The 57,671-nt window shown below is 70.8% G+C and carries 37 protein-coding genes (1 of these 37 running past the window's edge); 13 read left to right on the forward strand and 24 right to left on the reverse strand.

Going from position 1 to position 57,671, the window contains the following annotated elements:
• A partial coding sequence (locus Raf01_RS16440; RefSeq protein ID WP_373319536.1) for a hypothetical protein occupies window positions 1–216 on the reverse strand: 216 nt, incomplete at its 3' end.
• A 518-nt stretch (window positions 217–734) separates the two neighbouring features.
• Window positions 735–1,214, reverse strand: a complete 480-nt coding sequence (locus tag Raf01_RS16445) for a cupin domain-containing protein (protein ID WP_203918769.1) — start codon at window positions 1,212–1,214, stop codon at window positions 735–737.
• Window positions 1,215–1,320: 106 nt separating this feature from the next.
• On the opposite strand from Raf01_RS16445, the gene Raf01_RS16450 reads away from it, so the two are divergent.
• A complete protein-coding gene (locus Raf01_RS16450; protein ID WP_203918770.1) occupies window positions 1,321–2,094 on the forward strand; it encodes a TetR/AcrR family transcriptional regulator in 774 nt (257 codons plus the stop codon).
• Between the two features lie 12 nt (window positions 2,095–2,106).
• Here Raf01_RS16450 and Raf01_RS16455 read toward each other — a convergent pair whose 3' ends face one another.
• From Raf01_RS16455 to Raf01_RS16495, 9 genes are all read right to left on the reverse strand, one after another.
• The gene (locus tag Raf01_RS16455) at window positions 2,107–2,868 is read right to left on the reverse strand and encodes a class I SAM-dependent methyltransferase (protein WP_239133660.1); all 762 of its coding nucleotides are present in this window, start codon (window positions 2,866–2,868) and stop codon (window positions 2,107–2,109) included.
• A gap of 63 nt (window positions 2,869–2,931) precedes the next feature.
• Window positions 2,932–4,737, reverse strand: coding sequence for a hypothetical protein (locus Raf01_RS16460; protein ID WP_203918772.1), 1,806 nt, complete (start codon window positions 4,735–4,737; stop codon window positions 2,932–2,934).
• 37 nt (window positions 4,738–4,774) lie between these two features.
• A complete protein-coding gene (locus tag Raf01_RS16465) occupies window positions 4,775–9,196 on the reverse strand; it encodes a DUF6603 domain-containing protein (protein WP_203918773.1) in 4,422 nt (1,473 codons plus the stop codon).
• Window positions 9,193–10,290, reverse strand: coding sequence for a protein-glutamine glutaminase family protein (locus tag Raf01_RS16470; protein ID WP_203918774.1), 1,098 nt, complete (start codon window positions 10,288–10,290; stop codon window positions 9,193–9,195). The genes Raf01_RS16465 and Raf01_RS16470 overlap by 4 nt, the downstream gene beginning before the upstream one ends.
• Window positions 10,291–10,305: 15 nt before the next feature.
• The gene (locus tag Raf01_RS16475; RefSeq protein WP_203918775.1) at window positions 10,306–11,451 is read right to left on the reverse strand and encodes a protein-glutamine glutaminase family protein; all 1,146 of its coding nucleotides are present in this window, start codon (window positions 11,449–11,451) and stop codon (window positions 10,306–10,308) included.
• A gap of 31 nt (window positions 11,452–11,482) precedes the next feature.
• Window positions 11,483–13,372, reverse strand: coding sequence for a hypothetical protein (locus tag Raf01_RS16480; protein ID WP_203918776.1), 1,890 nt, complete (start codon window positions 13,370–13,372; stop codon window positions 11,483–11,485).
• Window positions 13,369–17,424, reverse strand: a complete 4,056-nt coding sequence (locus tag Raf01_RS16485) for a hypothetical protein (protein ID WP_203918777.1) — start codon at window positions 17,422–17,424, stop codon at window positions 13,369–13,371. Before Raf01_RS16485 ends, Raf01_RS16480 begins: the two co-directional genes overlap by 4 nt.
• A 214-nt stretch (window positions 17,425–17,638) precedes the next feature.
• Entirely contained in the window at window positions 17,639–18,271 is a 633-nt protein-coding gene (locus Raf01_RS16490; RefSeq protein ID WP_203918778.1) for a dihydrofolate reductase family protein, read from the reverse strand.
• Between the two features lie 187 nt (window positions 18,272–18,458).
• Window positions 18,459–19,364 (reverse strand): NAD(P)-dependent oxidoreductase, encoded by a 906-nt coding sequence (locus Raf01_RS16495; RefSeq protein ID WP_239133661.1) that lies wholly within the window; start codon window positions 19,362–19,364, stop codon window positions 18,459–18,461.
• A 58-nt stretch (window positions 19,365–19,422) separates the two neighbouring features.
• Between Raf01_RS16495 and Raf01_RS16500 the strand changes: the two genes are divergently transcribed.
• Window positions 19,423–19,782 (forward strand): MerR family transcriptional regulator, encoded by a 360-nt coding sequence (locus tag Raf01_RS16500; protein WP_203918779.1) that lies wholly within the window; start codon window positions 19,423–19,425, stop codon window positions 19,780–19,782.
• A gap of 8 nt (window positions 19,783–19,790) precedes the next feature.
• Here Raf01_RS16500 and Raf01_RS16505 read toward each other — a convergent pair whose 3' ends face one another.
• From Raf01_RS16505 to Raf01_RS16540, 8 genes are all read right to left on the reverse strand, one after another.
• Window positions 19,791–21,578 (reverse strand): hypothetical protein, encoded by a 1,788-nt coding sequence (locus Raf01_RS16505; RefSeq protein WP_203918780.1) that lies wholly within the window; start codon window positions 21,576–21,578, stop codon window positions 19,791–19,793.
• Window positions 21,575–25,990: a hypothetical protein gene (locus tag Raf01_RS16510; protein WP_203918781.1), complete on the reverse strand. Its 4,416-nt coding sequence runs from the start codon at window positions 25,988–25,990 to the stop codon at window positions 21,575–21,577. Before Raf01_RS16510 ends, Raf01_RS16505 begins: the two co-directional genes overlap by 4 nt.
• Complete coding sequence (locus Raf01_RS16515; protein ID WP_203918782.1) at window positions 25,983–28,784, reverse strand: hypothetical protein; 2,802 nt, start codon at window positions 28,782–28,784, stop codon at window positions 25,983–25,985. Before Raf01_RS16515 ends, Raf01_RS16510 begins: the two co-directional genes overlap by 8 nt.
• The gene (locus Raf01_RS16520; RefSeq protein WP_203918783.1) at window positions 28,781–32,059 is read right to left on the reverse strand and encodes a DUF6603 domain-containing protein; all 3,279 of its coding nucleotides are present in this window, start codon (window positions 32,057–32,059) and stop codon (window positions 28,781–28,783) included. The genes Raf01_RS16515 and Raf01_RS16520 overlap by 4 nt, the downstream gene beginning before the upstream one ends.
• 12 nt (window positions 32,060–32,071) lie before the next feature.
• Window positions 32,072–33,754, reverse strand: a complete 1,683-nt coding sequence (locus tag Raf01_RS16525) for a hypothetical protein (protein ID WP_203918784.1) — start codon at window positions 33,752–33,754, stop codon at window positions 32,072–32,074.
• Window positions 33,755–33,758: 4 nt separating this feature from the next.
• Window positions 33,759–34,799, reverse strand: a complete 1,041-nt coding sequence (locus Raf01_RS16530) for a hypothetical protein (RefSeq protein ID WP_203918785.1) — start codon at window positions 34,797–34,799, stop codon at window positions 33,759–33,761.
• A gap of 117 nt (window positions 34,800–34,916) precedes the next feature.
• Window positions 34,917–37,532: an ATP-binding protein gene (locus tag Raf01_RS16535; RefSeq protein ID WP_203918786.1), complete on the reverse strand. Its 2,616-nt coding sequence runs from the start codon at window positions 37,530–37,532 to the stop codon at window positions 34,917–34,919.
• Window positions 37,533–37,605: 73 nt separating this feature from the next.
• On the reverse strand, window positions 37,606–38,604 hold the full coding sequence (locus Raf01_RS16540; protein ID WP_239133662.1) for a hydroxyacid dehydrogenase: 999 nt from the start codon (window positions 38,602–38,604) through the stop codon (window positions 37,606–37,608).
• A 236-nt stretch (window positions 38,605–38,840) separates the two neighbouring features.
• Between Raf01_RS16540 and Raf01_RS16545 the strand changes: the two genes are divergently transcribed.
• Genes Raf01_RS16545 through Raf01_RS16555 form a run of 3 tightly spaced genes read left to right on the forward strand, consistent with a single transcriptional unit; the run spans window position 38,841 to window position 42,481 of the window.
• Window positions 38,841–39,836 carry an ABC transporter permease gene (locus Raf01_RS16545; RefSeq protein ID WP_239133663.1) on the forward strand — a complete coding sequence of 332 codons (996 nt, stop codon included), beginning with the start codon at window positions 38,841–38,843 and terminating at the stop codon, window positions 39,834–39,836.
• Window positions 39,833–40,732, forward strand: a complete 900-nt coding sequence (locus tag Raf01_RS16550; protein ID WP_203918787.1) for a carbohydrate ABC transporter permease — start codon at window positions 39,833–39,835, stop codon at window positions 40,730–40,732. The genes Raf01_RS16545 and Raf01_RS16550 overlap by 4 nt, the downstream gene beginning before the upstream one ends.
• A 39-nt stretch (window positions 40,733–40,771) precedes the next feature.
• Complete coding sequence (locus tag Raf01_RS16555; protein ID WP_203918788.1) at window positions 40,772–42,481, forward strand: type 2 periplasmic-binding domain-containing protein; 1,710 nt, start codon at window positions 40,772–40,774, stop codon at window positions 42,479–42,481.
• A 139-nt stretch (window positions 42,482–42,620) separates the two neighbouring features.
• On the opposite strand, the gene Raf01_RS16560 is transcribed toward Raf01_RS16555, so the two are convergent.
• A complete protein-coding gene (locus Raf01_RS16560; RefSeq protein ID WP_239133664.1) occupies window positions 42,621–43,661 on the reverse strand; it encodes a LacI family DNA-binding transcriptional regulator in 1,041 nt (346 codons plus the stop codon).
• A gap of 315 nt (window positions 43,662–43,976) precedes the next feature.
• Between Raf01_RS16560 and Raf01_RS16565 the strand changes: the two genes are divergently transcribed.
• Together Raf01_RS16565 and Raf01_RS16570 are read left to right on the forward strand one after the other, a co-directional pair.
• Window positions 43,977–46,103, forward strand: a complete 2,127-nt coding sequence (locus Raf01_RS16565) for a glycoside hydrolase family 2 protein (RefSeq protein ID WP_203918789.1) — start codon at window positions 43,977–43,979, stop codon at window positions 46,101–46,103.
• Window positions 46,104–46,410: 307 nt separating this feature from the next.
• Window positions 46,411–47,154: a FadR/GntR family transcriptional regulator gene (locus tag Raf01_RS16570; RefSeq protein ID WP_203918790.1), complete on the forward strand. Its 744-nt coding sequence runs from the start codon at window positions 46,411–46,413 to the stop codon at window positions 47,152–47,154.
• 36 nt (window positions 47,155–47,190) lie between these two features.
• Here the strand turns inward: Raf01_RS16570 and Raf01_RS16575 are convergent, their stop codons facing one another.
• Window positions 47,191–48,489 carry a cellulase-like family protein gene (locus Raf01_RS16575; RefSeq protein WP_203918791.1) on the reverse strand — a complete coding sequence of 433 codons (1,299 nt, stop codon included), beginning with the start codon at window positions 48,487–48,489 and terminating at the stop codon, window positions 47,191–47,193.
• Between the two features lie 9 nt (window positions 48,490–48,498).
• Window positions 48,499–49,194, reverse strand: a complete 696-nt coding sequence (locus Raf01_RS16580; protein ID WP_203918792.1) for a FadR/GntR family transcriptional regulator — start codon at window positions 49,192–49,194, stop codon at window positions 48,499–48,501.
• A 153-nt stretch (window positions 49,195–49,347) separates the two neighbouring features.
• Here Raf01_RS16580 and Raf01_RS16585 point away from each other — a divergent pair, with 153 nt between their 5' ends.
• The 4 genes from Raf01_RS16585 to Raf01_RS16600 all read left to right on the forward strand — a co-directional run bounded on the left by Raf01_RS16585 (window position 49,348) and on the right by Raf01_RS16600 (window position 53,184).
• Window positions 49,348–50,688: an ABC transporter substrate-binding protein gene (locus Raf01_RS16585; protein WP_203918793.1), complete on the forward strand. Its 1,341-nt coding sequence runs from the start codon at window positions 49,348–49,350 to the stop codon at window positions 50,686–50,688.
• A gap of 101 nt (window positions 50,689–50,789) precedes the next feature.
• Complete coding sequence (locus Raf01_RS16590) at window positions 50,790–51,692, forward strand: carbohydrate ABC transporter permease (RefSeq protein WP_203918794.1); 903 nt, start codon at window positions 50,790–50,792, stop codon at window positions 51,690–51,692.
• Window positions 51,689–52,612 carry a carbohydrate ABC transporter permease gene (locus Raf01_RS16595; RefSeq protein WP_203918795.1) on the forward strand — a complete coding sequence of 308 codons (924 nt, stop codon included), beginning with the start codon at window positions 51,689–51,691 and terminating at the stop codon, window positions 52,610–52,612. Before Raf01_RS16590 ends, Raf01_RS16595 begins: the two co-directional genes overlap by 4 nt.
• A 116-nt stretch (window positions 52,613–52,728) precedes the next feature.
• On the forward strand, window positions 52,729–53,184 hold the full coding sequence (locus tag Raf01_RS16600; RefSeq protein WP_203918796.1) for a nuclear transport factor 2 family protein: 456 nt from the start codon (window positions 52,729–52,731) through the stop codon (window positions 53,182–53,184).
• Window positions 53,185–53,278: 94 nt separating this feature from the next.
• On the opposite strand, the gene Raf01_RS16605 is transcribed toward Raf01_RS16600, so the two are convergent.
• Entirely contained in the window at window positions 53,279–53,677 is a 399-nt protein-coding gene (locus Raf01_RS16605; protein WP_239133665.1) for a tautomerase family protein, read from the reverse strand.
• Between the two features lie 63 nt (window positions 53,678–53,740).
• Entirely contained in the window at window positions 53,741–53,950 is a 210-nt protein-coding gene (locus tag Raf01_RS16610) for a hypothetical protein (protein WP_203918797.1), read from the reverse strand.
• A 106-nt stretch (window positions 53,951–54,056) separates the two neighbouring features.
• Between Raf01_RS16610 and Raf01_RS16615 the strand changes: the two genes are divergently transcribed.
• Window positions 54,057–54,551, forward strand: coding sequence for a cupin domain-containing protein (locus Raf01_RS16615; protein WP_203918798.1), 495 nt, complete (start codon window positions 54,057–54,059; stop codon window positions 54,549–54,551).
• Between the two features lie 115 nt (window positions 54,552–54,666).
• Window positions 54,667–57,671: the 5' portion of a S8 family peptidase gene (locus tag Raf01_RS16620; protein WP_203918799.1), read on the forward strand. It continues 340 nt past the right edge of the window; only the first 3,005 of its 3,345 coding nucleotides appear in the window; it begins with the start codon at window positions 54,667–54,669; the stop codon falls past the right edge of the window.

Consider the following 57,671-nt stretch of genomic DNA (forward strand, 5'->3'; position numbering starts at 1 on the left):
ACGGAGCCACGCGGTCGTGTTCGCGGCACCCTGTCGTGCGGGGATGCCTTGGGCGTCGACTTCCCGCAGCAGTTCAAGGTTCAGGGCGGCCAGCTGGCACGACAGCACCTGGACCCAGTCGACATCATCGATGAGCTCCTGCGGCGAGCGCGCCCAGGTGGAGATCCGCGCGCACTCCTTGAGCGCGTCCTGTACCGCAGCCCACGGCCTATCCACGAACCCGACGCTACCGACGACCTGCGACGCTTTCGAGCCGCACCAAGGAGCCCTGTGGACAACTCGGCCCCTGTGGATAACCCGGCGGCGTCGAGCACGGCTTCGGCCTGAACAAAGGCCGTTGTCCCAGCGGGTAAAGCATCGCGCTACCGCGAGCAGAGTGCTTCGGCCGGCGCGGAGGTAAAGTGTGCGAGCCGCATCAATCAAGTGTCGGAAGTGTTCATGCCTCGTCGGTCACCGGGCGGGATCAGGGCAGAGCTGGCGCGGCGACGACGATGGATGCTGCTGCCCCCTTCGCGTAAAGGGTTTATCCCTGGGCTGTCGGCGTCGGCCAACCATCAGATAGTCAGCTTTGAGCGATCTCGCGGGCTCGCGGCCGGGCAGATGGCCGCGGCGTTGGGGATGGTGCACAACCCGTTTGCTCCGCCGGACCTGCCCTGGTGGCGGCGGACAGAGTCTTGACCATCGAGGACAGGCCACGTGCGTGGCTGTGGTTGGAGGGCCAGACCGGAGACTTCTCAGTCCAGGGCCATTGTTCCCGTGACGTAGCGCATACCGTATCGCTCGCCAATGACGTTGACCTTCTCCAGGTCCATCGCACCCTCGGCGGTCCTGACAGCGTTTCCCGCCGCGAACAGATCCTCCATGAACTGGTCCCAGCCGCCCGGCGTCGAGATCTGCAGCGCCCGCACCGGAGGCTGGGAAGCGTTGCGCATGGCGTGTGGAATGCCATGCGGCAGTAGCGCGCACATCCCCGGCGTCAACCGGTAAGTCTCGTCCTGGAAGTCGACCTCCATCTCACCTTCCAGTACGTAGACGAACTCGTCCATCAACTCGTGCACATGGCGTGGGATGTCGACGTCCAGGCGATTCTCCAGTACGGCGAGTCGACCCTCACTGTCAGAAGTGGCGACCTTGACACCGAACCCGGGCGGCAACGGGACCCGGGTCTGCCGGGTCTGTCCAGGCTGCAGCAGAACGAAGCGGTCAGCGGACATGGGCGTCCTCCCTGTCGATCGCATGATGCTCGGTTTGACGACTCACAACGATACACGGGAATCGGAGAAATTTCTCCGCTTAGGGACTGGCGTTTATGCTCGCCAAGTGACCGCCCGCCGTGCGCCCGCCGACCGTGCGACCGCCGATCGTGCGACCGCTGGCCAGGCGACCGCCGACCGTGCGACCGCTGGCCGTGTGAGCGCTGGCCAGGCGGCCACTGGCCAGGCAACCGCTGAGCCACCTCTACGCGCCGACGCGCAGCGCAACCGCGAGAGGATCCTCACCGCGGCCCGCGAACTCTTCCGAGAGCAGGGCACCGCGGTCGCCCTCGACGACATCGCACGCCGCGCCGGAGTGGGCGCGGGCACCCTGTACCGCCGATTCCCCGACCGCGACGCCCTCGTCCGGCAAGTCATCATCGATGGCTTTGAAATCTGTCTGGCAGCGGTGGAAACAGCTCACCAGGAACTGGCTGATCCGGCCGGGGCGTTGGATCGTCTGTTCCGGCGCGTGATCGAGCAACGCGAACGCCTCGTACTCCCGCTCATCGGCGGCCCGGTCGTCCACGATCCGCGAGTACAGCAACTCCAACACGCCATCCGCGACGCGGTGGAGGACATCCTCACGGCTGGCCGAGCCGCCAACGCCGTGCGGGACGACGTCACCGCAGAGGACCTGATCACCGCAGCCGCCATGGCCTGCCGCCCGATGCCGCATCTACCGGGCGAGGTAAGCGCGGCGCTGGCCGCCCGGCACGTCGCCATCTACCTGCATGGGTTGCGTCCCGAAGGTGCTCTCCCTCTGCCCGCGAGTGCGCCCACGGCCAAGGAAGTCGGCCGGCACGTCGCCATGGAAGGGCGTAATCCGAAAGAAAGCTAACGAGAAGTACTGCTAAGCGGCTTCCAGGACGAAGAACAGGAAGCAGATGAAGGACGCGTCGGGAGACTTCGCGTTCCCGAGGATGTCGGGGAACAGCTCGCGGGCGCCCGGTGCCGGGGGCGGTTCGCTGACGACGGCGATCCGGAAGCCGGCTTCCGTGAAGGCGGCGGTCATCGCGCGCAGCGGACGGTGCCAGTACGTCAGCACCGCGTTCTGGCCGTTGAAGACGTATTCCTCGGAGTACTCCTGGATCCCGAAGTAGTCGGCATCGGGATAGGCCAGCCGGTAGGCCATGGGATGGTTGACCGCCACGATGAGTCGACCGCCGGGCACCAGGACGCGCCGCAGTTCGGCGAGCGGCGCTTCCCAGTCCCGCAGGTAGTGCAGGACCAGGCACGCGATGACGTCGTCGAACGCGCCGTCGGGAAACGGCAGTGAACGGCCGAGATCTGCCACTCGCAGGTCCACACCGTCGCCGAGGCGCCGCTTGGCCAGCTCCAACATTCCCACGCTGTTGTCGACGCCGGTGACGACCGCACCCCGCTCGTGCAGAGGCGCGAGCACGGGGCCCGAGCCGCAGCCGACGTCGAGGACCCGGCGGCCGGCCACATCGCCGGGCACATCGCCGGCCAGGTTCAGGATCGCCGGTAGCGCATAGTGGGCGTTGATGAGGTTGGACTCGTTGTCGGTGGCGTATGCCTCGGCGAAGCTGTCGTAGTCGTTGGCCACGGTCTGGCTCGCCGGCTCGGTGGAATCGTTGAGAGTGGAAGACACGCGGGCCATCCTGACACGGCCCGTTGGCACGGTTCCGGAGACGGGCGCAGTGACATGCCCGCGTCAGCTCCGGACAAAGGTGACGCGGGGCACGCCTTCGACCGTCCGCGCCGCGAAATCCGCCGACGTGAACGCCGGCCCGGTCCGTAGCGCGCCGACGAGCGCGTCGAGGTCGACCACGCCGTCGGCGCCGCGCCAGTCGCCGGGCAGTTCGGCCGGGCCGAAATGCAGCGCCTCCGGCCGTTGGTGTATCTCCACCCGGACTACGTCGCCGGCGAACAGGCACAGCAGCACGTCCGGCGCGACGAGGTCCCGGCGCAGCGTCTCGACGCCGCGGATCTGGCCCCCGGGGCCGGTGTCGTACCCGTCGACGAGCAGCCCCGGCCAGCCGGAGACCAGGCTGGAACGCAGCAGGAAGCCGCTGACCACCGGGTGCGCCGGCACCGCGTCGACAAGCGTGCTCTTCTGCTCCCGGTCGACCGGCTTCAGCCGGCCGGTGAGCCGCCCCAGGCTGAACGCGCCGTCGAGCAGGCAGTCCGCCCACACCGGGTCGACGCGTACGAACCGGATCGACTCCGGCGGTAGCAGGCGCTCGTCGGGCACCAGGTAACGCAGCGGTACGCCACGCAGCAGCCGCAGGTCGCCGAACCAGGCCGCGACGTCCGGCGGCAACGCCGCGACGGGGTCCGGCGGCGCCCAGGCCGGGTGCAGCAGGTTCGCCTCGGCTGACCGCACGGCCTGGGCGTTGGCCCGCTTCCAGGCGTACAGGCTGGCCGAGAGCTGCTGGCTGCGCAGCGCCAGCAACCGGCCCAGTTCCCACGCGGTCGCGTACGAGGCGTCGAACAGGCCCAGCGTCGGGTCGTAGCGGATGAGCTCGGCGCTGGACTGCACCGGGAGGTCGAGTTCGTCGGGTGGGTCGCAGGGGATGAGCGGGCCCCGGTACCAGGAGACTGTGGAGCGTCCGGGGCGCAGGTGGTGCGGCAGCGGCACCGAGCCGGCCGCCAGGTGCCGCTCGGCCTCGGGATCCTCGGCCGGCGGAAGCCGCAACGCGGCCGGTGTGCGGTCCAGTCCGGTGAGCAGGCCGGTGAAGTCACCGGCCGGGTCGGCGCAGGCGAACCGCCAGCTCTTGAGGCTGATCAGGCGGATGTAGTCGTCGGGGGCGGCGGTGCCGAAGTCGAACGAACCGTCGTGGTAGCGGCTCTCGACGGACACGAGATGGACGACGCTGATCCCTCCCGAGCGGGGCAGCCGGCGGCCCAGCACGACCGAACGCTCGTCGTCGATCAGGTTGCCGTCGGTGTCCTCGGCCCGGCGCACGTGGGTCAGCAGCGAGACTTCGGCCGCGGACGGCAGCAGGGTGGCCAGCAGCCGCTGCTGTACGTCGAGGACGGTCACCTTGTCGCTGTCCTGGTGCTCGGCCGGGTCGAGGTCGAGCCCGGGCCACTGGGGTGCGCTCGTCGCCGGGATGAGTTGGCCGAGCGTGGTGATGGCGGGCTCCCGGTACGCCTGGGTCCGCTGCTCGTCCTCGGTGAACAGCAGGACGGCCAGCCACGGTGCGGACGCACCGTCGGCCCGGTACTCCCACGGCATCGTGCTGCGGGTCAGCACGGCGTGCGGCAGGACGTCCGAGTGGTCGCCGAGGCTGCCGTCCGGTGGGAAGACCGCGTACACGTCGGACGGGCGCAGGGTGAAGCGGTCCCCCGCGACGGTGAACTGCCACTGGGTCGGGAAGCTGTCGGCGGCTATGCGGGGGCCGCTCACATCCTGCTGTACGTCCATTGTGTACAGTCCGGGCGGCATCGCCGGGCGGTGGTAGTCGAGGAACATCACCCGCGCGGTACGGGCTTCGTCGAGTGGCTCGAGGTTCATGCCGGCTTCCCGCCGCGCTCAACTGTCTGACGTTCGCTCATCGCATAGCCCCTTGAACTGTGAGGAACGCGTCCGCGACGGACGCGTCGACGTCGACCGGTGCGGTGATGCCGAGGGCGGCCAGCAGCCGATCGCGGGCGGCCACCGTGGAGCCGGCGGCGATGGTGTCGCGGATGGCCTGCGCCTGGGCCGGTTCGCCGCCCAGCGGCCCGGGCGTGCCCGACTCCCAGTGGTAGGTCGGGGTCACCACCGCGTCGACGTACTGCCAATCGTCTTTCGCGACGGTCGTGCCCGCGGTCGGTTCGGCGTCGGCACCCGGCCGGATCTCGAAGCCGGCCAGGGCACGTTCGACGAAGTCCGCGTCGCCCAGCGCCGGGGTGAGCTTGTCACCCCACAGCGCGGCCGGCAGGCGCTTGATGACCGGGGTGAAGGTGAAGTGCTGCTCGGCGCGCTGCCCGTTGCGGCTGATCTCAATGGTGTGCGACGCGGTCAGCGCGCCGGCCGGTACCGCCATCGGGGCCACCCCGACCTGGCTCAGCGCCAGGTCGCTCAGGTCGATCGGGGCCCCGGCCACCGCCGAGGTCGCCGGGATGACCGAGTCGGTGACGAGCACGAACTGCTTCGGGTTGACCACCCCCAGATCGTTGGAGGCGGCGCCGCTCACCTTGCGGATCAGCCCGTCGCGCAGCACGACGCCGCAGGCCGAGGCGGGCAGGAATGACGCCTTGAATTCGGTCCACTCGATGGCCGGTGGCGGCTTGGGTGCCGCGTCACCGAACGCGATGTCGAACTCGATGACCGACAGGCTGACCCGGGCGGTGCCGGAGAAAGCCGGCCCCCACAGGTGCAGGTCGGCGCTCGCGTCCAGCCGGATCTCCCGGGTGCCGAAGAACTCGAAGCGGTAGGAGACCTGGAGGCTCGCATACGCGTGCGCGTCGTAGTGGTACGGCTTCCAGGCGACCAGGAAGTCGGCGCCGGCGTGGAACCACGCCCGCAGGTCGCCGCTGGTCCAGGTGGCGTCCAGCACGATGCCGCACATCAGCATCGACGGCGTGAGCGCGAAGTACGACTCGCCCTTGACCGCGAGCTGGTCGCTGACCTTCCAGTTCAGGCCGAGCCGAGGTACCCGCGGGTAATGGTCGGGCACGGTGAAGTTCGGGTGGTAGCCGCCGAGCGTCAGCACGAAGTCGCCGGCGTGGGGCACCGGTGCGCCGGTGCCGGGGAACCAGCAGGAGAACGCGAACCCGCCGGTCAGGTGGCAGTCCCGGGACAGCAGGTACGAGGCCGGGGTCAGCTGCGCCGTGACGCTGAGGAACCCGTCGTCCGGCACAAAGCTGGCCTTCAGTGCCAGCTGGAGCTCGGCCAGCGGAGGTACGGCCGCGTCTCCCGGGATCCGGGGCGGAACCACCATTGTGGACAGTCCGAGCAGGTTCACCTCGAACCGCTGCCCGAACGCGACGGTCAGCAAAGCGAACGAGTCGAGTATCTGGAACGACGTGAACCGGATGCCCACCGCGAGGAAGTTCTGCCCGATCGACGGTGGCACCGCCGAGCGCAGCGCGGCCAGTTCAGCAGCGACCCGCTGGGCCGGGTTGTCGGTCGAGGCTGGGGGAGTGGCGCCCTTGGTCGCCTCGGCTACCAACGGGAACTGCGCGACGCCCTCGACCGGCGGCACGATCAGCGCCCGGTTGTACCCGAATCCCGCGGCCAGCCCGGTGACGAAGAAGAACGACGGCCCGCCGATCGGGTAATCCAGTACGGCGTAGATGAACAGGGACGGGTGCCCGTCCAGGTACGCGTACGAGCCGATCGCCGACAGGGTGAGCGCCTTGGCTTTCAGGACCGCCGCGCCGTCGTACTCGTCGTATTTGCGTCCCTGGTCGTCGGTGACCGTGGTGCGCAGGAACGCGGCGCCGATCTCGATCGCCGGGTTGCGGTAATCGATCCCCAGTCCGCGCAGGTCGAACCGGGGGTCGAAATGGTCGACCGGCGAGCCGAGGGCCAGCCCGTCCAGCGCTATGGTCAGCCCGAGCGCGGACAGTGCCGCGTCCAGCAGCACCCACAGCACGGCGTCCTGGTACCGCACGCCGATGCGGGCCAGGTACAGCGGCCCGAGCGTCTTCTGCAACGTGAACCACTTGGCGGAGTCTGAGGACGTGACCGCGACCGGGGCGGCGGGTGTGGCGGGCTGGTTGCCGCCGGTACCCGATCCCGTGCCCGCGGCCACCGGCAGGGCCAGCGTCTGCGGGGTGCCACCCAGGTTGAGCCGGGCCGAGACGGTCAGGCCCCGGGGTACGGCCACGTCCGGCGTGCCCGGGGCGGACGGGACCGGCAGCTTGGCGACCGCGTCGGGCAGCGATGCGTTGATTGCCGCCACGCCGGCCCGGTCCAGGGCCCCGGTCGCCACCAACAGCCGCAGATCCTCGATGCTGGCCGTCTGGTCGTCCGGCAGCAGCTGCCCGACCAGCGGCAGTCCCGACAGGTCGAGCCGCGCCCCGAGATCCAGTCCGACCAGCACGGTGGTGCCCGCCGTTGTGCGGTTCACGGCCAGGATCGCGTCGTTGAGTTCGATGGTCAGATCGGTGGGTACCAGCGCCGCGACGTCGGACGAGACCGTGGCGACGAGTTGGCTGACGCCGATGGTGCGGGCGGCCCCGGTCCCCCGGTAGGTCGCGACGAACAGGGTGTCGGTGCTGCTGGCCGCGAACCGCAGGTCGAACGCGAGTTCGCCGATCGTCAGCTGCCCCCCGAACGTCCCCTCGTACCCGTCCGTCCCCTTCTTGAAGGTGATCGAGACCAGGATGTCGGCCGACTGGTCGGCGCCGACCGGGAACGTGGCCTCGGCGCCGAACGTGACGTCGGTGGACTTCGTGCCGAACGTGGCCCGCAGATTCGAGACCGTGAGGCCGGCCAGCGGAGCCGGCAGGTGGATCCGGGCGAACTGGTCGCTCAGCGAGTCGACGAGCTTGCCGATGGGTATCTGCTGGCCGGGGCCGGTCTGGCCGGCGAACCGCCAGCCGTCTGTCGAGTCGTACCCCGCCCTGACCGACACGTTGATGTTGTCGAGGCCGAACGTCGCTGCCGCCTCGAAACTGGTGCGCGCGCTGGAGTGGCTGACGTCGAAGCTGATCTCGGAGAGCACCACCCCGTCGGTGATCGACCAGGTGCCGTCGAGCTGGAGGAGGCTGCTGACCGCGAGCGGCGCGTCGGTGGCGGGCAGCGTCACGGTCGATTCGTACCGCTGCACGGCGAGGTTGGGCAGGTCCGTCGCGTCCCGGCCGGTCAGCGCGGTGTAGACGGTGCTCACCGGCAGCGGCGGGTCGCCGGCACGCAGCCGCGCCCCGATCATCCGGCTCTGGGAGTCGGCGTTGATTTCCAGCGACGCCACCCCGGCTATGTCGATCAGGCCGGTTGCCGCGACCGACGGCCCGGTCGGCTCCACGGTGAACGTGATGTCGATTCCCGCGATCGTCAGCCGGTCGGTGATCGCCCACTGCGCCCCGGTGTGTACGGTCGCGGCGAGCCGGGCCACCGGGTTCGTGGCACCGGGCGTGTAGAGCAGTTCGACGCGAGCCAGCCGGACGGTGCCGGGCACCTCGAAGGGGAACGGTACGGCCAGCGCCTGCCCCAGGAACGTGGCGATGTCGTCGAGGCGCAGTTCCCCCACGTCGCTGAAGTCCGCGGCGAACAACGCGGCGTCGGCCGGGCCGATCAGCTCGGCCGAGATCGCGATACTGCGCGCCACCGCGTCGAGGTTCACCGGCAACGTGCCGGCGACCGCGAGCCCCGGGTCGTACGGCGGCTCGCCGAGCGCCGCGGTCGGCCGGGGATCGGCGGTCGTACGGTAGTGGATCCCCGTCACGTGCAGCGGGCCGAGGTCAACCTGGCGGGTCGGACCCTCCACCACGACGTCGGGCCAGCGGTCGGTGCCGAAGCTGGGGTCGACGTCCGGGGCCGGTTGCACGGTGACCGACCCGGTGAGCGCGCTGCCCGCCGGGGGCAGCACGAGGTCGGGTAGGGCGATGCCGGTGGCCGTGGTCAGTTCGCCGGCGAAGGCCAGGTGGGCCGCGGCCGGGTCGCCGCCGGTCCAGTCGAACGACAGCACCGGGGCGGAGAATCTCAGCAGGTTCAGCAGCGTGCCGCGCAGGCGGGGCAGGCTGGTCCCGAACGACCACGTGGAGCCACCGGCGGCCGCAAGGTGCAGGGTCACCTCGCCGGCCACGACCGCGAACGCGGCGGTGACGGTGAGGCCGGTGAAGGGTTCGGCCGTGCCGGTGCCGGTCACCGACACGCCGTCGTCGGACTCGGTGCGCTCGGTGACCGGGTCGAGCACCAACTGCCCGCCGGGCGGCAGGAACGGGCCGAGCGCGGCGGCGAGCCCGCTGGAGAGCGTGTCGAGGGCGACGGTCAGGCGCTGCTCGACCACGACCAGGGCCGCCTTCAGCGATTCAGGAGTCATTGGGCACCCACTTGGTTGTTGAGGATGCTGAACAGGGTCGCGATGTCGGCTTCAACGCCGGTACCGATGAAGGTGAGTCCGATGGCTTTCAACAGCTCCGGATAATCGTCGACCAGCGAGTCGCGCTGCTCGCGGTTGAGCTGATTGCACAGCCCGATCGCATCCGTGAGGTTCGCCTGGTACTCCCCGTAAGGGTTGGTCGACGCGCTCCGGCCGGCGTCCGCCGCCACCGCGGCCAACCAGTTGTTGCGTAACGTGTTCAGCGCGGCGACCGCGAATCGCTGCGGCAGGCTGTCCCAGCTGTCCTCCAGAGCCCCGATGACATACGTCCTCGAAGTCTCGTCGTCGCGCTCCTGTGGCTTGTTCGGCTTGGGCGGCGGCTCGAGGACATCTTCCTCGGCCAGCACCAGCCAGGACGTCTCCGGCTTCACCGGGTAGCGCTTGGTGAGCAGTAGCCGGTTCACCATGGCCTCATAGTTCATCGGAGTGGCGGTAGTGACCTTCATCTTCGCCATCCACTGATCGGCGGGAGCCGCGGTGGTCAGCAGGGACGGATCGATCACGAACGGGCGGTTCTCGTTCCCCAGAAAGACGATGGGCGCGATGTGCCACTTCCAGGTGAATCCCGTCGCGCCGTTCGGATCGGTCAGGTCGTCGCCGAAGATGGAGTCGACTTCCAGCCCGCCGTAGTTGATGAGGATGAGCTTCTTGACGGTGTAGCCGGATGTCTTGAGAAGCTCGGCCATCGCGTCGGCCCGCGCCCAGCAGTGCATGCTGCCGGCCAGGAAGGGTATCCGCCGCCAGATCTGGTGTCTGTCCTTGAAGACCTCCCGCTCCATCGCGGCGGCCAGGGCGGTCAGCTCCTGCTCGGTACTGACGTAGCCGTTCTGGTCAGCGAACACGCGGTCTCTGGGCACCCGGCCGTTGAGGCCGGCGAAGGTACCGGTGAGGATCACCACGTCCAGCATCGGCGCCGCGCCGTCGTCGCGCGGCCGATAGAGCCGGACCGGTTCGTCGATGAGCGCCACCGGGTTGCGGTTGGAGTCGTACACGACCTCTCGCGCGGTGTCCGACGCCCACAGGAAGAAACCCATGCCGATCTCCCCCGCTCAGGCCGCGTCGAGAACGCTGGATGTGTTCCAGTTCTGCAGGACGGTCCTCAGGTCGATGCCGATGCGGCCGAACAGGTCGTGGATGTCGGCCTCGACGCCGGAGCCGGTGAAGGTGCCCCAGACATCGACGAGCAGATTCGGGTAGTCGGCGAGCAGCCGATCCCGGGTCCAGGGCATCAGGCGGGCGAACTCGTCGCGTGCCCCGCCGAGATCCTTCTGGTAGTCCGGGTACGGGTCGGGGACGTCTCTTTTCGAACCGTCCGCGTAGACCGCCCGGCGCCAGTGGTCGAGCAGGACGTTCAGCACGGCGGCGGCGCGCCGCACCGGTACGGAGTCCGTTGCCTGCTTCAGGCAGACAGCGATCATCTCCTCGTCGGTTGCGGGCACGTCCTCCAGGTCTTCGAGGTCGGGTGGGCCGGCGGTGCGGGGCGGCGCGACCACCAGCCAGGGATTGTCGTTCGGGCTCGCCGGCCACCGCGGGTTCTGCCGCAACCGTTGCACCATCGCTTCGTACGTCATGACCGTGACGTTCGCGGTGGTCATCTTCGCCACCCATTGGCGCGCCGTGCCGGCCCCGTCCAGCAGGGACGGGTCGAACACGTACGGGTTGCTGTCGTTACCCAGGTAGACGAGGGGAGCGATGTGGTACCACCACCTGACCGACGCGCGGTCGCTCAGGTCCGGAGGGTCGTTGCCGTAGATGGTGTACGGGCGCAGCACGCTCCTGTCGATGAGCATGATCTTGTTGACGAGGTACCCGGAGTACTCGAGCCGCAGGGCCATCAGCTCGGCCCGCTCCGAACACATCTCCGCCGGGTTCTGGAACGGCACCGGCCGGAGGATGCCGTCCTTGGCGGTGAACTGTTCCAGGCTCATCGCGCCGGCCAGGATCGTGAGCTGATTTGGGCTCCCGATGTAACGGTTCCCGTCGGCCCGCAGCCTGTTCCTGGGCACCCACCACACCTGGCCGGCCATCGCACCGGTGAGGATCCGGACCGGGACCAGGGCCGTGCCGGGGTCCTGCGGCCGGTAGACCCACACCGGTTCGGTCACCGTCACCCAGGTGTTGACGGGATTCGCGACCGTACCGGGGTTGTAGATGTCCACCGGTTGCTGGACGGACGCGTCGATCACATAACCCACCGGACCTCCTCCGCTAGGCAGAAAGGCCGGCTCAGAACGGGAGTTCCAGGAGCGTGACGCCGAAGAAGTCGTTCGTGTCGGTCAGCATGTCGGGGGCGTCGGAGAGCTTGTCGACGGTGAGCGTGTGGTTCCCGGCGGGCAGTCCGGTCTTCACCATCGTCCCGTCGATCGGGTAGTGCTGGTTGCCCACGCTCACGAACCGGATCAGCTCGTCGACGATCCCGCTGTCGATGCGTACCATCAGACCGAGCCCGCCGGGGTTGCGCCGCCAGCCCGTGCCGTGGACGAACAGCAGCACCGTGCCGCCGGACGTGGTGAACACCCCGCTCTTGACCGGCAGCGGTCCGGACTGGTTCTGCATCAGCGAGGCGGCCTGCCACATGGGGCTGCGGATGGCGCCGTTGACCAGCAACGCTGTGCCGGGCGTGTCTTGGAGACCGATCGTGACCCCGCCGCCCAGCGGGTTGAGCAGGAGCGGGCGGGCGCCGGTCCCCTGGGTGACGGCCTGGATCGAGCCGTAGTCCGACCCGGTGTGGTACCCGATCGTCAACTGGTCGCTGGCGTTCGCGCCGCCCTGGACGAGGATCTGGCGCGCGTCCTTGCTCGATGCCGAGTCGGCCCGCACGGTCAGCGAACTCGCCGGATCGTCGGTCCCGACGCCGACCTGGCCGGTGTCCTTGACGGTCACCAGCGCGCCGGTCGCACGGGTGTTGAGCGCACCTCCGGCCGACTCGCGGGACCGGGCGATGCGCAGTTTACGTCCGCTCTGGTCGCCGAAGCGCAGGCACGGGCCGTCGGCGGTCGGTTCGAGGCCGACGCCCTTGACGTCGTCGCCGACTTGCAGCGGGCGGGCGGGGCTCGCCGTGCCGACGCCGACGTTGCCCCGGTCGTCGTAGTGGATCGGCCCCTTCTCGAGGGTGCAGACGAACTGGCCGTCCCAGTAGCCGGGGATGTTCTCGTAGCGTAGGTACAGGTTGGTGTCGCCACTGGGCAGCGCGGTCACGATGTTGCCGACGGTCAGCTGGATGACCTGACCGGGGGCCAGGACGGAGTCCTTCTTGTGGGTCAGAGTCCACGCCAGGTCCTTGCCCAGTTGCCGGCCGGGGGCGACGACCCAGTCGGCCTCGTCGAGGTTGGCGCCGTCGATGGCATCCAGGGTGCAGGCGGCGAGCGCGTCGGGAGTGGCCAGGCCCCAGGTCTTGCCGGAGTCGAAGGAGAGGATGAATGTCGACGGGGCGGCGCCGGTCAGGCCACCCAGGGTCAGGTTGGCGCTGGACACGTTGGTGATGCGGACGGTCAGGGTGTTCTTTGTGACGCCGTCGTTGAGGACGCTGTGCGACCCGGCGAAGCCGACGTGCAGCGGGATGTTCTTCTGGCCCCGCTGGTTGACCAGGTCCACGTGGATCAGCCGCAGGTCGGCCAGCGGGGTGCCGTCGGCGTACCGCAGGCCCTGCATCCGCAGTTCGACCTGCGTGCCCCGGGCGCCGCCGGTGCCGTCCGCACTGATCTGGTTGAGCAGCAGGCGCACCGGGGTGGCCGGGCTCAGCGAGCGCAGGCCGGTGCACAGCAGGTACAGCGAGACGGTGCCGTCCGGCTGGCGCTGGGGCCCCGTGGCCGACCAGCCGTCCTGGTCGGCCACGCTCAGCTTGTCCGCCGACACCGCGGAGAGCACCCCGGGCCGGAACCGCACCTCGAAGTGGTACCGGTCGGCCGAGGCCACAGTTCCCGCATCCGGCGGGTCGAAGAGGATGTCGGCGCCCGAGGTGTTGGTCAGCTCCAGGTGGGCGTGATGCTCGGACGGGTCGTCGGCGATGGCGAGTACGGCCAGGCCGTCGTCGTCGAGGAGGGCGAAGTCGATCGGGTAGCTCGCGCGGTCCATGGGCGCGGCGTCCAATACCGTGATGACGGGCGGGTTGGTCATGTCGTCGCTCCCAGTCTGCTGAGTTTGAGCCATCCCTCGCGCAACTGCCGCGGGCCGGCGGTCCCCGCGGAGTCCGGCGGCACGAGCCGCCGCTGACAGATGTCCAATGTGGACCGGATGAGGGTCTCCATGCCGGTCAACGGCGCCGGCAGTGCCGGGGCGGCCGGGGCGTCCAGGGCGACCCGGGCGGTGTCGCCGGATCCGAGTGGGGCGAGCCAACCGGTGTCGGGCCCCGCCAGCCGGTCCCAGGCCGGGGCGGCGATCGCGGCGGTCGCCGCGGTGGTGAAGTCGGCCAGGGTGAGTTCGGTGCCGACCGGGGTGAGGACCGGCTCGATGGCCGCGGCGTACGGGCCGGGCGGGCCGGCCCGCTCCTCCGGCGGTACGACCTCGGCCCGGGTCGAGTCGGCGTCCAGCGGCCGCAGCCACCGCACCTCCGGCACGAGCAGCCGCTGCCACAGGGCCCGAGCCAGCGTGTCCTGGAAGGCCGACCGGTCGACGGTGGGCCACGACCGGGTCTCCTGCCACCCGCCGGTTGTCCGCTCCACCCAGGACCAGTCGGCGCCGGGCTCGTCGGGCAGCGGCAGGTCCAGGACCGCGCCGGGGGCGAGCAACGGGCCGGCGACGAAGGTCACCTCGATGCGGCCCAGCGCGTCGGCGTACTGCTCGGTCGGGATGTCGATGCTCTTCACCGGCAGTACCCCGCAGGTGGCGTGGACCGCTCCACGCGGGTCGACCAGCATCGTGAGGACCTCGGGCGCTCCGGTCAGGGACAGGTCGAAGGGCGCCTCGCCGTCGGCGTGGGTGCGGATGGCCGGGTCGTCGATCGGCTCGCTCAGCGGTGCGTAGAACGGGTCCTGGTACCCGTCGCCGGCCTCCCGCCAGTACCCGACCAGTCCGTCCTCGAGCCGGCGGTAGTCACCGACCCGGATCGGCACCCGTACCTGTTCGAAGCCGCCCGTCGCCCGGGTCGTCCGGGCCAGGTCGGCGCGCAGGTCGGCCCAGCTCTGGCTGGCCGCGGGCAGGCCGCGCAGTTCCAGGTTGAGGGCGGCGCGCACCACGGCCAGCGGCCGGCCGACCAGCAGCGCCACCCCGTCGGATCCGGCCGGGCCGGCCGGGTCGATGTTCTCCAGTGCGCTGTCCAGCGCGCCGTGCAACGCGCTCAGGAAGCCGGCGCCCCGCCCCCTCAGGTAGGTCACGAGCTGGCGCAGGTGCGAGTCGGGGATCTGCTCGGGCGCGGTCGGCGCGGTGCCGGGGGCGTACTGCCACTGGCCGTTGCGATCCAGCGCGCCCAGCGCGGCGCCGTCCGCCCCATGGAACATCAGGCTTTCGTCCAGGTGGTTGGCCAGGACCCAGCCGCAGAGCGGTGTCTCGGCGGCCAGCTCGGTCAGCTGCTGGTCGCCCACGTCGGCGGAGAGCCAGCGAAACGACAGGCGGGCCGGTTGAACGACCCGGGGCGGAAGGGTGACCAGGTCGTTGTCGCCCGAGACCGGCATCGTCTTGGCGGCCAGCACCCGGCTCCAACCGGGATCCTGGACCCGCCCGTACGAGTCGAGCAGCCGCAGGCGCCGCAGCCGCAGCGCGCCGGCTCGCAGCGGGCCGAACTCGTTGCCCGGCTGCGGCGCGCTGCGGTTGTGCCCACGCAGGTACGGTGGGGCGTCACGACCGCCCTGGACGTAGGCGCGGACAGCGTCGGTGAAGCGACGGTAGTCGTCGAAGCCCAGCGGGTCGGCCACGTCCAGTTGCAGAGTCTGCCGGCGGGACAGCAGCGCCTCGTTGAAGCCACCCAGCGACTGCGCGAGGGTGGGGGTGCGGCGCAGCTCGACCAGGGCCCGCAACGCGGTGCCGACCGGGTCCGGCCCGCCGTCGGCCGGCTGGGGCTTGCCCTGCTGCCAGTCCAGCAGCCGCCGCAGGTTTTCGTCGTCGGCGAGGTATTGCGCGGCGTCCGCGTCGGACATCGCCGGGAGGTCCTGCTCCCGCTGGTACACGCTCATCACGTAGCCGGACAGCCGCCGCAGGTACAGGTCCTGCGCGTGCGGGGTGAGGATGCTGGTGCCGGAGTACACGGTCGCCGCCGCCCGGACCTCGCCCTGCCCGTCCCGCCAGTGCAACTCCGGCTCGTCCTCGGCCAGCGTGTAGGCGCTCCGCAGGAAGTCGGCCGGGTACGCCGCCGCCGGGCCCGCCGGCAGCACCTCGACCTCCCAGGCCAGCAGCAGCGGGTCCCACGCGCCCGGATCCCATGCCTGGAACCCGATCCGCGTCCTGCCGTCGGCCGGCGCCAGCCCGTCCAGCAGCCGGACCAGGGTGGCGGCGTCGTCGCGGGTCTGCGGCGGCAGCGGCGCGCTGTCGGCGATCTGGCAGTCGAGCAGGCCGTCCGGCCGCAGCCGTCCGTCTTGGCCGTGTCGCAGAGTCGCGGACATCCCGTCGCCGGCAAGCAGCACCACCGGCTCGGTCGGCTCCCAGTAGCGCGGCGCCTCGACCTGCTGCAGCCGGTAGGCCAGCCCGGCCTCGGTGAAGGCCGGGCTGCCGTTGAGCGCGTCGAGCGCGGCCCGCGCGTCGGCCGCGGCCCGGGCCACCGCCGACGCGGCCGAGTTCGGGTTGGTGTCGACGGCCACCGGATAGGGGTCGCCGCCGGCGTCCGTCCGCGGCTCGACGACTCCGGTGGAGGCGACGCGGCCGTTCAGCTCGGTCAGGTCGCGGCGTTCGATGAAGTGGCGCACGTCGTCGATGGCCGGGTAGTCCTCGCCGGTGCCGGCCGGCGGGTACGCGCACAGCATGTACCGGTACCAGTCGGCGAAGAGCTGATCGCAGAGCGATCCGATCTCGTCGGTCGCCCGGTCGTAGGCTTGCTGGGCCGCGTTGAGCGCGTTGACCGCGTGGTTCAACCGGTCGACGACCGGGACCAGCTCCTCCGGGATCTGCCGGGCGAGCGCGTTCTGCCGGTCGGTACGGGTCGCGTCGGCCGGCGTACCGTCCCCACCGGGCCGGCGTACTGTCCACAGTGGACCTGCGGGAACCGCCACGAACCCGCTCTCGTGAACCGCGGTGGCGAACCGGGCGCCGGCGTCCGGCCCGGACGGGGGCACCCGCGGGGCCAGCAGCACGGCGGCGAGCTGGTCCTCGACGGTGGAGGCCGGCGCCTGGCCGAGCGCGTCGGCGAGGTAGGCGCCGAGGGCCTGCCCACCGGTGTTGCCGAGCACCACGGTCACCGGTGACTCGGGCGGTGCGACGGGGGCCGCCGCGTCCGTGAATGCCAGGCGGGCGTAATACAGCAGCCGCCCCGGGACGGCCTGTCCGGTCGGCGGGGCCGCCCACCCGGCCAACCGGGCGAGGACCGTGCGCGGGTCCTCGTCGGGTGCGGCGGCAAGCAGTGTGGCCAGGTAGTCCCGGGTGCCGTCGTCGTGCCAGCCGATCACGTCGTAGCGCAGGCCAGGCCCGACTGCGACGCCGTCGCCGTCGTAGAGGCCGAACACGTTGCGGCAGTTGGGGTAGAACGCCGCGAACAGCGGGTCGCCGTAGCCGACCGCGGTCAGGTCGGCCAGCCACCCGCTGCCCGGCTCGTCCACGACCTGCTCGCCGAACGCGACCACCCGGCCCAGACAGCGGTACGGCGGCGAGGTGCCGGCGGTCGCGGCGTCGAGCGGGTACGCGACGCTGCCGGTCTCGGCTCCGGTGCCGGGCGGGTGCAGGTAGTCGCTGTGCACCAGCCACGCCTTTTCGAACGGCTCGCCGGTGCCGTCCCGACCACGCAGCACCAACCACCGGTTCGGCGCGGCTGGGAACGTCAGACCGTCCGATGTGGACCGTGCCCGGGTCAGCGCGTCCGGCAGCGCCCAGTGCAGGTGCACGCCGGCCGGCAGGCGCAGGTTCTGGTTGGCGAACGGGCTGGCGAGGACGGCTTCGCTCAGGTACCCGACGTCGGAGTGCACGTCACGGGTACCGTCGAAGTACGGCAGCCGGGTGAAGTCGGCCAGCGTGTCGACCACCCCGCGATCCTGGGTGAGCACGAGCGCGTCGAGGTGCACGGGGACCATCAGAACAGCCTGATCGGGCATGCGGAATTCCCCCATCACTGGGTGGATTACAGGCGCGGCAAGCATTCGCGAGAGGTTTTCGCGGGAAGTGTCATACAGTATTGCCGAGCCGCACCCGCTTCACCATGGATGGTGGGTGTCCAGCACCCGACTGAAAGGTCCCGCACTCCGGAGTGCGGGACCTTCCGGGGGTGCGAGCCACGCGGTCGCACCCTGGGTTCTCTGTTGAGGCGGTTCAGCCGCTCGTACGGGTGAACGTCACATGCGTGACTCCGCTGGGCGACGAGACGGCCTCGACCTCGTAGCGCTTCTCGAGACCCTCCAGCCCGTCCCAGAGGCGGACGCCGCGGCCGAGCAGGATCGGGACCACCACGACGTGTAGGTGGTCGACGAGCCCGGCGGCGACGAAGTCACGGATCACGGTGGGGCCTCCGCCGATGCGTACGTCCTTGCCGTCCGCGGCCTCGCGGGCCCTCTCGATCGCCTCGGCAGGCGAGGCGTCGATGAAGTGGAATGTCGTGCCGCCCTCCATTTTGATCGACGGACGCGGATGGTGAGTGAGGACGAAGACCGGCGTGTGGAACGGCGGGTTGGGACCCCACGCGCCCTTCCACTCCGGGTCCTCGTGCCATCCGGGGTATCCCCACTTCCCGGCACCCATGATTTCGGCGCCGATCCCCCGATCGTGCTGCTGGGTGAAGACATCGTCGATGCCGCCGCTACCGCCGTGCTGCCACCACCGAGTGGCGAACATCCACTGGTGCAGCCGCTCCCCGGCGTGACCGAAAAACGCTTCGCGGCTCTGCCCCTCACCAGTGCCGAAGCCGTCGAGTGAGATCGAGAAGTTGTGGACGCGGGTGATCGACATAGCTGCTGCTCCTTCACGACTGGTCTGGGTCGTGGCGCGGCGCCAGACGCGCCGAGCCAGACTGGTCGGACGGTAGCCGGCTCCACCGGCGCCACCGTCCGGCGCTGTCATGAGAACGTCGGAGTCGACCCGGTCGAATCGACATCACCCCCGGGAAATCTCTCGACTTCGTCGAACTTCTCATCCGCTAGGCGTCCGCGTGATCGGCTTTGGCGAGAAACTGGGCCAGCCTGGCGTAGCTGTCGCCGCCGTGGCCCGCTGCGGCGGCCCGGCCAATGATCCGTTGTACGGCCTCCAGCGGTGCGGTGTCGATGCCGCGAGCGGCAGCGGCGGCGCTGACGTGGGCCACAGCGGAGTTTGCCGACGCGATGCTGGAGACGTCGGCGGGAAAACGGCCGGCAGCAAGCTGATCGGCGAACCTGTCCGCCATGTCGGGCAACAGGCCGCCGATTCCCTTGGCGAAGCGGGCGAACGCGGCAAGCTCGATGCCCTCGGCGACGGCCAGGGCGAAGGCGTGCGCGAGTCCGCCGACGGCCATGGTGAACAGGTCGAGCAACGCCATCTCGTACGCCGCCCCGGTACCGACGTCGTCGCCGAGGTAAATGCTGGTGCCGCCGAAGGTCTCGAGCAGGGTGCGGCCGCGATCGAAGAGGGAGCGCGGGCCGCTGTAGAGGATCGTCGCGGCACGTGTACCGATCGTGGTCGCCGGCGTCAGTATGGCGCCATCCAGGTAGCCGATGCCGCGTTGTGCGGCCCAGCCCGCCATGGCACGTGCTTCTCCGGCGTGGCCACTGCTGAGGTTGACGAGCGTGCACGTGGGCCAGTCGGTGACATCGGCCACGCTCGCGCGGACGGCGTCATAGTCGATCATGCAGGCGACGGTGATCGATGCTGCGCGTACCGCGTCGACCGCCGTGGGCGCGAGCACGGCGCCCTGGGCCACGAGTGCCCGGGCCTTGTCGGGAGTGCGGTTCCAGACCACCGTGGGGTGGCCGCCGGCGATTGCCGCGGCGGCGAGCGCCTGGCCCATCGGGCCAAGCCCCAGGATGGCGATGGCCGGGCGCAGTTCGTTTTCGAGGTTGTTGTCTGTCACAGCAGCGACGGTAAACCTTCACGTTGACGTGAAGGTCAAATCCTGATGTGCTCTGGACATGCGGATCAGCGACCTGGCCCGGCAGACCGGCGCCACCCCCCGCGCCCTGCGCTACTACGAGGAGCAGGGCCTGTTGAAACCCGCCCGCCGCGCGAGCGGCTACCGGGACTACGACGGGCAGGCAGTGCACGCGGTGCGGCACATCCAACTGCTGCTCTCCGCCGGCTTGGGCACCACCGCCATCGCCGAGATCCTGCCCTGCGTCCCCGACAACACGACGGTGCTCGCACCCACCTGCCCCGAACTCCTCGACGCCCTGGCCGAGGAGCGCACCCGAATCACCACGTCCATCGAGAAGCTCGGCGCGGCCCGCGACATCCTGGACCGCCTCATCCAGGGCCCACCCGACCCACGCTGACCAAACGGCTACGACGTCAGGTGGTCGTCCAGACCGTCCCAACGAAGGCCGCTGGAGCGCTCGCCGGTGCCGGGCCGCTTGCTGCGTTGCAGCCATACCTGCATCGACCCGTCCGTCCACCGCGCCGCCTGCCACCGCCGCTGGACGGTGATCCCACCGCGCGGTACCTCTTCCTCGTCGATGCTCATCGGCCGGTCGGTCCGCAGCAACTCGCTTCGCGCCCCCACCACGGCCGGGTCGAGCAGTTGCCAGTCCTGCATCCGTGCCCGGCGCAGCCGGATCTGCGCGCCGTTTCCCGTCCGCAGGGGCAGGAACGGGATCCAGTACGGCGGTGCGGCCGCCTCGATGCGGTACCGCCAGGCGTCCGCGGCGGCGGCCCCACCACGCCGGCCGACGGGCGACACGCGGGCAGGCGGCGATCCGGAGGGCGACCCGGGCGGCGATTCGGGCGGCGATTCGGGCGGTGTGCTGGTACGCCACTGCTGCAACCGATCCACCGAGCGCCCGGTCGGCCCCTCGACGAGCCGCTCCACCGCCCACACCAGGTTTGCCGCCTCGTCGCGGACGAACTCGACCCGGTCGAGGGCTGGGCCGACCTCGGACCCGGACAGCGACGGCGGGACGAACAGCAGGGGCGCCTGCCCGTCGGCCACCGACGTGTCGCCGGTGAGTTCGTAGAGCCGGAAGGCCCGCCGTCCCGGTTTGCGGTCGTCCAGCAGCGCGGCGCAGGGAACCTCGACGCGCCGCCCCATGGTGTCGAAGACGTGGACGCCGGTCACCCGGGTCAGCGTCGCGATCGGCAGTCGCAGCGGGACGGAGAACCAGTCGTTGCCGTACCCGGTCGCGTAGTCAGCGAGCAGCAGCCGGCCCAGGTCGCCGGGGTCCGCCGCGATGTCGCCGAAGTGCACGTCGCCGTCCTCGAACGCCCACCACCGTGGCGCCGGCATGCCGGAGTAGCGCACGGGTGTGGGGAGCACCGCGACCGACCGGTCCGCCTCGTCATTCGCGGCGGCCGGTGTCGCGGTCGGTTGGTCGGCCCGCTGCCGGCCGGGGTCGATGTCGAAGCTGTACCAGTCCAGGTGCCCGCCGGTGTACTTGTCGGCGGTGAGTACAACATCGGGATCGGAAGCGTCCGGCGTCGTCGCGGCGGTGAGGCTGAACTGGTACTCCAGCCGGTGCTCGTCCCACGCGTCGGCCGCGGGGATGCCGAAGCGGGCGCTGACGTCGGCGCGCCAGCGGGTGATGACCGCGTCGACCTGCTCGCGGCGCTCGGCCGGCAGGGGCGCGAGCGCCGCCGTTGTGCGGGTGCTGTCGGAGAACACGGCCGCGCCGTCGAATCCCCGTCCGCGGGCCAGCGCCGCGGCGGTGGTACCGGCGCCCCTGAGCGCCACCGTCGTACCGTCGTCGGCCAGCGGGAACCCACCGCGCAGCAAGTCGACCGCGTCGTCCAGGCCCTGGCGCACCAGGCGTCGCGAGATCTGGCCGGCCAGTCGCGTCGCCCAGTACAGCGCGCCGGCCCCGTACGTCGGTGGTGCCGTCGCCTCGACCATGCGCTCCAGGGAACTCGACGTGGGCATCGGCTCGTCCGGCCCGCCACCGGGCCGGTAGGACCGCAGCGGGATCGACGTCCAGTTCAGGCGGGCGACGGCGGGGCTGCCGGCGTCGTCCCCGCGTAGCTCGCCCACCTGCCACTGGCGGGCGAGCATCCACAGTGGATCGGCGATGCGTGCCTCGACGCCGCTGTCCAGCTCGTCGTCGTGCGACGACCCCTCGACCCGGTCCCATGGCCCGATCACGGCTGTCCCTCCCTTGGTGGATCCGCGGCCAGCGCGCCGGACACGACGACCGTCGGGACGGCCTGGCCGTAGTCGCCGAGGTCGTCGATGGCGACCGCGCGCAGCTGTGCCCATTCGACCGTGTCCAGCAGCGTGTCGATGACGAGGTCGGTGCTCCACTGTCGGTCCTCAGGGGTCAGCACGAGCAGCATCGACTGGGCGGCCTCGGCGCTGGGGGAGTCGTAGTGGAACGCCACCCCGGTCACCTGTTCGTCGGCGGGGATGCGTTCGGCCCACGAGTCGACCACCAGCCCGACGGCCTGCCCGCCGGCTACGACGGTGCCGTGCGTGAGCGCGGCGGCCGCGATCCGGCCCAGAGTGCCGGTTCTCGGCCGGTGCAGGGCCACCCAGGATTCCCCGTCCACCAGCGGCAGCTGTCCCGCCACCATGGTCGGTGGTGGCATGCCGAGCAGGCCACTGAGCAGTACCGTCCGGGTCAGCGCGCCGACCTTGGGCCGTACGCTGCCGACGATGTCCAGCCAGTCGTCGACCTCGTCCTGACCGGCCACCGCATCCGAGAACTCGACCGCGCCGGCCGCCGGTACGGTGAACGTCGCGAGCACCGGCCCGGGGGAGCCGATGAGCTCGGCCACCCGCTGCCGTACCCCCTCGATCGTGTCTGGCGCCACCGCCGCGTCCGCCGCGTCGCGCCGCCGGGCGAGCCGGTCCCGCACGGCGGCGAAGTCCGCGGCGGGATCGCCGCCCGGCGCCGGCGTGAGGCCGAGCCGGGCGAGCTCGGCCGCCTGCGCCGCGGTCAGTTCGGTCCAGCCGGCCGCCGCGGCGACGGCGTCGTAGGCCGCCAGCACCGGCGCCAGTGCGTCCGTTGCGCGCGCGACCGTTCCCGCCACGTCGACCCCAGGCTCCGGCACCTCCGCGGGACCGAGCAGGGCGCGGGCGTCGGCCGGCGACGAGCTCTGGATGAGGCGGCGCAGCTCGACCGCGAGCAACTGGAACTGCGTGAGCGTGGTCGGCGCGTTCCTGCCCTCGGCCGGGAACAGGTCGACCAGCGTCACCTCGGGGTGGGCGAGTTCGGTGAGCCGGCGCAGGCCTGGGCCGATCGACTCGGGGTTGTCGTCGGCGAGCCAGACCGCGTCCAGCGCCGACACCGCGAGCCGGTCCAGGCGCAGGTCGACGTTCGTACCGTCGGCGGCGACGGCGGTCCAGCCGACCTGCGCGGGCGGCGGCAGCAGGGTGGCGACCCAGGCGTCCAGCTGCGGGTCGAAACGGTCCCGGGTTCCGGACGCCCAGCCCCGGTTCGCCGCCGGTGCGGGGGAGCCGATGAGTACTAGCGCCCGGTTGTCGATCGTCGCCGCGTCCCGGGTCGTGCGTACCCCGGTCAGCTCCGGCGGCCGCCCCCCGTCCGGGCCCATGGCGTCCGTGACCGCGGCGGCCCGTTCGAGGTTGCCGACGACGAGCTGGTGTACCGACTCGAAGGTGGTCACGTCGTCGACCGCGTCGAACGCCGATGCCAGGCTGTCCAGGATCGCCAGCAGTTGGCGTTGCCGGGGCTGGGGCAGCCCCAGCGCGCCGATCGGGCCCGACAGCTGCCCGGCCCGGTACAGGTCCAGCAGCCTGATGCCGTCGACCGGCTGGTCGGTGGCGGCCTCGCCCAGGCCGTCGGCCGCGGCCACCACCAGCCGCAGCGGGCGGATCGCGACGTCCAGGACGGCGTCGTGCAGCGAGCGTTCCAGCTGCGCGCCCAGCAGGTCACCGAGATCCTGGCCCTGCCGTACCCCGGCGAGGAACTCCTGCGCCTGCCGTACCCGTTGGCTGGACAGGTCGATGGCCGCCGGCGAGTCGCCGTCCCCGCCGCCACGGGCCAGCCAACCCGACCGCAGTACCGCGGCGGAGGCGGCCTGCGCCAGCGACGGGGCGTGCAGGAAACCGTTGCTGGCCCGGCCCGGCGACCGGACGAGGCCGAGGACGAACCCGAACGCGCCGACGTAGAGCCCATCGGGCTGCGCGTCGCGCAGGGCGGACAGTCGTTCACTGGCCAGGCTGGTGTTCCAGGCGTCCAGGCGGTGGGTACCCAGGCCGAGCGTCTCGCGTAGCAGCCAGTCCAGGTCGGCCGGGTCGACGGCGGCCAGGCGTTGCAGCGCCTCGCGCCGCGCCGCCTTGTCCTCTCCCAGTGCGTTGACCGTCTCGACCAGTTGGAAGAGCAGCGGTGCGGTGTCGAGGAACTGCCCCGGCAGGGTGCTGGCGGTCGGCGTACCGACCCGTGAGGCCAGGTCGTTCAGGTATGCCTGGGCGGTGACGCCGGCCGGCGGCTCGTCGTCCTGCACGGTGGCGCGCTGCCACGGGCGCTGCGTGCTGGTGAAACTGGTGAGCAGCAACTGCAGGTCGTCGCGGCCCAGCACCCCGTCCAGGCCCGGGACCTCCAGCCAGCGCAGCGGCCGCTGCCGCAGGTCGTGCCGGGTCAGCTGCTCGATCACGTCGCGGACGAAGTCGTGGAATTCCGCGAAGTACCCGTCGAGTGCGGCCGGGACGCCGAACGAATGGTCGATCGCGGCATCGAGCTGGGTCCAGACCTCCAGCTGCTCCTCGATGCCGCGGATGTCGCCGTCGTCGCTGAGAATCGGCGCGGGGTCGGCGGCGACGCGCTGGCCCTCGACGGGTACCGGGGAGCCCGGGTCGATCCGGTTCGGCACGACCTGCTGCAGGACCGCGTCGTAGAGCGGCTTGAGGGTGTACTGGTACCGGTCGGCCAGTTCGGCCAGCGACTGGTCGTACTCCCAGCGGAATCCACCGGTGATTTCCATGGGGATCTGGTCGACCCCGCCGCCGTCAGCCGGCCCGGGCACCTGCCCGGGAACCGTTCGGGCGGCGTGGACGCCGATGTCGAACGGCGGCTCGTCCGACCAGTCCTTGCCGGAGCGGACGATGATGCGCCGCGGATGCGGGTTGTTGGCCAGCACCGCCGTGACCGTGTCCCGGGCCTTCGCGTCGGCCCGGTCCCCGTCGGTGTCCGCGTCGCCGTCCGCGTCGGGGTCGGTGCCGGGGTCGGGGTCCGCGTCGGTGTCGTTGTGGTCCAGCGCCGGAACCCCGGCCAGCGCCGCCCGCCATTCCTCGCGCATGACGTCGACGACCTGGGCGATGCGCCGCTTCGTCTCGGTCGGGTAGTCACCGTGCGGCGCGCCCATCACCGGCAGGATGCCGTAGGGCTGCTGCCCGACCCGGATGGTGGGTACCGGCGCTCCGCCGGTCACCCACTCGGTGAACCAGGACCGCAGCACCTGGGTCGCCTCCCTGCCGATCCCGCCCCGCAACTGGGCACCGTCGCGGGCGTGGGTCGCCAGCAGTTGGCTGACGTAGCTGCCGAGCACCGTCTGGTACAGGGCGGTGCGCATGTCCCGGGAGCGGCGGGCCTCCTGGTCGCTGCCGTACGCGAGCCGGCGCAGCGCGTCGGCGTTGTCGAGACCCAGTGCCCGGGCCAGCCGAGCGGCGTTGTCGTCGGGCGAGGGCCGTGGTGTGCGCAACTCCCGTGCCTGCAGGCCGGCGAAGTCGGTGTCCTGGAAGCGGTAGCCGGCCGCCACGGTGTCGGTGTTGTTGGTGGGCGTGCCCTGCGGCACGAACGCCAGGCCCGCGCCCCGGGTGTGCTGCTCCAGCAGGCCGGTCAGGTCCGCGGCCGCCCGGTCGGGGCGCTGGTTCTCGTCGAGGCCGACCACGATGAGGGTGGACAGGCCGTGGGCCGCCAGCGTCGCGGTACCGGTCAGCGGCACCGTGATCGCCATTCCCCGGTCGAGTGCGCTGTCGTAGTCGAACAGCCACGCGGTGGCCGGGTCGATCACCAGGCCGGAGCCGGTGACGCGGGTGGGCCGGGCGGCCGGGTCGGGACTGGTGAAGAGCGGCCGGGTGATGGACTGGCTGACCGCCTGGAAGGCGACGCGTTCGCCGACCCAGCCGATCGCCAGCCACCGGTCGGGCAGCAGGGTCGCCGCTGCCGGACCGTCGGCCTGCGGCGTGGGGTCGGGGAAGGTGAGGGTACCGTCGGCGGCCACCGCCGGCTGGGTGAGCCGGGCGACGTAGCCGGCGCGCCGCGAGCCGAGCCGGCCGGCGAAGCGGCGCCACACCGCCGCCCGATCCGCCGCGGACGTGGCCGCGTGGTCAGCCGTCCAGTACGCCCGGCCCTCCTCGATCTCGGCCGCCGAGGCCGGTGCCGCACCGGCCACGCTGGCGGGATCGGGCAGGATCCTGATCCGCAGCTCGTCGTGGTCGGCCCCGTTGACGTAGGCGGTCTCCAGCCGGACCGGGACGAGCAGCAGCGGTACTCCCGCGTTCCAGCCGGCGAGGGAGAACGTGGGCCCGCCGCGCGGTGGCGTGGGCCGACCGCCCGGGACCAGTCCGGGCCGGCGGTTGGGCTGCGGTTCAGGCATGGGTCCCTCCGGCGTCCGGGAGCATGGCAGAGGCGTGCAGGAAGATCTGGATCGGGCGGCGCAGCGTGATGGCTGCCATCACCGCGGCGTCCCGGCCCCAGCGCAGCCCGTCCAGCCGCGCGGTCTCGATCCGGTCGACGGTGTCGATGGTGCAGAACCAGGGAGCCTCGCCGCGCGCCTCGGCGAGATTGAACCAGGACAGGTCCGTCCACGACGCCGGGTTCTCGCCGCGGTCGCGCGGCAGGCCGCGCTCCAGGCCGAACCGGGTGGCGTGAGGCTCCTCCTCCAGCACGAAGAACCAGCCGGCGCCCCCGTCGTCGCCACGCGCCGCCTGTTCGGTCAGCTGCATGAAGCCGTAGAAGTTGGTACCGCGGACCAGGGTGCCGACGAAGCTGGGCCCGAGCGGCTGGGCATTCTCGTCCGGTACCCGGGTGGCGCCCTGCCACCGGGCGGGTACGGCGTAGACCCGTACGTCCGGGAACCGGCGGATCAGCTGCGCCCGGATGAGGACGACCAGCCCCGGCCGGGTACCGCCGCCGGCGGTGCGGCCGAGCGCCGCGTCCAGCCCCCAGTCCCTGATCGGCGGGATGTCGACTCCGTCCGGGTCGGTACTGTCCCAGAAGCGCTGGAACCAGGTCTGTCCCAGCGCCGCGGGGTACTCCCGCCAGCGCAGTTCGCGGCTCAGCTCGTGGTTGAGCCCGACCAGTACCGCTTCCACGTAAGCGGGATTGGCCTCAAGCAGCCCGACGCTGTTGTCGGGCACCGTCGCGGCCCCGGGTACCAGGTAGTCGACGGACAGGGCGCGCACGCGTTCGTACATCGGATCGGTGAAGCGCGGCCGCAACTGGACCCGGGTGGGGATCCCGGCCGGGGTCCACACCCCCGCCGGCATGGTGACGGCGCCGCGCACCGCCGCGGCCACGGCATCGGCCGGCCGCACGGCGCCGGCGACGGCGGCGGCCAGGTCCACGCCCAGCTGTCCCTGGCCGGGGCCGGTGGTGGGGGTACGGCCGTAGTCGACGGCCCGCACGAACGGGGACTGGTACGGCGGCAGGTGCAGGTCGAGCAGGCCGCCGGAGTATTCGATGGGGGTGGCGGGCGCGGCACCGCCCGACGGCGCGGCACCGCCCGACGGCGCGGCGGAGCGGCGCAGCGGCCCCGCGGCCGGTGCGCTCACCTGACCGGGCAGCCGCACGCCCACGTCCATGCCGGGCGGCAGGCTGCGCGCCCGGTAGCCGGTCGACAGCGGGCTCTGCTGCTGGCGTCCAGGGCCGGCGGTGGCGGATTCGAAGGCGGCGCGCACGATCGCGGTCGCCGGCGACTGCGCGGCCGGAACCGTCGCCCGGGTCGACAGCGGCCCACCGGGGCGGCCGAGCCGGCGGAACGCCGCCCCGAAGTACGCCGTGGGCGCGTCCCCGCCGGCGACCAGCGCCGCGGCGGTGCTGGCGCCGACCCGGATCCGGTTGAGCGCGGGCGCACCGATGCAGACGGCCGCCGCGTCGTCGAGCCGGTCCCACTTGGCCTGTGCCTGGCGGGCGCTCTCCTGGGCGAGTCGGCCGCGGTTGAGCGTGCGGTTGACCTCGACGGCCACCCGGGCCTGGTCCCAGGCGGCGGCCACCAGCGACTCCTGGTCCATCCGCACCACCTGGGTACCGATGCCGGCGACCGCGCGGTGCTGCGGGCTGACGTTCAGGTCCTCGAACCATCCCGGTCGGGTCGTCGAGTCCGGCAGCGCCCTGGTGCCCACCTGCGGGGCGCCGTAGACCGGGGGAGCGACCACCGGATCGTCGATGAGCGGGTCGTACCCGCTGCCACCCTCGTCGCCCGCGGCGGGTGTGGCGGTGACGCGGGTGCGTACCGCGTCCTCGAACGCCTTCTCGTCGGTCGGGTCGCTCCAGTAGGTCAGCCGGCCGCTCGGTGCGTGGAGCGCGCCGGCGAACGTCACGGCGCTGCGCACGGCGGGCAGGCCCGGTCCCGGATCGGTGAGGTCCAGGTCGCGCAGGCCCACGCCGGCCGGCAGTTGCGCCGGCCGGATCAGCCGGGCCAGGGACGCGAAGTCGAAGGCGTCGCCCGCGACGAACTCCCACGAGTCGTAGACCGGCAGGTCGACCGCCCGGGTGCCCCAGGCCGGTTCGAGGGAGGCGGGTGCGTCCAGTCCCAGCCCGGCCAGGCGCCCGGACTCGAAGGCCGGCACCAGGCATGCGGTGTAGCGGGCACCCGGTTCCAGGCGGCGGGGGCACACCAGCCGGGCGGAGAACGCGTCGGGATCGCGGGCGTACGTCCCCGCGACGTCGCCGTCCACCTGGGTGGTGACCTGAACGTGCGCCCACGCCCAGGAGTCGGCGAGATCGGGCAGTTGCCGCGCCGGGGTGTCGACGCTCAGCACCGGCAGCCGCGCCTGTCCCGTCCGCACCTGGGCGCCGGCTTCGGGCCCGGTCTCGACGACGACCAGGACCAGCCACGGCGCCAGGTGGCCGTCGGCGTCGACCGGCGTGGGCGTGTAACGCCACGGCAGGTCGGGTGCGAAGAACTCGACCGCGCAGAAGTAGTTGGTCTCCGCGCCGGTGGAACCCGCCGCCGGGTCGCGCCGCCGGATCTGGCGGGGATCCAGCGCGATCACGTCGCCCGGGCCGCGCAGCCGCACCTCGGGGCCGGGCACCGTGTCCCGCACGACCCCGTCGGCCAGCACGTCGATGCTGGGCCGGACCGTCGCGACCGGACCGGTGGGCGCGCCCTGACCGATCCCGGCCGCGAGACCCAGCCGCATCCAGGGCAGGAAGTCCACGCTCGTCACCGTCCCACCCCGCTCGTCTCGCGTTCGATGTGCAGGTCGGTACCGGTGCGGGCCGCGGCGAACAGCCCCGCCCAGCTCGCGGAGTGCGCCAGCGTGGATCCGGTACCGTCGACCAGCCGGTAGGACGTCGCGACGGTGTCGACGGCGACGTCCTGGGTGGCGCTGAAGCCGCCGACGGTACGGGCCAGCGCGGGTACCCCCGCCGGGGCGTCGAGCACGGCCGTGTAGCCGCTCGCGGTGTCCGCCTCGGGCAGTTCCGGGTCGAGGACGATGGAGCGGTACCCCGTGTCGACCGTCACGGACTTGCCGGCGGCCGGGTCGCCGCCGCCGAAGCGCAGACCCGAGCGCATCAGCTCGAACGAGGGGCCCTCCAGCTTGTCCGCGGAGCTGAGCGTGAGGAAGTACCCGGGGGCGAACCAGTCCCGCAGTTCCTGCGCCGCCCGCCCGTCGCCGCTTCCCGCGTCGAAAGTCGAGTAGGCGCCGATCGGTGCGTTGCCGAACTGCTGCAGCGCCAACCCCAGCGGCACCAGCGTCTGGCGGACCTCGATGAGCGAGTCCGGTGTGGCGGCCCGCTGCGCGGAGGTGGCGGAGTCGGCCACGAAGGTGACCGCGTCGTCGTCGCCCCCGACCACCTGCCAGGCGTCGTCGGCGTCCAGCGCCGTGACCAGATCGGTGAGCAGATCGGGCGCCCGTACCTTCGGTTCGCTCTCGGCCGGCCCGATCAGCTCGTCGACGCGGATGTCCTTGGGCAGGCCCAGTATCTCGAACGTGGCGGTACCGATCACGTGCCACCGGTTGGGGCCCTCGATCGAGGCGTGCAGCATCACGCCCATCAGGTCCACGCCCACCGCGGTGATGCTCACTCCGAAGTGGACAGACGTATTGATCTCGAACGGAGAGAACTGAACCAGCGTGTCGAATCCGCACGAGCCGTGGACCGCGAAGCCCAGCACCTCGGCGTCGAGGACGAAGTCGGCGCCGAACTGCACCGAGTTGGACGCCAGGGCCAGGTAGCACTGGAAGTCCACGCGCAGCTCGTCGCCGGCGCTGATACCCAGCGACAGCCGGCGCAGGTCCGGGAAGTTCGCCGGTGGGTCGAACAGCGGGTGGAAACCGCCCAGCGCCATGAGGAAGCTCTGCTCGTCGCCGAAGCCCGCCCGCAGCGCCATGTCTCCGGCCAGCGCGTACCCGACCACGTGCGAGTCGTGCAGGCTCGCGTCGATGGCCAGCGTGGCGGCCCCGACGTCGACCACGCCGGTGACGTCGAGGTTCAGCACCACCAGGTCGACGTCTTTGGTGGGCAGCACCGCGCTGACCGTTCCCAGCACGGCCACCACGACCGGGTCCGGCAGCTGGATGACCACGCCCAGGTCGGCCTCGACGAGCGTCGGGGTACCCCAGCCGATCTTCACGATCGGCCCGAAGACGTAGCTGTCCTGCGCCGGCGGGAAGATCGAGCGGAACTCGTCGATGATGGCCGGCGCGTCGGCCACCGGGTCGGCGGGAAACAGGATGGCGTCCAGCGAGCCCGAGCGCACCAGGGCGCCCAGGGCGTCGGTGTCGATGGCCCGGTTGATGCCGGCGACCCCGCCCACGCCCAGCAACGTGAAGCCGAAGCCGAGCTGCAGCGAGGGCAGGTCGAGGAAGAGCGCGAAGAACATCGACCAGTCACCGACCTCGGGCGCCCGGGTGTCGATGATGACCACCGCGCCGATGCCGATGCCGAGCAGTCGCAGGTCGAGTACCCCGTTGTAGGAGCCGGCGTCGGGGTCGATGTACAGGTACCCACCGCCGCTCGCGACCCCGACGTCCAACCCCACGCCGATCCCATCCGGCGGCTTGAACGCGGAGGCGAGAGCGAACGGCGGCGTCGTGGTGATCAGGGCGGTGATCCCCACCCGGTCGATGCTCGCGGCGATCGGGCCCAGCGACAGCGCGGCGGTGAGCGCCGCGGTCGCCTCCAACTGCCCGCCGGTGTCCGCGGCGACCGTCAGGGTCAACGAGACCAGGGTGATCGGCCCGATCGGCAGGTCCAGCGGGATCGTCGCCCGCAGGCCCACTCCGCCCGCGAAATACAGCCCGGCGGTGCTCGACCAGCCCAGCACGAACTCCACGTCGGCGAACAGCCCGCCGCCGGGCAGCACACCGCGCAGGAACGCGTCGCCCTCGGCGGGCGCCACCACCAGCCGGCCGCCGCGCACGGTGAACTCCACGCCGACGTCCGTCGTCTCGGATCCGCTCTCGGCGAAGCCGCGCAGGCTGACCGTCCGCACCTCGAACCGGCTCGCGTCGGCCGAGCCGAACAGGATCGTCCGTTCGTCGGTGGTGGCCGACTTCGACACGACCAGTTCCGCGGACAGGTCCCAGCCCGTCGGCTTGCCGCCGGTGGTCTCCAGGTCGGCGCCCGTGGTCGGCCGGATGGTGAGCTGGTACCCGACCTCGGCGCCGGCCGCGAGCGTGAGGCTCAGTTGCCAGCCGCCGCCGAGGTCGGCGTCGTAGCCGACGGTCGACGGAGCCGTGGGCACCAACGCCAGACCGGGAAGCTCGTCGCCCTGCCGGGGTGCGGTCTGCGCGCGCAGGCCGAGGACGGAGTCGCCGGTGTCCGGGTCGAGCACCCAGCCGACCTCCAGGTACCCGTCGTCGTGGGCCGTCTCGCCCGGCTGGTACCGGGCCGGCAGGCCGGTGGCCCACAACAGGTCGGCAAGCCGAGCCAGCAGCGGGCCGGCGTCGAGGGTGTCGCTGCCCCAGCCGTAGACATCGGCGAACAGCGCGGCCGGGTCGGTCAGCCGGGCGACCTGGTCCCAGTGGACTTCGCGGCGCACATAGGCGGGGACGTCACCGTCGGCCGGTACCGGGGTCTCGCGGATCAGTCCGACTAGTGCCAGCAGCGCGTACAGGGTGGGGCTACGCCGCTCCAGGTAGGTGGCCAGCAGGTAGTCGAACAGCCGCGCGCCCAGCTGCGAGGAGGGTGGCAGCAGATCGTCCAGTCCCGCCAGCTCGTTGTAGAGATCCGCGACCTGGCCGAGCGCCTCCGGCAGGCGGGGCAGGAGGCCGGCCGGATCGAAGGTGATGAGGCACAACGCCCTGTGTAGCGCGGTGACGCTGTCCGCAAACTGCCCGGCCCGTTCCGGGGTGAGGACCGGGCCCAGGTCGTACCCGCATTCCTGGGCGAGTCTCACCACTCCGGACCCGACGGGATCCTCGGTGACCGCGTACGTCAGCGGACGCAACGCCTCGGTCAGCTCGATGAGCGCGGTTTCGAAGACTGCTGGCATGGTCGCACCCACCTAGTGCTTCGGCGGGGAACTGATCGGCAACTCGTCTGGGCGGACCAGCCAGAGCGTGCCGACCACCTTGTCCTTCCACTCCTCCTCGGGCGGAGGGTTGTCCTTGGTCTTGCCGTTGTACAGGTTCTCGCTGGCGTCGATGGTGACCGAGCTGACGACCTTGTCCAGCTCGAGGTCGGTCACGCCGGGACCGTAGAAGTCCACGTAGTCCCGGTAGTACAGCTTGATCAGCTCGGTCCGCAGCTGCGTGTACTCCGGTGACACCATGCAGCCGGCGGAGCCCGATCCGAACTGGAACTTGCTGCCCTCGTGCAGCCGGATCGCTCCCTTGCCCGGTCGGTCCCGCTCATTGTCGTCGGGCCACACCTGGGGATCGAGGGCGTCGGGATCGCCCGCCACACCGGGAGCCGGCGGCGACGGCGTGCCGCTGTAGAACTTGGCCGCCGCCACCGAGTCGTCCTTGACGGGGGACAGGCCGGTGGGGCTGGCACTGACATCGACCACGGCGAAGGAGTAGTTCTTGAAGTCACCGCCGGACCGGTAGCCCGAGAAGTAGTAGCGTGCGTTGCCGCCCAATGACGACAGGCTCTGCTTCCACTCGGGAACCTTGGGACTCCAGGTCCCGTAGACCCGTGAGGTGTAGGACGTCCAGCGGTAGATCCGTTGCCCCTCGACCCGGCCGCGATACACGAGAAAGAGCGCCCCGTCGTAGTGGTCGTAGCCGCGGGTGTCCATTTCCGGGTCGTGTGCGCCCTTCAGGCGCTGCGGTCCGAGGTCGTAGTCGAAATCGGGTTCCACGCCGCCCACCCCGGAGGGGATCTGCCAGGTGGAGACGTGATGGCGGAGGGATGGCGCGCCCGCCACGGTGACCTCGTGAGCGACCGGGTCGACGGCGACGATCCGGTAGGCTGCGCCGGGCCGCTCTGGCACACGGACGGTGTCGGTGTCCAGGTGGATGGTGTCGAAGCCGGCGTTGACGCGGTCCAGCGCGATGTTGTCGTCCACATGCAGGACGGTCCGGTCCGGATCGGCGGGATCCGTGCGCGCCACTGTGGCGTTCGCGCCGGCGGTGGTGGTGCCGGCCCGGACCCGGGGCCCGAGCGGGTCGATGATGACGATGGTGGGGCGGCGGTTCAGGCGCCAGGCGGAGGTGTTGCCGGGGCAGTTGGGTACCGCGTCGAGAGTCACCGTCTTCGCCGCGTCGTCCACGGCCATGATGCGGTACGTCTTCGACGGGCGCCCGGTGTCCGTATCCAGCCACAGTGTGTCGTAGAGGTATCGCAGCCGCGGCGGGTAGCCCGGCGGGGACGCGCCACCGGCGGCGGCGCCGGCGGCCGGGTTCCGCGCCGGGTTGACGACCACGTCGCTGAGGTCCGGGTCGCCGTCCAGCGTGACGACCTTGCCGTTGCCCAGGGTCGCGGCCTCACCGGCAGGGTCGCGCAGGCTGACCGTGACGTACCCGTCGTCCCCGGGCCGCAGCGGATCCTGTCCGCTCCAGGGTTCGGGGAAGTTCAGGTAGAACTCGACCACCGCTTCCAGCTGGTCGATGTTGCGCCAGTGGTTGCCCGACGCGTCGAACACGAACGCCGGGGCAAAGCTGATCAGGCCCTCGTGGCCCACCCGTTCGCGCAGTTGCCGGATGAACTGCTTCTTCGCCGAGCCCAGATCCCACCAGCCGCTCATCGGTTCATCCCTCGATCCAGTAGAGGAGCCAGGCGGTGAGCAGCTCGCGCTCGTCCTCCGGGACGGTGCGGGTCAGCTCCACGATGCGGCCCAGGTAGGGCTCCAAGACCTCGTCGGACATCAGCGCCTCCCACGGGACGGGCTCCCGGCGGCCGGTCCGGCCGGTGCCGGGCAGCGCGTCGAGGTACTGGTTGGCGCTGCGCCACCGCCAGTCGTCGGCCACGTCGGCAAGGTCGTCGACGAGGGAGAGCAGCAGCCCGATGCGTTCGGCTTCGGGCAGCAGCGCGCCGACGTCCACCCCGGGCTCCGCGTCGGGGGTGGCCGCCACCACGTACAGCGCGACGACCAGCGGCGCCGACCAGATCAGGCGTACCTCGCGCCGTCCGCCCGGCCGGGTGGAGGCGACCTGGGCCGAGTGCGTGGCGGCCAGCCGGCGCCACAGCCCGTTGAGGTGGGCACGCGACGCGCGCGTACGGGCCGATGCCGCCAGATCCCGCCACAGCTCCGCCGCGTACCCGCCGAGCGCCCCGAGCTGGGCCACCGGGGTCGGTACGGCCAGCCCGGCGTACGGGTCACCGACCCGATGCCCGGCGAACGCGTTCTCGAGCCAGTCCGCCGGCAGCCCGCGGGTCATGGTCTCCAGCAGGCCGGGCTCCCGGTCGCAGGCGTGGTCGTACAGTGCGCTGGCCACGATGAAGGCGGTGAGCAACCGGGCTACCTGCGGCTCACGGGCGCGCGCCGACGCCAGCCGTCGATAGGCGTACCCGCCGGCCAGCTGCCCGAAGGCGGCCATCGACGGGATACCGGTCAGCAGCGAGAAATCCAGGTCGCTGGCGGCCTGCGCCCGGGCTTCGAGAACGCCCACGATGTCGTCGGCCACCGGCCGTGCCGCGGCGTGCCCCTGCCGGATCAGGGCTGCCGCGTCGGCGGGCTCCACACCCAGCCCACCGGCGCGCAGCCCGGCCGCCAACCGGTCCCGCAACTGCGCGGACGGGTCACGGGTGGGCGCGGGGCGCGGGCCCGCGGCGGGCGACTCGACAGTCACGGCGCACCCCTTCCCGGCCCCACCGGCCACGGCCCGTTCTGGCTGTGGCCCAACGATGGCCGGGCCGCCGGGAGCCCGTCATGAGCACGCCATGCTCACGTTGGTGCGTGCGCATACCTACGTTCGGCCGTCCCCGAGACCCCGCAGCGCACGGATCGCCTGCTGTCGCGAGGCGACGCCCAGGCGCACCAGGATCGCCGCCATGTGGTTGTCGACAGTGCGTTTGGACACCACGAGACGGGCCGCGATCTCGGCATTGGTGAGCCCTTCGGCCGCCCGGCCGAGGACATCGAGCTGGCGGTCGGTCAGCGCACCCGGATTGGCCCGCGTGCTCGGCCGGGGACCCCGGGGGATGCCGTCGATGCCGCGCTCGCGCAGCCAGCACCGCGCGCGGGCCGCCGCCACGGACGCGCCGAGCCGGTCCAGGGTACGCAGGCCCTCGAACGCGGTGGCCGGCTGCGGGGACTCGACGAGCTCCAGGGCCATCTCGTACGGGTTGACGGCCTGGCTCCACAGCTGCGCGGCCTGCGACCAGTCGCCGGCCAGCCCGGCTGCGAAGGCCGGCGGGCAGCCCGGGAAGGCCGCGACGTCGCCACCGACCCGCCTGAGGTAGCGCAGGGCTTCGGCACGCAGGTACGGGTGGCCGATCCCGATGGCCAGCTCGACCAGTTCCCGCCCGAGCCGGCGTACCGCCTCGTCGTCGCCGCGCAGCCACGCCCCCTCGATGCGTGCCCCACCGGCGGAGGCCATCTTCTGCTGCTCGCCGGTCGCCGATGCCAGCGACCAGGCCCGCTCGATCACCTCATCGGCCTGCGGCTCGCCTCGGCGGGCGAGGATCCGGCCGAGGAACGACAGCGGTGGTGCCGCGTTGGCGCCGGGGTCGTCCTCGGTGGCCAGCAGTGCGCGCAGCCGCCGTTCGGCCGGCTCCCAGTCGCCCTTCAGCAGCAGGATCTGGCACTGCTTGCCCTCGATGAAGTACGCCGCCCGAGTCAGTCCGTGCTCCCGCGCGGCCCGCTCGGCGATGTCGAGGTACGCCTTCGCCTCGACGTGGCGCTCCGTGCGGATCAGTGCCACGCCGAGGTTGTGCGCGACCACGGTCAGGTAGTCGCCGTGGTCGACCTCCCGGGCCAGCGCCACGGCTTCGCGCATGTCGTCGAAGCCGCCGTCGTCGCTCACCGACACCCGGGCCAGTCCCCGGTAGCCCAGCCCCCGGGCGCGGATGTCGGGCAGGTTCAGCGGACCCGCGACCTCGATGGCCCGATCGCACCAGGCGATCGACGACGCGAACTCGCCCCGCAAACAGTGCTGCGCGCCGAGGGTCGAGTAGCACAGGGCCAGCTCGGGTCCCGGTCCCAGCGTTTCGAGGATGCCCAGGGCGCGTTCGGCCTTGGCAGCGGCCGCCTCCGGTTGCCCGACCGAGGTGCTCAGTCCCGCGGAGATGAGCAGCGCGTCGGCCAGTTCGACCGGCCGTGCGCCCATCCGGTCCCAGATGGCGACCGCCCGGTCGGCCTGCCCGGCGGCCTCGGCCAGCCGGTTGATGGCGAACAGAGCCTTGGCCGCACAACCGTGCAGCCGTGCCGTGGCCGCCGGGTCGCCGTTGTCCCGGCGCGCCAGAGCGAGCGCGGCGAGCGTCGCCGCCTCGCGGTAGCTCTTCGCGGCCAGGGCCGCCCTCGCGGCAGACGGGGCGTACGCGGTGACGGTCGCGTCGTCGCCCGCGGCGGCGGCGTGGTGGACGATGAGAGAGGCATCCGCGCCGACCGCAAGCAGCCCGGCCAGTACCCGCCGGTTGCAGTCGATACGCCGGGCGGGGGACAGCGACGCCTCCACCACCCGCCTGGCCAGCTCGTGCCGGAAGCGCACCTGCGCCCCGGATCCGTCCAGCACCCCCGCCCGGCGGGCGTCCTCCAACTGCTGGGCGGCTCGACCGGCCAGCAGCTTCACCAGGTCGGGCCAGGGGCCGCCCGGAATGACGCTGAGCACCTGGAGCAGTTCGCGTACCGCCAGCGGGAGCCGGCCGACCCGGGTGAGGACGGCGTCCTCGACCGACGCCGGTACCCACGATCCGGCGGAGTCGATCACCTCGGCGAGGTAGAACGGGTTCCCGCCGACGAGCGAGACCACCCGCGCCGGGTCGAGCCCCGCCTCGGCGGCGAGCCGGCCGACCGCCTCCGCGGACAACCCGTGCAGCGGGATGCGCCGCAGCCCGCTGTGGGCAAGCGACCCCAGGATGCGTCGCAGCGGATGGATCGGCGACAGTTCCTCGTCCCGGTAGCTCAGCGCCAGTACAGCGGGAAGCCCGTCGACGCGACGCGCGAGGTAGCGGATCACGTCCAGCGAGGCGTCATCGGCCCAGTGGACGTCCTCGACCACGACCACCGCCGGGGAGGCGGGGCGCCGCAGGTAGGCCATCAGCGCGTCGATGAGCCTGTCGCGGTCCAGCCCCGGATCGCCCAGCTGATTGTTGGGTTGGCCGGCCATGTCCCGGAACGGCCCCAGCATGCGCGGTGTCGACAGGTCGTCGCAGGCACCCCAGAGGACGCGGACGGGCCGGTCGAGGTCCCGCACGAAGGCCCGCAGCAGGCTGGTCTTGCCGATGCCCGCCTCGCCCGAGACCAGCACGGTGCAGCCGGCGCCCCGCCTGGCCGAGTCGAACACGCCGCGCAGGATGCGCAGCTGCTCGCTACGTTCGACCAGCTCCACGGCCGTCCCCTGGGTCAGGCATCGTCCAAGCATCCCAGCACGTCGAACGCGCACTGCCAGCTCGGTCCAAGAACCGACAACCGCCCGCGAACGGCCTGGGTATGGCTCAGGCCAGCAGCTGGAGCTGGTCGATGTGGACCGCGCCCAGCAGTCGCTGGCCGGCGACGAACCGCTCCACCTCGGCGACCGCGAATTCCCCCAGCCGCCGTACCTCGCTGCCCTGTGCCCCGGCCACGTGCGGCGTGATCCACACGTTGGGGAGTGCGCGCAGCGGGTGCCCCACCGGCAGCGGCTCCGGATCGGTGACGTCGAGGCAGGCGTCGATCCGCCCGGTCGCGCACGCCCGGGCGAGCGCGTCGGAGTCCACCAGGGAGCCACGGGCCGTGTTGACGACCACGGCTCCGTCCGGGAGCAGCGCGAGGCGCCGCTCGTCGATGAGGTGGTGGGTCTCCGGCAGCTGCGGGGCGTGCAGGGTCAACACGTCGCAGCGCCGGCACAGCTCGTCGACGTCGACCTGCTCGGCGCCCAGCTCGGCGGCGTGCGCGGATTCCAGGTACGGGTCGCTGACCAGCACCCGGTATCCGCCGGCGACCAGACGGGCGATGACTCGCCGGCCGATCCGGGATGCGCCGAGCACACCGACCGTCCGGCCGTCGTTGCCGTGCCGTTGCGCAAAACGCGGGAACCGACCGGCCGCGTACGCGTTGGCCAGGCCGAACGCGCGCTTGCCGGCGAGCGTGATGACCGCGAGCGTGTAGTCGACGACCGGGCCGGCGTTGGCGTCCGCGGCCGAGGAGACCGCGACCCCCCGGGCGAAGACTTCGGCACCGACGTGTGCCTTGACCGAGCCGGCCGCGTGTATCACCGCCCGAAGCCGCGGCGCGGCGTCGAGTACCGGTGCGGTCAGCCGGGGGCAGGACCATCCGGTCACCAGTACCTCGACCGATGCCAGCCGCTCGCGGAGCGCCGGATCGTCGAAGTCCTCGGTCGCCTCCGGCGCCAGCAGTTCGAGCGCGTCCGCGAGCCGGGTGAGCAGGTCCGGCGGGAACACAGCCGGGGCGACGGACCGGGACATCGCCATCAGTCCGGGGCGACGTTGGCGCACGGCAGCTCCCGATCGGTAGAAAACGTCTCCTACGGTGGAGCCGGACTCTATTCGGCAGCGATGACGAGGTCAACCGGCCGTCACCCGAAGCTGCGTGTCCAAATTGTATCGAGGTCTTGACGGATACATAGAAAAGCTTTTAGGTTCGGTCACCACACGGAACGAAGTGGTCCTCATCACTGTCGTCCGACCGCACCGGTCCGGCGGGCCGGCACCGCACCGCCGTGGAGGAGCCCGTGTCACTGCGAGCCCGACCGGTTACGGCCCAGCCCCGGGCGGCGAGGCCGACCCGGGCCGGTGTGCCGCCGGCACCGGAAGCGACGCCGCGCGGACGGTGGCACCGGCGGTGGCGGCGTGACTGGATCCTGCTCGCGTTCATGGTGCCGGGCCTGCTGTACTACGCGATCTTCCAGTACGGCGCGCTGTTCGGCAGCAGCCTCGCGTTCCTGGACTACGTGCCGTTCCTCGGGCTGGGCGGCAGCCGGTGGATCGGCCTGCAGAACTTTCAGCGCCTCTTCGACGACCCGGACTTCTGGCACGCCGCGCTGAACACGCTGGAGATCTCGCTGCTTCAGCTGGTCTTCTTCTTCCCCGCACCGCTGGCCCTGGCGATGCTGCTGCACAGCCTCACCCACACCCGCCTCAAGCGGTTCGTGCAGAGTGTGGTCTACCTGCCGCACTTCATCTCGTGGGTCATCGTGGTCGCGCTGTTCCAGCAGATGCTCGGCGCCACCGGGGTACTCAACGGAGTGCTGGCCGACACCGGCCTGCACACCGTGCAGATCCTCGGCAACCCCGACGCGTTCAAGCCAATGGTGGTGGCCCAGGTCATCTGGAAGGACACCGGTTGGGGCACGATCATCTTCCTGGCCGCGCTGGCCCAGGTCGACGAGCAGCTCTACGAGGCCGTCGCCATCGACGGGGCGGGCGCGTTGCGCCGGTTCTGGCATGTGACCCTGCCGGCGATCCGTCCGGTGATCGTGCTCCTGCTGATCCTGCGCCTCGGCGACATCCTGTCGGTCGGCTTCGAGCAGATCCTGCTGCAGCGCGATGCGGTCGGCCCGGGCGCCGCCGAAATCATCGACACCTTCGTCTACTTCCATGGAATCGGGTCGGGCGACTTCGGGTACGCCGCGGCCGCCGGGCTGTTCAAGGGCGTGATCGGTGTGATCCTGGTGTACTGCGCCAACAAGGTCTCCCACCGGCTCGGTGAGTCGGGGGTGTACCGGTGAAGCCTCGCCGCGGCGTGCGTCCCGCCTGGCAGGAGCCGCCACACCCGCTGACCAGTACCGCCAAGGCGGTCGCGATCGTGGTCGTCATCGCGCTGGTCGCCGTGCCGTTCCTGGTCGTCGTCTCGACCAGCCTCGCGTCCCCGGCCGACGTGGTCGCCAACGGCGGCTGGGTCATCTGGCCCGAGCACCCGTCCTTCGCCGCGTACTCGCAGATCCTCGCCGGCGGCGTGGTCAGCCGCGCCACACTGGTCAGCGCGGGGGTGACCATCGTCGGCACCGCCTGCAGCCTGACCGCCACCGTGCTGCTGGCCTACGCACTGAGCCGGCCGAAGGTGTTCGGCGGCAAGCCGATCACGCTGCTGGTGCTGTTCACGTTCCTGTTCCCGCCCGGCATCATCCCGGCATACCTCGTGGTGAAGCAGACGGGTCTGCTCGACTCGTACGCGGCGCTCATCGCACCGGTACTGGTCAACACCTTCAACCTGGTGGTGATGCGCGGGTTCTTCCAGTCGGTACCCGCGGAGCTGTACGAGGCGGCACGGCTGGACGGTGCCTCCGAGTGGGCGATGCTGAGCCGGATCACCATCCCGTTGTCCCGTGCCGTACTCGCCGTGGTCGGCCTGTTCTACGCCGTCTCGTACTGGAACTCGTGGTTCAACGCCCTGCTCTACATCGACACGCCGACCAGGTGGCCACTGCAGCTCGTGCTGCGTACCTACGTGTTGGCGGGTGGCCAGATCGCGGATCCGTCAACGAGTGAGGCGGGTCTGCTCTCCGCCCCGCAGACCGTCCAGATGGCCGTGGTGGTCCTGGCCACCATCCCGATCGTGCTGGTCTATCCGTTCCTGCAGCGCTTCTTCGTCAAGGGCGTACTGAGCGGGGCGATCAAGAGCTGAACCGCGCCCCGCCCGGCCGCTCGGAGAAAGGACTCCCAGATGAGCGACTCACCCGACCTCTTTCTCCCCAGCCGCTTGACCGGCCCGCCCACAAACCGAGCTGGCCTGACGGCCGTATCCCGGCGCAGCCTGTTCAAGGCGATCGGGCTCGGCGCCACGGCCATCGCCGCGCCGGCGCTACTCGCCTCGTGCGGCAAGGGCAGCGGCGGCTCGGTCAGCAACGCCGGTGTGGCCAAGGTGCCGTGGCCGACGTACCAGCCGTTCGCCGGCCCACCGCCGGATCTGCCGGGTACCGCCGCCGGTGTGCAGGCCGGCTACACGAAGTACCCGAGCAGCCTGGTGAGCGCGGTCAAGGCGAAGCCGGGCGACGGCTCCAGGGTCAGGGCGGTGGCCATCACGTACGGCACTCCGCCGAGACCGGTCAGCCAGAACAAGCTGTGGCAGGCGGTCAACGACAGGCTCGGCATCGACCTGGACTTCCTGCTCATCCCGGATGCCGACTTCGACACGAAGATGGCCACCCTGATCTCCGGCGACGACCTGCCGGACATCATCAGCATCGGCGGCGGCCACCACCTGCCGCACGAGCAGGAGTTCGTCTCGAGCGAATGCGCGGACCTGTCGGACTACCTGAGCGGCGACAAGATAAAGGATTACCCGAACCTCGCGAACCTGCCGCAGTATGCCTGGCAGGGGATGGGACGGATCAAGGGGCGGATCTACGGGATACCGCTGGAACGTCCGCTGCCCGGCTGGGCGATGTTCATCGACCGCGACGCGTTCAACTCGGTCGGAGCCAACGACGCTTCCTGGACCAAGGACGAGTTCGCCTCGGCGGTCAAGGCGCTGAGCAAGAACAAGCAGTACGGCATGGGCGCCAGCAAGAGCAACCAGTTCGGCCTTCGCCAGTACCACTGCGGGTCCTTCGGCGCGGCCAACGACTGGAAGCTCTACGGCGGCAACTTCGTCCGGGCCGATACATTGCCGGAATTCAAGGAGGCACTGGCCTTCGCCCGCGACCTGTTCGCCGCCGGCGCCTACTACCCGGACACCATGTCCATCAGCACCGTGGACATGAAGACCTACTTCTACAACGGCACGCTCAAGAGTGCGACGGACGGCCTGGCCGCGTACGCCCCCAACGTGACCAGTACCAAGGGGAAGTTCACCGTCGACCTCGCTCTGCCGTTCCACGGCGGAAGCGCGACGCCGGGCATCTTCGCCGGTGGTGGCACCTTCGGGTACACCGTGTTGAAGAAGGCATCGCCGGAACGGATCCAGATGCTGCTGCGGGTCCTGGACTACCTGGCGGCGCCGTTCGGCAGCAAGGAGTACGAGTTCGTGCACTTCGGCATCGAGGGAACGCACTTCACCCGGGCAGCCGACGGTACGCCGACTCCCACCGCGCTCTGGAAGGACGAGAACACCAGCGTCACCCTGCCGATCATCTACCTCGCGGAGGCGCCCCGGGTGCTCTACTTCGCGGGCGTCGACGCGCAGTCGGTCAAGCGGCTGCACGACTGGGAGGCCAAGGCGGTACCGGTCGCCGTCAAGAATCCGGCCAGCGGCCTGGTCTCGGACACCAACAACCGCACCGGCACCGTCCTCAACCAGAACCTCAACGACGGGATCAACGCCATCATCACCGGCAAGACGCCTCTGGACGGCTGGGAGGCGATCGTCAAGAAGTGGCGCGACGACGGCGGCGACAGGATCGCCGAGGAGTACGCCAAGGAGTACGCCGGCTGAGCTGACCACGGGACAGCCGACTCCCGGGGCCGCGCCCATCGGCGTGACCCCGGGAGCGTCGTGCTTGGGGGCGTCGTGGTCGGGAGTGTCGTGGGTGGGAGCGTCGTGGGTGGGAGCGTCGGGGTCAGGAGCGTCGGGGTCAGCCGGCGAGCGGGCGGACCGAGTCGCGGATCACCAGGTGGGTTCCGAGCATGACGTGCTCCCGCCCCGACGTCTCCCGGGACGACTCGGTCGCCAGCCGCACGGCGGTCCGGCCCAACTCCGCCTGCGGTACCCGCACGGTGGTCAGCGGCGGGTTGAAGTCCGCCGCGCTGGGCACGTCGTCGTACCCGACGATCGAGACGTCGTCCGGCACCCGCCGGCCGGCCTCGCGCAGCGCGGCGATCGCGCCCGCGGCGACCCCGTCGTTGCCGGCGAAGATGGCGGTGAACTCCGGCCCCGACTCCAGTAGCGCGCGCATCCGCAGGTACCCGCCGTCCCGGTCCCACGGGCCGTGACTGATCATCACCGGATCGACCGGCAGCCCGTACATGGCCAGTGCCGACCGGTAGCCCTCCACCCGCTGGTCGGAGGTGGTCAACCCGACCGGCCCGGCGACCATGAGGATCTTCCGGTGGCCGGCCGTCAACAGGTGCGTCGTGGCGGCGTGCGCTCCGCCCACGTTCTCATACTCCACGCTGATCGCCGGGAAGTCCGGACCCAGCGACGGCCGGGCGCACAGCACCAGCCGGCTGCCGGCATTCTCCAGCCCCTGGGCGTAGCCCCGCATCCGTTCCCGGTAATCATCGTTCTCGACCACCCCGCCGGCCAGGATGACCGCGTCCGCCCGCTGCTCGCGCATCAGGCGAACCACGTCGAGCTCGCGATCGGGATCGGCGTGGGTGGTGCACACCAGGCACAGCCGGTGCGCCAGCGTGGCCTGCTCCTCGACGCCGGCCGCGATTCGGGCGAAGAACGGCGTGACCACCTCGGCCACCACGAGCGCGACCACCTTCGAGGTGGCTCCGTGCAGCGCCCGCGCGTGCGCGTTGACCACGTAGTCGAGTTCGCGGACCGCGCGCTCGACCCGAGCCCGCGTCTCGCCGGAGACGGGGTAGTCGCCGGAGAGCACCCGGGACACGGTCGCCATGGAGACACCCGCCCGTTCGGCCACGTCCTTGATGCTGGGACGCTTTTTCAATGAATACCTCGTCCGGGTCCAGGGGCATGCCTCGTCTCCGTCCCGCTCGGACGGGAAACGCGTTGTGAAAAGCTTTACTATACCGGTGTCCGCCGCGGGGGATGTAGCCCGGCGCCATCCCGGCCGTGGGGGCCAGAAACATTAAATTATGAACATATCTTGACATCGCTCGGACCGGGCTCCAGTCTCGACGTGGGTCGATGTGTCTCCAGCAGGCGGCCGAGGCGAAACTCGAACAACGGCCAGATGTGTCTCCCGCCATCGGTGTGAGACCTGGACGTCACAAGCGCCCGTTGACCCGCAGAGAGGATTCCGATGAACGGCACCTCGCCGCCCACCGCGCACGACCACCCGGGCCGCCGCTTCGGCTCACCGGACCTGCCGCGCCGATCCGGGAAGCGCCGATCCGGGAAGCGCCGCGCCGCATCCCGGGCCGCGGCCGCGGTGTTCGCCGCCGGGCTGCTGGCCGGAGTGCTCGCCGGTCCGGCCGAGGGCGCCACGACCGATCAGAGCCCCGCGGCGGCGGGCACGCGGGCCGCCGGCCCGCCGGCCGTGTTCACCAGTGAACCCGCCGGCACCGAGGTCCGCGACCTGGCGCAGACCAGCGTCGTGTACCAGTACGGTCAGCCGGTACCAGCCTTCGACGGCTGGAACACACACGAGACGACCCGCCGGTACGCGCCGCTGGACGGCACCTGGAAGTTCCGGTTCGACCCGGGCGACGTCGGGCTGAGCGAGGGTTGGCAGAACGGCACGGACACCTCGCAGTGGAACGACATCTCGGTCCCGTCCGCCTGGGATCTGCTCGACACGCCCAACTTCGCCAGCATGGACGGTTCGTCGTTCGGTACCGGAACCGCGTTCCGCGACGGCTTCGCCTGGTACCGGCGCGCTGTCCCGGTACCCGGCGACTGGGCGGGCCGGCTGGTGCGCCTGATGTCCCTGGGCGCCAACTACCGCGCGGACATCTGGGTCAACGGCCGCTACCTCGGCACGCACGAGGGCGGCCACACGCCCTTCGCCGTCCCGGTGGGCGACGCGCTGCGTGCGGGGCAGACGAACACCGTCACCATCCGGGTACTGCGCTCCGCGTCGTTCACCGACTACGTCTCCGGTGGCACCCCGGTCACCAACGACACCGCCATCCCGTACAAGCCGGTCGACTACTGGCCGTACGCCGGCCTGACCCGATCGTTGTGGCTGGAGGCGGTGCCGCGCTCGACGATCGGCAAGGTGCTCACCAGTCTGGCGCCGGACGGGCGCCTGCGCGCCACCGCCGTTGTGCAGAACGACGGGGCCGCCACGCTGCACGGCACGGTGACGCTCGACCCCGGTGCGGGTACCGGTGGCCGGCCGTGCCGCGTGCCGGTGGCCCTCGCCGGCCGGTCGGCGACCACGGTGACCTGTCTGATCCCCGTACCCACGGCCGGCCGCTGGTCGACCGCGACGCCGCGGATGTACACGCTGTTGGCCCGGCTGTCCGAGGGTGGGACCGGCCGCGAGGTCGACCGGCTGCACACCCGCTACGGGCTGCGCACGATCGACACGGCCGGTTCCCAGATCCAGGTCAACGACCAGCCGGTGCTGCTCAAGGGCGTCAACTGGCATGAGGAGACGGCCGCGCACGGCAGCGCGATGACCGTCGCGGACTACGACCGCGAGCTGGGCCAGGTGCTGGACCTGCACGCCAACTTCATCCGCGACTCCGTCTACAACCGCCACCCCTACGTCTACGACTGGGCCGACGAGCACGGCGTGTTCGTGATGGACGACATCGACACGATGTGGCTGAACGTCCCGCAGGAGAAGCTGCAGACCGAACAGTACGGGCTGTCGCGCGCGCTGGCGCTGATGATGGCCTGGAACCAGGCCAACCACCCGTCGGTCCTGCTGTGGGGCCTTCAGAACGAGTCGGAGATCGACGGCAACGGGGCACCGGTGTACCGCGCGTGGATCGCCCAGCTGAAGGCCGCGGTCAACCAGGTCGACCCGCAGCACCGGCCGGTCACCTGGGCCTCGTCGACCTCCAACGACCCGGCGTTCGATCTCGCCGACGTCATCGGGTTCAACGAATACTTCGGTTACTTCTACGGCAAGGACTCCGACCTCGGCCCGACTCTGGACACCGTGCACGGCCGCTATCCGGGCAAGCCCATCCTCATCACCGAGAACGGCACCTGGTCGATCGCCGGCACCCACGGCCCGGCGACGCAGGAGGGCACCGAGGAATGGCAGGCCGCCTCGCTGAAGGCGCACTGGGACCAGGTGGTCAGCCGGCGAGCCTTCACCGCGGGCTACACGTTCTGGGTACTGAAGGACTACAAGGAACGCGACGGATACAACCAGGAGTACAACGGGATCTCCGTCATGGGCCTGACGACCTTCGACGGAACCACTCGCAAACTCGCCTACGGCGCGTTCCGCGACCTGAGCGCCGGATGAGCGGACGGGCGGACGGCGGATGAGCGGACGGGCGGTGTGCCGGACCCGCCGCCCGTACCGCACCGTTAATGCGTCTTTTACGAGCATTCGATGCCCACCGCATTCGACAGACGCGGCTGGCCGGACACCGGTGTATAGAATGTCCGCGGGCCCGCGTCGTCCGCACGATCCTTCCACGAGGTTCCCCGGAGTTCCTCTCGCGAGGATGGGCGCTGCCCAACCGGTGATCGCGACGGTCCACAATGAACGGCGGCATCAGATGGTAGGACGCACGCATACGTTAGGCCACTCGTCGGATCGCGCGGCGGTGCGCAGCTACCCGGGTCGCGGCATCCATGGCCAGGTCGTGGACACCCTGGGGCTGCGGGTGTTGGGTGGCGACTACCTCCCCGGTGACGTCATCGATCCCGACCGGCTGGAGTCCGAGCTGGCCGTCAGCAAGACGGTCATCCGGGAGGCTCTGCGCGTGCTCGGAGCCAAGGGTCTGGTGGACTCGCGACCCAAGCGGGGCACCTTCGTGCGGGAGCGCTCGTCCTGGAGCCTGCTGGACACCGACGTGATGAAGTGGCAGTTGCAGGTCGGCGTCTCCGACCGGTTCCTCGCCGACCTCGCCGAGGTCCGGGCGCTCGTCGAACCGGCCTGCGCCGCCCTCGCGGCACGACGCCACACCGCCGACGACCTCGTGGCGCTGGAGGACGCGGTCGCCGCGATGGCGGCGGCGGACGGCGACGCGGATGCCGCCATCGCCGCGGATCTGCGCTTCCACCGGGCGCTGATGGCGGCGGCGCAAAACGAACTGTTCACCCGCATGGACGTCGTGATCACCAACGCCCTGGATGCCCGGGACCGGGTCGTACACAAGCCGGGCGACCACTGGAGCGACCCGACCCCCAACCATCAGGCGATCCTGGACCGCATCCGGGACGGCGACGTGGACGGCAGCCGGGAGGCCGTGCACCGGCTGCTGGCTCAGGCAGACGCCGACCTGCGCCGGGCGCGGGCCGCGAGCCCGGCCACCCGCACCGCGAGGCGTCGCCGGACTCAGGCATAGCGGCGAGGCGTCGCCGGACTCAGGCGAGGCGGTCGCCTACCAGGCGGCGCCGGTGATCTGAGCGTTGAGCCGCCGCATCCACGACTGGTCGGTCCACCACATCGGGTGCTGCGGGGCGGCATTCGAGGTGAGAACGGCACCCCAGTAACCGTGGTCCAGGCAACCGCGGACGGTGTGTTCGGCGAGATCCTTGCCGACTGCGTCCTCCTCGAACCGGCTGAGTCGCGGGGTGTACCCGACCACGCCCTCGCCGAGGACCGCGGGCACGCCGAGCCGACCGGCGTGCGCCGCCACGGCGGCGACCCAGTCGGTGAGCGCAGCGCGCATCGCCAGCCGGTGTTCCTGGTAGTGCTCGTAGAGCCAGAGGTCCCAGCGGTCCGGGTCCACCCAGTCATGCACGTAGAACAGGTCCCCGTCGATGCCGGTGGCCCGCGTCTGCCACGACGCGTCCGGTCGGTAGTCGGCGCGGCGCGGCGCATCGGGGCGCAGCATGCCGGCCAGCGTCGGCGTGGGCCAGTGCTCGACCGCGGGGCGTGCGCCGGTGCCGTGCCCGAGACCGACCGCCTGGTAGAGCGCGGCCAGCACCCCGTACACGTAGAAGTGGAAGTGGGCGACGCCGACCTCGTCGGCGAGTTCGGTCAGTTCGATGGGCCAGGTTTCGCCGATCGAGTAGGTGCTCAGCAGGTCCGGGCGCGCCTGTCTCAGAGTGGCCAGCCCCTGCCGCAGCGGCACGCGCAGCCGGGCGTAGTGGCCGGGAGGGTCGCCCGGAGTGGGCGGGCAGACGCCGCAGTTGTCCACCTCGTTGTGCAGCTCCAGATAGGCGATCGGGCCGGCAAGGCCGCGTGCGGAGAGGTGCTCGACCAGGCGGGCCAGGGACTGCGCCATGAGCTGGCAACGGTCGGCGGGTGGCACCGCGGCCAGCGCGCGGAACCACACGTCGGACGTGACGAAGCACGGCGACTGCTGGTACTCCCAGGAGGAGACGATGACCCGTACACCGTGGCGCCCCGCGCTGTCGAACAGCTGCTCGAGCCGGTCGAGCGGGCGCAGCGGGTACCCGCCGCGGACGTTGTACCAGCGGGTACGTTGACCGTAGTCATGGCCCAGGCCGCAGACTGTGAGGTCGGTGTCGGGAACCCTTCCGGAGAACAACAGGAACGGGAGGGCGCAGATCCGCACCGCGTTGAATCCGCGGTCCAGCAACTGGTCGAATGCCTCGTCGAGGTTCTCGAAGGGCTCGCCCGGCCCGGCCTGCGTGTACCAGCTGAAGTCCCACAGTGAGATGGCAAGCCGCGGACCGGCGGGCCGATTCGGGCGGTGGAGGGTGACGGACATGGCCCTTCCTCACAGGTTGAGTTGCGCGAAGTCGGCCGCGGCCTGTTCGAGTAGCGCGCGCATCGCCCGTTCGGCGACCGGCTCGTCCCGCGCCCGAACGGCGGCCAGCACGGCGCGGTGGCTGGGCAGCGGGTCGGCCGCGCCGGGGTTGGCATGCACGAGAAGGTCGCGCTGGCGCAGGCCCTGTTCGATTACGCCCTTCAGGCTCGCGATCAGGACGTTGTGGGTGGCTTCCAGCAGCGCGGTGTGGAAGCGCAGGTCCGCCTGAACGACGTCGGCGGGGTCGTGCACCGCCGCGTCCATTCCTGCCAGTGCCTGTTCGAGCGCGTCGAGGTCGGCGTCGCCGCGCCGCGCCGCGGCGAGCGCGGCCGCGGCGGGCTCGACGATCCGGCGCACCTCCGCCAGTTGGTCCAGCAGTGCCTGTGTCGGTTGGGCCGCGACCCGCCAGCGCAGGACGTCGGCGTCGAGCATGTTCCATTCCTCGGGCGCGGTCACGAACGTGCCGCGCTTCTGGCGTGCGCCGACCAGACCCTTGGCGGCGAGAACCTTCAGCGACTCGCGCAGGACGGTGCGGCTGATCCCGAGCTCGGATTCGACGCTGGACAGGTCGATGGTGGTTCCCGGAAGGATGCGACCGGACAGGATCCGTGCCCCAAGCTCGTGCACGACCTGCCCGTGCAACCCGCGCGCGCTGTAGCGAGTCACGTTCCCTCCATCGCGGCACGTTCCGGAGACGGAGCCAGAATCTTACCTTAAGAATTAAATACGATTAAACCTTGACAGCCCACCGTCGTCGATTCGATAGTGGGTGATCCTCGCCGGTCGTATCGTGCGGCCGCCCGACGGAAGGACAGCGCCATGCACAACACCTGTGGCTGGCTGCGCTTCGGCCGCCGGATGATCTGGCTCGCGTGTCTGACCGCGCTCGTCCTGTCGGTCGCGGCGTGTTCGGGCAGCGGTGATGGCAACTCCGCGACCAAGCCCGGCCAGAAAATCGACATGACTTTCTGGTCTTGGGTTCCGGGAATCGACCAGGCGGTCGCCTTGTGGAACAAGGAAAACCCGAACATCCACGTGACACTGCAGAAGATCCCGTCGGGCTCCTCTGGCGGGTACGCGAAGATGCACGCGGCGCTGAAGGCGGGCAACGCTCCCGACCTGGCGCAGGTCGAGTACCAGGAAATCCCGGGATTCCTGATGGGCAGCAACCTAATCGACCTGAGTCAGTACGGGGCGGGTAAGTACCAGAGCAGGTTCACGCCGTGGCAGTGGAAGGAGGGCGTGTTCGGCGGCAAGGTGTACGCGATCCCGCAGGCATCCGGTCCGATGGGCTTTTTCTACCGCGCGGACCTGTTCGCCAAGGCCGGCATCAGCCGACCCCCGGCCACCTGGGCCGAGTACGAGCAGGACGCCATCAAAATCCACCAGTCGAATCCGACCGAGTACATCGGCACGTTCCCGCCCGGCAACTCCGCCTGGTTCACGGCACTGGCCTGGCAGGCCGGCGCGAACTGGTTCGGCACCAGCGGCGACACCTGGACGGTGCACATCGACACGCCCGTCACCGAGAAGGTCGCCACGTACTGGGACCGGCTGCGTACCGAGCACGTGATAAAGACCGAGCCGGACTTTGCCGACGGCTGGTACAAGGACCTGCAGACCGGCGCGATCGCCGGTTGGGTCAGCGCCCAGTGGGGCGACGCGATCATCACGGGCAACGCGCCGGGCACCTCGGGTATGTGGAAGGTGGCCCCGCTGCCGCAGTGGACGGCCGGCGGTACCGACTCGGCGAACTGGGGCGGCTCGTCCACCGCGGTTCTCAAGGGAGCCAAGCACCCGCAGCAGGCATTGCAGTTCGCGACCTGGCTCAACAGCGACCCGCAGAGCATCGCCCTGCTGATCAAAGGTGGCTACGGTTGGCCCGCCGCGACCTCCGGCTACGTCGGATCATCGCTGGACCAGCCGTCGCCGTTCTTCAGCGGCCAGAAGTACAACGACGTGTTCGCCGACTCGGATCAGCACATCAACGAGTCCTGGACCTGGATCCCCACCACCGATCAGGCATACCAGCACCTCAACGACGGGTTCTCCGCCGCCGTCAACGGCAAGGGCAGCTTCCTGGAAAGCGTCAAGGCCGCGCAGGGTCAGGTGGTTGACGACCTGAAGAGCGCGGGCTTCAAGGTCAGCACCGCGCAGTAGTTCCGGTACTCCGGTGGCCGGCTGCCCCCGCCGGCCACCGGACCACCCCGCCGCCGGCAGGGCCGGCGGAGCAGCGATCGAGGTTGACAAGAGGAGGAACGTTGGCCGCCGTCCACCGCCGCACCACCCGAGCAGCCTGGGGATTCCTGACCCCGTTCCTGGTTCTGTTCGCGGCCACGTTCCTGCTTCCCATCGGGTACGCCATCTACGAAAGCCTGCACAAGAACAGCCTGTCCGGGCCGCTGGGGCTCGGCGGATCGCATACCGTCTTCGCCGGGCTTTCCAACTACTCCCGGGCACTGGGCGACGCGGCGTTCCTGGCCAGCGTGCGCCGGGTGCTGCTCTACGCGGTGGTCCAGGTTCCGGTGATGATCCTGCTGGCGGTCGCGCTCGCGCTGCTGCTGGACACCGTCTCCGCGCGGGCGGTCCGATTCTTCCGCGCCACCTACTTCATGCCCTACGGCGTACCCGGCGTCATCGCCTCGATCCTGTGGGGGTTCCTCTACACCCCCGGTACCAGCCCGGTCCTCGCCCTCGCCGGTCACGCCGGGCTGCACCCGGATTTGCTGGGCGGCGGATCCGTGCTGTGGTCGATAGCCAACATCGTCACCTGGGAATTCGCCGGATACAACATGCTCGTCGTCACCGCCCAGCTGCAGGCCATTCCCGGCGACCTGTACGAAGCCGCCCGCACCGACGGAGCCAGCGCCTGGCAGATCGCGCGGCGCGTCAAACTGCCGCTGTTGCGTCCCGCGATCGTGCTCACCACCGTGTTCACCATCATCGGCACCCTGCAACTGTTCGCCGAACCACTGATCCTCAAGCCGGTCTCCACCGGGATCAGCAACGACTACACGCCCAACCTGAGCGCCTACAACTCGGCGTTCGCCAACAACGACTACTATCTCGCGTCGGCCAAGGCGGTGCTGCTGGCCGTGGCCGCGTTCGTGCTCTCCTTCGGATTCCTGCGGCTGGTCGGCCGGCGCGGCGGAGCATCGCGATGAGCGCGCCCAGCCTGGCACGGCCGCGGTCGAAGGACGGCGGGCCGGTGCGGCAACCGCGCTCCCGTCGCCGCCGAGGCGACGACAGCACGCCTGCGAGCCGGGTGACCGTCGTGGGTCTGTGCGCCGTCGCCGCCGTCTATTTCCTGCTACCGGTGTACTGGCTGATCGTCGCCTCCACCAAGTCGACCGCGCAGCTGTTCGGCAGCTCCGGCCTGTGGTTGTCGCGACCACAATGGTTCGCCAACATGCGGCACGTGTTCAGCTACGACCACGGCATCTACCTGCGTTGGGTGGTCAACAGCCTGGTCTACGCGGGAGCCGGTGCCGCGGTCGCGACACTGCTGTCGGCGATGGCGGGCTACGCGCTTGCCAAGTACCACTTCCGCGGCCGCGAGGCGGTGTTCAACGTGGTCCTCGGTGGGGTGCTCATCCCCGGCACCGCGCTGGCTCTGCCGCTGTACCTGCTCGCCGCCAAGGTGAGCCTGGTCAACAGCTACTGGGCGGTGCTGATCCCCAGCGTGGTCAGCCCGTTCGGCGTCTACCTGTGCCGGATCTACGCGGAGGCATCCGTCCCCGACGAACTGATCGAGTCGGCTCGCATCGACGGCGCCGGCGAGGCCCGCATCTTCCGCACCGTCGCCCTGCGGATCATGACGCCGGCGCTGGTCACCGTGTTCCTGTTCCAGTTCGTCGGCATCTGGAACAACTACTTCCTGCCGCTGGTCATGCTGTCGAACCCGAAGCTGTATCCGATCACCCTCGGGCTGACCTCCTGGCAATCCTTCCAGGACCGCCAACCCGAGCTGTACCAACTCGTCGTCGGTGGCGCGTTCGTCTCCGTGCTGCCGTTGATGGCGGCGATGGTCGTGCTGCAACGGTTCTGGCGCACCGGCCTGACCCAGGGAAGCGTCAAGGGGTGAGCCGTCCCCGCTCCCGACAGGATGACGGTCACCACGACGGCGAGCGGGAAGCCGCACACGTCTAGAACGTCGTCGATACGCGCTTCCGCGAACTCCGCCACGCGCACAATACGGGTATGGCGGAATCTCAAGCGTCCCTGCCGGGTCTGGTCAGCGACGCTGACCACCTGAGCCTGTCCCGCCTGGTCGTCGAAAGCACGTGGCGGGTCGACTCCGGTCGGGCCGGCACGCTGCACGAGTTGTTCGTCGACGACGGGGAACTGCGGGTCGAGCAGACCTACCGCGGCCGCGAGGCGATCCGGGCCTGGGGTCAGGCGCTCGAACGAGCCAATCCCTACCCCGGCATCCGGCACCTGGCGTCGAATCTGCGCTTCGTCGCCTCGGCCGTCGACGGCGAGGGCCGCGACACCGCCGAGGGCGTCACCGTGCTGACGGTCTACGTCAACGACGCCGACGGCCGGCCCACGAGCACTCCCTGGGTTGTCGGCGAAGACCACGACCGCTTCGTCCGTACCGAAGCCGGCTGGCGCTTCACGCACCGAAGCTGGATCCAGCTCTTCACTCGCGATTGAGAGTACGTCCACGCGGCGGCAGCGTCGGGACCGGTAGGGGTCGGCCGTGTCTGGCCCCGCCTCGCGCCCATCCCTCTGGCGCTGCGGGACGCCGCTATGACGTGACCACGACACCGCCGATGCCGGTGCGCCCGGCCGGGGTGCCGACGAGTTCGACCGTCACGCCGGCGCGGACACGTTCCCCAAAGACATCGACGATAGCCTCCGTAACTCCGGAGATGAGGCGGGCGACGATTTCCTCGGCGTCGGGTCGGCTGAACGCGGCTTCCTTGATGCCGAATGTGACGCTGGGCGAGGGCGCCTGCGCTGGCGCGCCGCCGATGCCCCATCGGTTGGGCGGCAGGCCAATCAACTGCACGACCGCGATGCTTCGCGCCCACTCCCCGTAGACCGCGACGACCGCGTCGGTCAGTTTCTCGATCAGGGCGGTCTCGCGGCCGGCCAGGTCGCTCTCCAGTACCTGGACGCTGAGGTGGGGCATGCCATCCTCCATGCAGGGTTCAGTTTGCCTACGAATTAGCTTTGATAACAAAGCTATCCCGGGCGTGGGTGGATGTCAACGCAGGTTCGGTTGGCCGGCCGAGCCGGGCTGCGATCGCACTCGTTGAAGGTTGAGCGTGGCCGCGACGGCGGCGAGGTCCGCGAAGTCCTTGTCGCACACCGCCCAGGTGCTGTAGCCGTGCGCGTTGTGGCAGGTGCCCCAGCGACCGTAGTCGGTGTACCAGCGGGCCACTGCCGAGGCGCCATCCGAAGCTCGGTCGTACACCCAGATTTTGTCTCCGTAGGGCTGGAACTCTACAGAGGAGCCCGGGCCAGGGGCGCGTCGTAGACTGCGCCTGCTTGAAACGGCACCTGATTGAGAGGCCAGCACAGTGACCGGTAACGGCAATTCCGACTGGGGTCGGGACGGGTGGGCGATCCAGCCCGGCGAGGGCACGATGATCGAGCTTGGCGGCCCGCACCGGCCGGAGATCCTTGTCCGTGGGGCTGACGTCGGCGGCGCTCTCGGCAGCTTCATCTTCCACCATGACGTCATCGCCGAGAACCCGCCGCATGCGCACCTCAACTTCATGAAGATCGCGTACGTGCTCGATGGCGAGTACCACTTCCGGGTGGGCGACGCCGAGTTCTCCGGCGGTCCGGGCACCATGGTGGTCGTGCCGCGGGGCGCACACCACACGTTTGTCACGCCGACCGGCGGCAGGCTGCTGTTCGTCAGCGCGCCGGCCGGCAACGAGGAGCTGTTCGAGGAACTCGGCCGCCTCGGACCGAGCCCGACCGCGGACGAGGTGGCCGCGGTCGACGAGCGCTTCGCCACCGAGCGGCTGCCGGGAGACGAGGGGCGCCCCTGGAGCCAGCTGCGCTGAGGATCCGTGCCCGCAACCTGGCGCGAGCAGTGATCCAGGTCACTCGGGATGAACTTTCATCCCCCGGACACGTCCGGAGCACCTGGATACTTCTCGCGTTCACCCAGGGAGAATGATGAGATCAGCTCGCAAGATATCGGCGCTGGCACTGCCGCTGGTGCTGGGCGTCTTGGCGGTGGCTCCGAGCGGTACGGCGGCGTCGGCGCAGCCGCAGGCTCCGAAGCCGTCGACGGCCCCCGCGTTCGCGTCCAAGCCCCACACGGTCACCCTGATCACCGGCGACACCGTCCACATCAGTACCAAGGATGGTGCGACGGCCATCGACGTCGTGCCGGGCAAGGGACGGGAACGGATCCCGTTCGTCAAGGACAGCGCCGGCAAGGACGTGCGGGTCATCCCCGCCGACGCCGTCGGCCTTCTCAACCGGGGCAAGCTCGACGAGCGGCTGTTCGACATCTCGACGCTGGTCGACTTCGGCTACGACGACACCCGGGCCACCCTGCCGCTCATCGTCGCGCACGCCGGCGCCGCGCCCGCCGGTGTCGTCGGGGCGAGGACCACCCGACAGCTCTCCGGGGCGGACGCCGTCGCGGAGAGCCGCACGGACGCGGTGTCCTTCTGGAACGGCATCACGTCCGCCGCGAGTGGCAACCAGCGGCAACTGCGGGCCGGGTTCGACAAGATCTGGCTCGACGGGCTGCGCCACCCCACCCTCGACGTTAGCGTCCCGATGACCGGCGCGCCCCAGGCATGGCAGGCCGGCTGGACCGGAACGGGGGTGAAGGTCGGCGTGATCGACACCGGCATCGACCAGACCCACCCCGACCTGGCCGGCCGCGTTGCCGCCGCGGAGAACTTCACCACCGACCCGGACACCCTCGACCGGGTCGGCCACGGTACCCACGTCGCCTCCACCATCGCCGGCGACGGGGCCGCCTCGCAGGGCCGGTACAAGGGCATGGCGCCCGGCGCGACCCTCTACAGCGCCAAGGTCTGCACCGAGGAGGGTTGCCCGGAGTCGGCGATCCTGGCCGGCATGACCTGGGTGGCGCAGCAGGGCGTCACGATCGCCAACATGAGCCTCGGCGGCCCGGACAGCCCGGGGACCGACCCGGTCGAGGCGGCCCTGACCGACCTCACCCACCGCTACGGCGTGCTGTTCGTTGTCGCCGCGGGCAACGACGGCGAGTCCGGCGAGTCCACGGTGAACTCGCCGGGCGACGTGACCGAGGCGCTGACCGTGGGCGCGGTGACCAAGACGGGTGACCTGGCCGACTTCTCCAGCCGGGGCCCGCGCACCAGCGACGCCGGCATCAAGCCGGACATCACCGCGCCGGGCGTCGGCATCGTCGCCGCCCGCAGTTCGACCTCGGACCTGCCGCCGGACGACGAGAACCCGCAGTACACCAACCTGTCCGGCACCTCGATGGCGACTCCGCACGTGGCCGGCGCGGCGGCGATCCTGGCCCAGCAGCACCCGGACTGGACGCCTGAGCAGATCAAGTCCACGCTGATGGCGGCGGCGCAGCCCAGTGCCGCCATCGGCGTCTACGAGCAGGGCGCGGGCTTCGTCAACGTCGCCCGGGCGATCGGGCAGACCGTCACGGCGAGCCCGGTCAGCGTCGCCTTCGAGCGGACCACCGCGGCGCAGAAGAGCACGGTCACGTACGCCAACAGCGGCCCTTCCGCCCTGACCCTGGCTGTGGCCCTCGACGCCAAGGACGCCGACGGCGCCCCGGCACCGGCCGGCCTGTTCAGCCTGTCCGCCTCCTCGGTGACGGTCCCGGCCGGCGGCACGGCCACCGTGACCGTCAACGTGGCGGCCGGCGCCAACCTGCCCGACCTCTACTTCGGCGGCGAGGTGACCGCCACCGGCGGCGGCGCCCAGGTGCAGACCCCGGTCGCGCTCGACGTCGCCCGCCACCAGCTGAACCTGAAGCTCGTCGGGCCGGACGGAACGGCGCCCACGGCCGACCAGGGCTGGGTCACTCTCCTGACCGATCTGGACCGGCAGACCGTCCAGGAACTCGACGACCCCACGGCCACCGAGTACCGGCTGCGCGCGGGCCACTATCTGGTCCAGACCTACCTGTTGACCGGCGACCCGAACTTCCCGAACATCACGTCGCTGGTGCGCCCGAGCCTCGACCTGACCAGGGATCAGGCGCTGACCATGGACGCCCGCCTGGCAAAGCCGATCGCGGTGTCGGTACCGAACCCGAAGGCCACCGCGGTCTTCCAGGAGGCCGGCTGGACGATCCGGACCCAGCAGCCGCAGATCTGGGGCAGCAACGACCCGTACGGCGTGCTGATGAACGTTCCCCTCGACCACCTGAGGACCGCGCAGATCGGGGCCGGCAAGACGCCCGGCTTCGTTTCCTACGTCAACGGGATGTGGGGCCAGGTTGCCCAGGACGGCACCCTGCACAACAGCCCGTATGTCTACCGGGTCTACCTGTACGAGCCGGAGAAGATGATGACCGGGCTGAGCCGGAAGCTGGGCGCGAAGGACTTCGCCACGGTCCGCTCCCAGATCAGCGCGGACGTGGCCGGTGTGCCGGTGTCGCGGTTCGCGGTGGCGCACGCGCCCGGCAACTCGCCGGTCTACCGGTCCAACGACGAGCGTTCGGCCCCGCCGAAGTTCACCTACGACGTGCCGAACACCATCACCGAGTACTACAACCAGGACAAGCAGGCGGTGTGGCAGTCGACCTCGGCCCAGCAGGGGTACACGTACTACGAGTCGGCGTGGACCAGCTTCAAGCCCGGGCACACGTACGACGTGAAGTGGGCCAACGGGGTGATCGGGCCGGTCTTCCCGGAGCCGAACTTCGGCCAGCAGTGGTCTACCCGCTACTGGGGCGACACGATGGGCGGCCCGGGGCCGTTGCACGGCGACGGCGCCGGGCACGACGGCTTCCGGTTTGTCGACGGCGGCAGCGTGCAGGTCAACCTCTACCGTGACGGGGTCAAGGTCGGCGACGCGAACCAGGCGCCCTGGGCGTGGGACGTGCCCGCGGCCACGGGTGACTACCGGTTGACCGCAACGTTCCGCAGCGACCCGGCGTTCACCACCTCGACCGTGGTCGACGCGGCGTGGACCTTCACGTCCGGGCACGT

The organism is Rugosimonospora africana (assembly GCF_016862975.1).
In the GTDB taxonomy this organism is placed as follows: Bacteria; Actinomycetota; Actinomycetes; order Mycobacteriales; family Micromonosporaceae; genus Rugosimonospora; species Rugosimonospora africana.

Excerpts from the sequence above, each read along its gene's own strand:
- Raf01_RS16445 (WP_203918769.1), bottom strand. The coding sequence starts at position 1,214 with ATGTCCGCTGACCGCTTCGTTCTGCTGCAGCCTGGACAGACCCGGCAG.
- Raf01_RS16460 (WP_203918772.1), bottom strand. The coding sequence starts at position 4,737 with ATGAACCTCGAGCCACTCGACGAAGCCCGTACCGCGCGGGTGATGTTC.
- Raf01_RS16465 (WP_203918773.1), bottom strand. The coding sequence starts at position 9,196 with ATGACTCCTGAATCGCTGAAGGCGGCCCTGGTCGTGGTCGAGCAGCGC.
- Raf01_RS16470 (WP_203918774.1), bottom strand. The coding sequence starts at position 10,290 with ATGGGTTTCTTCCTGTGGGCGTCGGACACCGCGCGAGAGGTCGTGTAC.
- Raf01_RS16480 (WP_203918776.1), bottom strand. The coding sequence starts at position 13,372 with ATGACCAACCCGCCCGTCATCACGGTATTGGACGCCGCGCCCATGGAC.
- Raf01_RS16485 (WP_203918777.1), bottom strand. The coding sequence starts at position 17,424 with ATGCCCGATCAGGCTGTTCTGATGGTCCCCGTGCACCTCGACGCGCTC.
- Raf01_RS16490 (WP_203918778.1), bottom strand. The coding sequence starts at position 18,271 with ATGTCGATCACCCGCGTCCACAACTTCTCGATCTCACTCGACGGCTTC.
- Raf01_RS16500 (WP_203918779.1), top strand. The coding sequence starts at position 19,423 with ATGCGGATCAGCGACCTGGCCCGGCAGACCGGCGCCACCCCCCGCGCC.
- Raf01_RS16510 (WP_203918781.1), bottom strand. The coding sequence starts at position 25,990 with ATGCCTGAACCGCAGCCCAACCGCCGGCCCGGACTGGTCCCGGGCGGT.
- Raf01_RS16520 (WP_203918783.1), bottom strand. The coding sequence starts at position 32,059 with ATGCCAGCAGTCTTCGAAACCGCGCTCATCGAGCTGACCGAGGCGTTG.
- Raf01_RS16525 (WP_203918784.1), bottom strand. The coding sequence starts at position 33,754 with ATGAGCGGCTGGTGGGATCTGGGCTCGGCGAAGAAGCAGTTCATCCGG.
- Raf01_RS16535 (WP_203918786.1), bottom strand. The coding sequence starts at position 37,532 with ATGCTTGGACGATGCCTGACCCAGGGGACGGCCGTGGAGCTGGTCGAA.
- Raf01_RS16555 (WP_203918788.1), top strand. The coding sequence starts at position 40,772 with ATGAGCGACTCACCCGACCTCTTTCTCCCCAGCCGCTTGACCGGCCCG.
- Raf01_RS16565 (WP_203918789.1), top strand. The coding sequence starts at position 43,977 with ATGAACGGCACCTCGCCGCCCACCGCGCACGACCACCCGGGCCGCCGC.
- Raf01_RS16575 (WP_203918791.1), bottom strand. The coding sequence starts at position 48,489 with ATGTCCGTCACCCTCCACCGCCCGAATCGGCCCGCCGGTCCGCGGCTT.
- Raf01_RS16585 (WP_203918793.1), top strand. The coding sequence starts at position 49,348 with ATGCACAACACCTGTGGCTGGCTGCGCTTCGGCCGCCGGATGATCTGG.
- Raf01_RS16595 (WP_203918795.1), top strand. The coding sequence starts at position 51,689 with ATGAGCGCGCCCAGCCTGGCACGGCCGCGGTCGAAGGACGGCGGGCCG.
- Raf01_RS16600 (WP_203918796.1), top strand. The coding sequence starts at position 52,729 with ATGGCGGAATCTCAAGCGTCCCTGCCGGGTCTGGTCAGCGACGCTGAC.
- Raf01_RS16605 (WP_239133665.1), bottom strand. The coding sequence starts at position 53,677 with ATGGAGGATGGCATGCCCCACCTCAGCGTCCAGGTACTGGAGAGCGAC.